The sequence below is a fragment of the Microbacterium sp. PI-1 genome, assembly GCF_004337555.1.
In the GTDB taxonomy this organism is placed as follows: domain Bacteria; phylum Actinomycetota; class Actinomycetes; order Actinomycetales; family Microbacteriaceae; genus Microbacterium; species Microbacterium aurugineum.
In genome coordinates this window covers 1-56,853 of sequence record NZ_SJYZ01000011.1, presented here as the reverse complement: position 1 = coordinate 56,853, position 56,853 = coordinate 1, and the positions used below count along the sequence as shown (strand labels likewise).

At 69.4% G+C, this 56,853-nt stretch carries 47 protein-coding genes and 1 riboswitch (1 of these 48 only partly in view); of the genes, 23 read left to right on the top strand and 24 right to left on the bottom strand.

Annotated features, from left to right (window positions below; translation table 11 throughout):
- A protein-coding gene (locus E0W80_RS10980) for an NAD(P)/FAD-dependent oxidoreductase (RefSeq protein WP_131492499.1) crosses the window boundary here: on the bottom strand, positions 1 to 1,438 show its 5' portion. The gene continues 14 nt to the left of window position 1, outside the view; only the first 1,438 of its 1,452 coding nucleotides appear in the window; the start codon lies at positions 1,436 to 1,438; its stop codon lies beyond the left edge, outside the window.
- Between the two features lie 72 nt (positions 1,439 to 1,510).
- On the opposite strand from E0W80_RS10980, the gene E0W80_RS10975 reads away from it, so the two are divergent.
- A complete protein-coding gene (locus E0W80_RS10975) occupies positions 1,511 to 1,999 on the top strand; it encodes a hypothetical protein (RefSeq protein WP_131492497.1) in 489 nt (162 codons plus the stop codon).
- 81 nt (positions 2,000 to 2,080) lie between these two features.
- Here the strand turns inward: E0W80_RS10975 and E0W80_RS10970 are convergent, their stop codons facing one another.
- On the bottom strand, positions 2,081 to 3,316 hold the full coding sequence (locus E0W80_RS10970) for an acyl-CoA dehydrogenase family protein (RefSeq protein ID WP_131492495.1): 1,236 nt from the start codon (positions 3,314 to 3,316) through the stop codon (positions 2,081 to 2,083).
- Positions 3,317 to 3,379: 63 nt separating this feature from the next.
- Positions 3,380 to 4,042, bottom strand: coding sequence for a TetR family transcriptional regulator (locus tag E0W80_RS10965; protein WP_131492493.1), 663 nt, complete (start codon positions 4,040 to 4,042; stop codon positions 3,380 to 3,382).
- A gap of 59 nt (positions 4,043 to 4,101) precedes the next feature.
- Between E0W80_RS10965 and E0W80_RS10960 the strand changes: the two genes are divergently transcribed.
- The 3 genes from E0W80_RS10960 to sucD all read left to right on the top strand — a co-directional run bounded on the left by E0W80_RS10960 (position 4,102) and on the right by sucD (position 6,658).
- A complete protein-coding gene (locus E0W80_RS10960; RefSeq protein ID WP_131492492.1) occupies positions 4,102 to 4,455 on the top strand; it encodes a DUF2510 domain-containing protein in 354 nt (117 codons plus the stop codon).
- Positions 4,456 to 4,570: 115 nt separating this feature from the next.
- The gene (gene sucC / locus E0W80_RS10955; RefSeq protein WP_047523104.1) at positions 4,571 to 5,737 is read left to right on the top strand and encodes an ADP-forming succinate--CoA ligase subunit beta; all 1,167 of its coding nucleotides are present in this window, start codon (positions 4,571 to 4,573) and stop codon (positions 5,735 to 5,737) included.
- An 18-nt stretch (positions 5,738 to 5,755) separates the two neighbouring features.
- Entirely contained in the window at positions 5,756 to 6,658 is a 903-nt protein-coding gene (gene sucD, locus E0W80_RS10950) for a succinate--CoA ligase subunit alpha (protein WP_047523105.1), read from the top strand.
- Positions 6,659 to 6,752: 94 nt separating this feature from the next.
- Here the strand turns inward: sucD and E0W80_RS10945 are convergent, their stop codons facing one another.
- Entirely contained in the window at positions 6,753 to 7,328 is a 576-nt protein-coding gene (locus tag E0W80_RS10945) for a TetR/AcrR family transcriptional regulator (protein WP_131492490.1), read from the bottom strand.
- Between the two features lie 74 nt (positions 7,329 to 7,402).
- Here E0W80_RS10945 and E0W80_RS10940 point away from each other — a divergent pair, with 74 nt between their 5' ends.
- Positions 7,403 to 7,804 carry a VOC family protein gene (locus E0W80_RS10940; protein ID WP_047523107.1) on the top strand — a complete coding sequence of 134 codons (402 nt, stop codon included), beginning with the start codon at positions 7,403 to 7,405 and terminating at the stop codon, positions 7,802 to 7,804.
- Positions 7,805 to 7,989: 185 nt separating this feature from the next.
- On the opposite strand, the gene E0W80_RS10935 is transcribed toward E0W80_RS10940, so the two are convergent.
- A complete protein-coding gene (locus tag E0W80_RS10935) occupies positions 7,990 to 9,465 on the bottom strand; it encodes an NCS2 family permease (protein ID WP_131492488.1) in 1,476 nt (491 codons plus the stop codon).
- A 90-nt stretch (positions 9,466 to 9,555) separates the two neighbouring features.
- On the opposite strand from E0W80_RS10935, the gene E0W80_RS10930 reads away from it, so the two are divergent.
- From E0W80_RS10930 to E0W80_RS10895, 8 genes are all read left to right on the top strand, one after another.
- Positions 9,556 to 10,956, top strand: a complete 1,401-nt coding sequence (locus tag E0W80_RS10930) for a DUF6350 family protein (protein ID WP_131492487.1) — start codon at positions 9,556 to 9,558, stop codon at positions 10,954 to 10,956.
- Between the two features lie 63 nt (positions 10,957 to 11,019).
- On the top strand, positions 11,020 to 11,607 hold the full coding sequence (gene purN / locus E0W80_RS10925) for a phosphoribosylglycinamide formyltransferase (protein WP_047523110.1): 588 nt from the start codon (positions 11,020 to 11,022) through the stop codon (positions 11,605 to 11,607).
- Between the two features lie 35 nt (positions 11,608 to 11,642).
- Entirely contained in the window at positions 11,643 to 13,250 is a 1,608-nt protein-coding gene (gene purH / locus E0W80_RS10920; protein WP_047523111.1) for a bifunctional phosphoribosylaminoimidazolecarboxamide formyltransferase/IMP cyclohydrolase, read from the top strand.
- Between the two features lie 164 nt (positions 13,251 to 13,414).
- Positions 13,415 to 14,935, top strand: coding sequence for an AlkA N-terminal domain-containing protein (locus E0W80_RS10915; protein ID WP_131492485.1), 1,521 nt, complete (start codon positions 13,415 to 13,417; stop codon positions 14,933 to 14,935).
- Complete coding sequence (locus E0W80_RS10910; protein ID WP_131492483.1) at positions 14,932 to 15,429, top strand: methylated-DNA--[protein]-cysteine S-methyltransferase; 498 nt, start codon at positions 14,932 to 14,934, stop codon at positions 15,427 to 15,429. Before E0W80_RS10915 ends, E0W80_RS10910 begins: the two co-directional genes overlap by 4 nt.
- A gap of 319 nt (positions 15,430 to 15,748) precedes the next feature.
- Complete coding sequence (locus tag E0W80_RS10905; protein ID WP_131492481.1) at positions 15,749 to 17,680, top strand: ABC transporter ATP-binding protein; 1,932 nt, start codon at positions 15,749 to 15,751, stop codon at positions 17,678 to 17,680.
- Entirely contained in the window at positions 17,677 to 19,491 is a 1,815-nt protein-coding gene (locus tag E0W80_RS10900; protein ID WP_047519850.1) for an ABC transporter ATP-binding protein, read from the top strand. Before E0W80_RS10905 ends, E0W80_RS10900 begins: the two co-directional genes overlap by 4 nt.
- Positions 19,492 to 19,612: 121 nt before the next feature.
- Complete coding sequence (locus E0W80_RS10895) at positions 19,613 to 20,428, top strand: hypothetical protein (RefSeq protein ID WP_131492480.1); 816 nt, start codon at positions 19,613 to 19,615, stop codon at positions 20,426 to 20,428.
- Between the two features lie 102 nt (positions 20,429 to 20,530).
- Here E0W80_RS10895 and E0W80_RS10890 read toward each other — a convergent pair whose 3' ends face one another.
- Complete coding sequence (locus E0W80_RS10890; protein WP_131492478.1) at positions 20,531 to 20,989, bottom strand: GNAT family N-acetyltransferase; 459 nt, start codon at positions 20,987 to 20,989, stop codon at positions 20,531 to 20,533.
- 177 nt (positions 20,990 to 21,166) lie between these two features.
- Here E0W80_RS10890 and E0W80_RS10885 point away from each other — a divergent pair, with 177 nt between their 5' ends.
- Positions 21,167 to 23,386: an NADP-dependent isocitrate dehydrogenase gene (locus tag E0W80_RS10885; protein WP_131492476.1), complete on the top strand. Its 2,220-nt coding sequence runs from the start codon at positions 21,167 to 21,169 to the stop codon at positions 23,384 to 23,386.
- Positions 23,387 to 23,573: 187 nt separating this feature from the next.
- Here the strand turns inward: E0W80_RS10885 and E0W80_RS10880 are convergent, their stop codons facing one another.
- A complete protein-coding gene (locus E0W80_RS10880) occupies positions 23,574 to 25,061 on the bottom strand; it encodes a L,D-transpeptidase family protein (protein ID WP_240740512.1) in 1,488 nt (495 codons plus the stop codon).
- Positions 25,062 to 25,170: 109 nt separating this feature from the next.
- Positions 25,171 to 25,575 (bottom strand): RidA family protein, encoded by a 405-nt coding sequence (locus E0W80_RS10875; protein ID WP_047519842.1) that lies wholly within the window; start codon positions 25,573 to 25,575, stop codon positions 25,171 to 25,173.
- Between the two features lie 25 nt (positions 25,576 to 25,600).
- Between E0W80_RS10875 and E0W80_RS10870 the strand changes: the two genes are divergently transcribed.
- The 5 genes from E0W80_RS10870 (at position 25,601) to nagB (ending at position 33,123) form a co-directional block, all read left to right on the top strand.
- Positions 25,601 to 26,818: an alanine racemase gene (locus E0W80_RS10870; RefSeq protein WP_240740511.1), complete on the top strand. Its 1,218-nt coding sequence runs from the start codon at positions 25,601 to 25,603 to the stop codon at positions 26,816 to 26,818.
- A complete protein-coding gene (locus E0W80_RS10865) occupies positions 26,809 to 30,075 on the top strand; it encodes a family 20 glycosylhydrolase (RefSeq protein WP_131492473.1) in 3,267 nt (1,088 codons plus the stop codon). The genes E0W80_RS10870 and E0W80_RS10865 overlap by 10 nt, the downstream gene beginning before the upstream one ends.
- Before the next feature lie 79 nt (positions 30,076 to 30,154).
- Positions 30,155 to 31,342, top strand: coding sequence for an ROK family transcriptional regulator (locus E0W80_RS10860; protein WP_131492472.1), 1,188 nt, complete (start codon positions 30,155 to 30,157; stop codon positions 31,340 to 31,342).
- A 43-nt stretch (positions 31,343 to 31,385) separates the two neighbouring features.
- The gene (locus E0W80_RS10855; RefSeq protein ID WP_205802334.1) at positions 31,386 to 32,351 is read left to right on the top strand and encodes an ROK family protein; all 966 of its coding nucleotides are present in this window, start codon (positions 31,386 to 31,388) and stop codon (positions 32,349 to 32,351) included.
- A complete protein-coding gene (gene nagB / locus E0W80_RS10850) occupies positions 32,344 to 33,123 on the top strand; it encodes a glucosamine-6-phosphate deaminase (RefSeq protein WP_047519835.1) in 780 nt (259 codons plus the stop codon). The genes E0W80_RS10855 and nagB overlap by 8 nt, the downstream gene beginning before the upstream one ends.
- A 15-nt stretch (positions 33,124 to 33,138) precedes the next feature.
- Here nagB and E0W80_RS10845 read toward each other — a convergent pair whose 3' ends face one another.
- From E0W80_RS10845 to E0W80_RS10820, 6 genes are all read right to left on the bottom strand, one after another.
- Positions 33,139 to 33,546 (bottom strand): NUDIX domain-containing protein, encoded by a 408-nt coding sequence (locus E0W80_RS10845; RefSeq protein WP_047519834.1) that lies wholly within the window; start codon positions 33,544 to 33,546, stop codon positions 33,139 to 33,141.
- Positions 33,539 to 34,903: an FAD-linked oxidase C-terminal domain-containing protein gene (locus E0W80_RS10840; RefSeq protein WP_131492470.1), complete on the bottom strand. Its 1,365-nt coding sequence runs from the start codon at positions 34,901 to 34,903 to the stop codon at positions 33,539 to 33,541. Before E0W80_RS10840 ends, E0W80_RS10845 begins: the two co-directional genes overlap by 8 nt.
- Positions 34,904 to 34,927: 24 nt before the next feature.
- Positions 34,928 to 35,299 carry a YrdB family protein gene (locus tag E0W80_RS10835; protein WP_131492468.1) on the bottom strand — a complete coding sequence of 124 codons (372 nt, stop codon included), beginning with the start codon at positions 35,297 to 35,299 and terminating at the stop codon, positions 34,928 to 34,930.
- 9 nt (positions 35,300 to 35,308) lie between these two features.
- The gene (locus tag E0W80_RS19500) at positions 35,309 to 37,303 is read right to left on the bottom strand and encodes a sigma-70 family RNA polymerase sigma factor (protein WP_205802333.1); all 1,995 of its coding nucleotides are present in this window, start codon (positions 37,301 to 37,303) and stop codon (positions 35,309 to 35,311) included.
- Between the two features lie 703 nt (positions 37,304 to 38,006).
- A complete protein-coding gene (locus E0W80_RS10825; RefSeq protein WP_131492465.1) occupies positions 38,007 to 39,176 on the bottom strand; it encodes an amidohydrolase family protein in 1,170 nt (389 codons plus the stop codon).
- On the bottom strand, positions 39,173 to 40,684 hold the full coding sequence (locus tag E0W80_RS10820) for a family 20 glycosylhydrolase (RefSeq protein WP_131492463.1): 1,512 nt from the start codon (positions 40,682 to 40,684) through the stop codon (positions 39,173 to 39,175). Before E0W80_RS10820 ends, E0W80_RS10825 begins: the two co-directional genes overlap by 4 nt.
- A 106-nt stretch (positions 40,685 to 40,790) precedes the next feature.
- A riboswitch (ZMP/ZTP riboswitch) is annotated at positions 40,791 to 40,875 on the top strand.
- A 40-nt stretch (positions 40,876 to 40,915) separates the two neighbouring features.
- Here E0W80_RS10820 and glyA point away from each other — a divergent pair.
- Both glyA and E0W80_RS10810 read left to right on the top strand, forming a co-directional pair.
- Positions 40,916 to 42,190, top strand: coding sequence for a serine hydroxymethyltransferase (glyA, locus tag E0W80_RS10815; protein WP_131492461.1), 1,275 nt, complete (start codon positions 40,916 to 40,918; stop codon positions 42,188 to 42,190).
- Positions 42,187 to 43,065 (top strand): bifunctional methylenetetrahydrofolate dehydrogenase/methenyltetrahydrofolate cyclohydrolase, encoded by an 879-nt coding sequence (locus tag E0W80_RS10810; RefSeq protein WP_131492459.1) that lies wholly within the window; start codon positions 42,187 to 42,189, stop codon positions 43,063 to 43,065. The genes glyA and E0W80_RS10810 overlap by 4 nt, the downstream gene beginning before the upstream one ends.
- A gap of 46 nt (positions 43,066 to 43,111) precedes the next feature.
- On the opposite strand, the gene E0W80_RS10805 is transcribed toward E0W80_RS10810, so the two are convergent.
- The 9 genes from E0W80_RS10805 to E0W80_RS10765 all read right to left on the bottom strand — a co-directional run bounded on the left by E0W80_RS10805 (position 43,112) and on the right by E0W80_RS10765 (position 52,354).
- Positions 43,112 to 43,675, bottom strand: a complete 564-nt coding sequence (locus E0W80_RS10805; protein ID WP_131492457.1) for a phage holin family protein — start codon at positions 43,673 to 43,675, stop codon at positions 43,112 to 43,114.
- 32 nt (positions 43,676 to 43,707) lie between these two features.
- Positions 43,708 to 44,430: a DUF6882 domain-containing protein gene (locus E0W80_RS10800; RefSeq protein WP_047522678.1), complete on the bottom strand. Its 723-nt coding sequence runs from the start codon at positions 44,428 to 44,430 to the stop codon at positions 43,708 to 43,710.
- A 22-nt stretch (positions 44,431 to 44,452) separates the two neighbouring features.
- Complete coding sequence (locus E0W80_RS10795) at positions 44,453 to 45,700, bottom strand: MFS transporter (RefSeq protein WP_131492455.1); 1,248 nt, start codon at positions 45,698 to 45,700, stop codon at positions 44,453 to 44,455.
- Between the two features lie 111 nt (positions 45,701 to 45,811).
- A complete protein-coding gene (locus E0W80_RS10790) occupies positions 45,812 to 46,612 on the bottom strand; it encodes an HpcH/HpaI aldolase/citrate lyase family protein (RefSeq protein ID WP_131492453.1) in 801 nt (266 codons plus the stop codon).
- Positions 46,597 to 47,382 carry a fumarylacetoacetate hydrolase family protein gene (locus tag E0W80_RS10785; RefSeq protein ID WP_047522684.1) on the bottom strand — a complete coding sequence of 262 codons (786 nt, stop codon included), beginning with the start codon at positions 47,380 to 47,382 and terminating at the stop codon, positions 46,597 to 46,599. The genes E0W80_RS10790 and E0W80_RS10785 overlap by 16 nt, the downstream gene beginning before the upstream one ends.
- Before the next feature lie 9 nt (positions 47,383 to 47,391).
- Positions 47,392 to 48,558: a 3,4-dihydroxyphenylacetate 2,3-dioxygenase gene (gene hpaD, locus E0W80_RS10780; protein WP_131492451.1), complete on the bottom strand. Its 1,167-nt coding sequence runs from the start codon at positions 48,556 to 48,558 to the stop codon at positions 47,392 to 47,394.
- 93 nt (positions 48,559 to 48,651) lie between these two features.
- Positions 48,652 to 50,151 carry a 5-carboxymethyl-2-hydroxymuconate semialdehyde dehydrogenase gene (gene hpaE, locus E0W80_RS10775; protein ID WP_131492449.1) on the bottom strand — a complete coding sequence of 500 codons (1,500 nt, stop codon included), beginning with the start codon at positions 50,149 to 50,151 and terminating at the stop codon, positions 48,652 to 48,654.
- Positions 50,148 to 50,834 (bottom strand): GntR family transcriptional regulator, encoded by a 687-nt coding sequence (locus E0W80_RS10770; RefSeq protein WP_131492447.1) that lies wholly within the window; start codon positions 50,832 to 50,834, stop codon positions 50,148 to 50,150. Before E0W80_RS10770 ends, hpaE begins: the two co-directional genes overlap by 4 nt.
- Positions 50,831 to 52,354: a fumarylacetoacetate hydrolase family protein gene (locus E0W80_RS10765; protein WP_131492445.1), complete on the bottom strand. Its 1,524-nt coding sequence runs from the start codon at positions 52,352 to 52,354 to the stop codon at positions 50,831 to 50,833. The genes E0W80_RS10770 and E0W80_RS10765 overlap by 4 nt, the downstream gene beginning before the upstream one ends.
- Positions 52,355 to 52,442: 88 nt before the next feature.
- Between E0W80_RS10765 and E0W80_RS10760 the strand changes: the two genes are divergently transcribed.
- Positions 52,443 to 53,822 (top strand): MFS transporter, encoded by a 1,380-nt coding sequence (locus tag E0W80_RS10760; protein WP_131492443.1) that lies wholly within the window; start codon positions 52,443 to 52,445, stop codon positions 53,820 to 53,822.
- Positions 53,823 to 53,924: 102 nt separating this feature from the next.
- Here the strand turns inward: E0W80_RS10760 and E0W80_RS10755 are convergent, their stop codons facing one another.
- Positions 53,925 to 54,635: a helix-turn-helix domain-containing protein gene (locus E0W80_RS10755; RefSeq protein ID WP_131492442.1), complete on the bottom strand. Its 711-nt coding sequence runs from the start codon at positions 54,633 to 54,635 to the stop codon at positions 53,925 to 53,927.
- A gap of 145 nt (positions 54,636 to 54,780) precedes the next feature.
- Between E0W80_RS10755 and E0W80_RS10750 the strand changes: the two genes are divergently transcribed.
- Positions 54,781 to 56,652 (top strand): FAD-dependent monooxygenase, encoded by a 1,872-nt coding sequence (locus E0W80_RS10750; protein ID WP_131492441.1) that lies wholly within the window; start codon positions 54,781 to 54,783, stop codon positions 56,650 to 56,652.
- The last annotated feature ends 201 nt before the right edge of the window (positions 56,653 to 56,853 follow it).

Sequence of the window (56,853 nt, the reverse complement as noted above, 5' to 3'; positions counted from 1 at the left end):
CGGACAGCGTCGCGGGCGAACCGGCGTCCTGCAGCGCCGTGCGGGCGGCATGCCACCCCGCCATGCCATTGACGGACGGACCGGGAGGGGTCGAGGCGGAGGCCAGGTAGACGCCCGGCATCGGCGTGCGCCACGGCGTCGGCGAGAGGATGGGGCGGCGGAGGGCCTGACGCATGTCGAAAACCCCGCCGGAGATGTCGCCGCCGATCTCCGCGGGATTGATCGCCTCGCGCGACGATGCCGGCACTGCGTGGTGGGCGAGGATGAGGTCGCGGAACCCCGGGGCGAACCGTTCGACCTGCGCGGTGATGAGCTCCGTGGGGTCGAGGTCGGAGCCCGGCGGCACGTGGATGTACGCCCAGAACACGGCTTTGCCCGCGGGAGCACGGGAGTCGTCGAGCACGGACGGTTGCACGGTGAGGACGTAGGGGCGCTCGCTCACTCGTCCGGCGGCGACGGCGTTCTCGCTGGCCCAGACCTCGGCTCTGGTCCCGCCGAGGTGCACGGTCGCCGCCTGCCCGACCTCGGGGTGCGTCCAGGGGACGGGGCCGTCGAGGGCGAAGTCGACCTTCGCCGCACCGGGCCCGTAGCGGTAGGCGCCGATGGCCCGGGCGTAGCGGGGCGGGACGTCGCGGTGCGTGAGGGCGAGCCGGGGAGACGTGTTCAGGATCAGCAGGTCTCCGCGGCGCGGGTCGCCCCAGTCCAGCGTCTCGAGGTCGGTGACCCGCACGCCGGTCTCGACGGACCCACCGTGCGCCGTGATGTCGGCGACCAGGGCATCGGCGATCCCTTGCGCACCACCGCGTGGATACGGCCAGCCTCCGGCGTGTCCCAGGGCGGCCAGCAACAGGCCCGCAGCGGCCCCCGCGAGGGAGGGGAGAGGCGCGTTGCCGTGAGCGACGGCTCCCGCCAGGAGCGCGGCCGCTTCCTCGGCGCGGAAAGCCGAGGCGGCCAGAGGAGTGCCCTGCTCCAGCATCCTGATCGAATAGCGCAGGGCGGTCAACGGATCCCGGGGGACTCGGAGCAGTTGATTGCCCGTGAAGTCCACCACACCGTCGATGTGCGCGGTCAACGGCCGGATACGGGTGCGCCAGGCGTCACCGTCTGCCCCGAGCGCGGTCGCCGTGCGGTCGAGGTCGCGCCAGGCGATCGCGGCCCTTCCGCCATCGAGCGGGTGTGCATAGGAGGCTTCGGGGCGGATCCAGTCCAGACGCCGTTCGAGGCCGAAAGCACGGAAGAAGGGTGAGGCCAGGGCGGTCGGATGCACGGTGGAGCAGACATCGTGCCGGAACCCCGGAAGCGTCGACTCGGCCGTGCGGAGACCGCCACCGACCGTGTCGGCCGCCTCGAGCACCCGCACGGCATAGCCGGCGCGCGCGAGCGTCACTCCGGCGGCGAGCCCGTTGGGGCCGGAACCGATGATCGTCGCCCGCGCCATTCCGTCAGTCTGGCATGCCGCCACCGGTGAAACGGTCGAGAGCGGCCCTCCGGGCGTGCGATCCTGGAAAGGATGAAAGAAGTTCAGGGGCCGACCCCCGCAGGCACCTCCCGTCCATACCGCTCCCTCGCCGAGGCGCTGCGCGCGCACCGGATCGATCCGTCGAACCATGCGTTCATCACGGCCATCGTCGAGGCGATCGGAATCAGCTCGTTCATCGACCGTGGGCGCTACATCGAGGCGATCCGTCGAGGCGAGGGCGCGTCCCTGCACATCGGGCGCACCTACACGAACGGCTTCACCGAAGACGAGCGGATCGTGGTGGGCGCAGCACCCCTGCGCCTGCAGCCGAGCGAGGGACGCGCGCCGTACTTCTACGTGAGCCACCCGAGCGAGTTCATCCCGCTCACGCCGGCCCGCGCCGCCAAGCGCACGACGACTCCACGCGTCGCCGCGCCCCGCGCCGAGAAGGCACCGAAGCCCGTCGAGGAACGCGACTACGGCGTGTGCGACGAGTGCTTCATGGTGAAGACCCCGTCCGGCGGCTGCGGCTGCGGCTGACGTGACGCCGCTTTCGAATCGCGCAAAAGGCTGAGGAATCGGCGTCGAACGCGCAATTTGCGCGAGTCGAAAGCCGGCGCCTCAGGCGAACGCGCTCATCCCGGTGATGTCGCGGCCGAGCAGCAGGGCCTGCACGCTCTCGGTGCCCTCGTAGGTGTGGATGGCCTCGATGTCGGCCATGTGCTGCATGACGCCGTTCTCGAGCAGGATGCCGTTGCCGCCGAGCAGGTCGCGGGCGGTCGAGGCGATGCGGCGCGCGGCACGCGTGTTGTGGAACTTCGCGAGCGAGGCCTGGGTCGGGCGCAGTTCGCCTGAGGTCTCGAGGTCGGCCATCCGTCGGCAGTACAGCTGCATGGCCGTGAGGTCTTCGAGCATGTGGGTGAGGCGCTCCTGGACCATCTGGAACTTCGCGAGCGGCTTTCCGAACTGCACCCGCTGCATCGCGTAGGCCAGTGCTGCCTCGTAACAGGCCGTCGCGTGTCCGAGCGCCGACCACGCGACGCCTGAGCGGGTCGCGTACAGCACGGTCGAGGCGTCCTTGAAGCTCATGGTGCCGGGCAGGACGGCGTCCAGCGGCACCCGCACGTCGTCGAGGACGATGCGCGCCTGATGAATCGCGCGCAGCGAGGCCTTGCCCCGGATCACACTGCCGGTGTATCCGGGCGTGTCCTGCTCGACGAGGAAGCAGCGCACAGCGCCGTGCTCGGCCGTGTCCGCGTCGTCGACGCGCGCCCACACGAAGGTGATCCCGCCGGATGCGCCGTTGCCGATCCACTTCTTCGTGCCTCGGATGACCCAGGCGTCCCCGTCGCGGCGGGCCACCGTCTCGAGCGAGACCGAGTCGGAGCCGTGGTCGGGTTCGGTCAGCGCGAACGAGCCGAGAACCGAGCCGTCGGCGAGTGCCGTGAGCCATCGGTCCTGCTGGGCGGGGGAGCCGAACAGGGCGAGGGTGCGCAGCGCGAGGCCGCCCTGCACCGCGAGGATGGTGCCCAGCGACCCGTCACCGCGCGAGATCTCCATGTTCACCAGGCCCGCGGCCAGCGGCGACAGATGCGTGAGGGCGGGATGCTGGATGCCGTCGACCACGAGGTCCATCTCGCCCATCCGACGGGCGGCGTCGAGCGGGTACTCCGCGCGGTCCCAGGCGTCCGCCATCTGCGGCGCGACCTCGTCGGTGTAGGACTTCGCCCGATCCCAGGCCGCGCGGTCGGCGGCGGGGATGTCGGCGAAGACGGCGTAGTAGTCGCTGTCCCGGCGCCCGGTGATGTCGTACGACGAGACGCGCTCGCCGGGGAAGGGGGAGGCTGCAGTGCTCATGATGCTCCTTCGTGGCACCAAGTATCGTACTCCTCGATACTCGGTTTCACGACCCTCGAGCGATCAGTCGAGCTCCGACTGCAGTCTGCGGGTCACCTCGGCGATCGGCATGGACCGCGGGAACACCGCGACGACCATGTCGTCCGGCGCATCGGGGGCCGCGTCTCCCGCGACGCCGTAGCGGCGGCGGACGTCGGCCAGCGCCGTCTGCAGCGTCGCGAGCGGCACCTTCTTGCGGCCCCGGAGCAACTGCCGCAGCACGTGATTGTGGACGGCCGTCACGAGGGCGGCGAAGCCGACGGCGTCGAGCGGGTCGACGCCGGGGAGGGCTCCGCGCAGGTACTCGTCGAACAGCCGCTCGTATCGGAAGACCGTGATGATCTCGCGCTCACGCAGCACCGGCACCTGGCGCACGATCTGGTAGCGGCGGCGTGCGAGCTCCGGGTCGTGCGCGAAATGCACGAAGACCGATTCGGAGGCCGCGCACACCGCAGCCCAGGGGTCGTCGTGCCCTTCGTCGAGGAACTCCCTGAGCTGTTCGAGCAGCACCTCGTGATCCGCGAAGACGACGTCCTCCTTGCCGCCGAACTGGCGGAAGAACGTCGATCTCGAGACGCCCGCGGCCTTGGCGATCTGTTCCACCGACGTCTGATCGAACCCCTGGGCGCGGAAGAGTTCGAGCGCCGCGGCGACGACGCCCGTGCGCAGTTCTGCGGATTCGTGCATGGCGAAAGCCTAGACCTCGGCGGCCATCGGTGTCGGTGGCCGGGCGTCATAATGAGGGCGTGAGCGAACGCGGGAGAGCGGCCGGATGGTTCGAGACGCGGCGGCGCGGCACCCGTCGCTGGTGGGACGGCACGCGCTGGACCGAGCACCTCTCGGTGCGGGGGAGGGAGACGACCCTGGCGGAGGACCGCAGGGCTGTGCGCCGACAGCTGATCCTGACCGAGCTCGTGCTCGGGACCCTCCTCGTCGGGTCGATCCTCATCGCGCTGTGGAGCGCGCTCCCGGTGGTCGTGGTGCGGCCGATGATCGTCGCCACCGGCACCGCGCTGCTGCTCGTTCCGCTCATGATCTCGCGGCAGCTCCGCCTGGTCGCGCTGCCGGCGCGGCGTCCGGGCGTGCCGACGCTCCGATGATCGACCGAGAGTCCGGGGCCGCGGGCGCGCCCAGGTCGAGGTAGTAGGCTGGGGGACTGGTCGATGTCTCGACATCGAGAGAATTACCAGACAGCAGCCCAGTGAAGGAACCACAGTGGATCTGTACGAGTACCAGGCACGAGACGTTTTCGAGAAGTACGGAGTGCCGGTCCTCGCCGGCATCGTCGCGGACACCCCGGAAGAGGTGAGGGCGGCGGCCGAGAAGATCGGTGGCGTCGTCGTCGTCAAGGCCCAGGTGAAGACCGGCGGCCGTGGCAAGGCGGGCGGCGTCAAGGTCGCCAAGACGCCCGACGAGGCGTACGAGGCAGCGAAGGCCATTCTCGGCCTCGACATCAAGGGCCACGTCGTCAAGCGCGTCATGGTCGCGCAGGGTGCGCGCATCGCCGAGGAGTACTACTTCTCCGTGCTGCTCGATCGTGCCAACCGCTCGTACCTGAGCCTCTGCTCGGTCGAGGGCGGCATGGAGATCGAAGAGCTCGCCGTCGAGCGTCCCGAGGCGCTCGCACGCGTCGAGGTCAACCCGCTCACGGGCATCGACAAGACGAAGGCCGTGGAGATCGCCCGCGCCGCGAACTTCCCGGAAGACCTGATCGAGAAGGTCTCCGACGTGTTCGTGAAGCTCTACGACGTGTACAAGGGTGAGGACGCGACCCTGGTCGAGGTCAACCCGCTGGTCCGCACCGAAGAGGGCGACATCATCGCGCTCGACGGCAAGGTCACGCTCGACGACAACGCCTCCGAGATCCGTCACCCCGAGCACGAGGCGCTCGAGGACAAGGACGCCGCTGACCCGCTCGAGGCCAAGGCCAAGGAGTCGGGCCTTAACTACGTGAAGCTCGACGGAGAGGTCGGCATCATCGGAAACGGCGCCGGACTCGTCATGTCGACCCTCGACGTGGTCGCCTACGCCGGGGAGAACCACAACGGCGTCAAGCCGGCCAACTTCCTCGACATCGGCGGCGGCGCATCGGCTGAGGTCATGGCTGCCGGCCTCGACGTCATCCTCGGCGACCCGCAGGTCAAGAGCGTGTTCGTCAACGTCTTCGGCGGCATCACGGCCTGCGACGCCGTCGCCAACGGCATCAAGGGCGCGCTCGAGACACTGGGCGCCACGGCCTCCAAGCCGCTCGTCGTGCGCCTGGACGGCAACCGCGTCGACGAGGGTCGTGCGATCCTCGCCGACTACGCGCACCCGCTTGTGACCCTGGCCGCCACCATGGACGAGGGCGCCGACAAGGCCGCCGAGCTCGCCAACGCCTGAGACTGAAGGACGAGAAGAATGTCGATCTACCTCAACAAGGACTCCAAGGTCATCGTCCAGGGCATCACCGGCGGTGAGGGCACCAAGCACACCGCGCTGATGCTCAAGGCCGGCACCCAGGTCGTCGGTGGCGTCAACGCCCGCAAGGCCGGCACCACGGTCTCGCACACCGACAAGGACGGCAACGCCGTCGAGCTCCCCGTCTTCGCCTCGGTCGCCGAGGCCATGAAGGAGACCGGCGCCGACGTGTCGATCGCCTTCGTCCCCGGCGCCTTCACGAAGGACGCGATGATCGAGGCCATCGACGCCGAGATCCCGCTGCTCGTGGTCATCACCGAGGGCGTCCCCGTCGGCGACTCCGCCGAGGCCTGGGCGTACGCGCAGAGCAAGGGCAACAAGACCCGCATCATCGGGCCGAACTGCCCCGGCATCATCACCCCGGGCGAGGCGCTCGTGGGCATCACGCCGGCGAACATCACGGGCAAGGGACCGATCGGCCTCGTGTCGAAGTCGGGCACCCTGACCTACCAGATGATGTTCGAGCTGCGCGACCTGGGCTTCTCGACCGCCATCGGCATCGGCGGCGACCCGGTCATCGGCACCACGCACATCGACGCGCTCGCCGCGTTCGAGGCCGACCCCGAGACCAAGGCCATCGTCATGATCGGTGAGATCGGTGGCGACGCCGAGGAGCGTGCGGCCGACTTCATCAAGGCGAACGTCACGAAGCCGGTCGTCGGGTACGTGGCGGGCTTCACGGCTCCCGAGGGCAAGACCATGGGTCACGCCGGCGCGATCGTCTCCGGCTCGGCCGGTACCGCGCAGGCGAAGAAGGAGGCCCTCGAGGCCGCCGGTGTCAAGGTCGGCAAGACGCCGTCCGAGACCGCTGACCTGATGCGCGCGATCATCGAGTCGCTCTGATCTGAGCTACGCTTGAGCTGAAGGCCCCGGACTCCACTCCGGGGCCTTCTTTCGTGCCCGGGACCGGAAGTCCGCCGCCACGGACCGCCACCGGTCAGGTCTGGGGAGCGACGGAGTCCAGCAGGGTGTCGAGCGCGCGGTGGGCCTGACGGCGCGCGGCGGCGTCAGGATGGGCGGCCAGCCAGAGGGCGAGTTCGTTCATCGCTCCGGAGAGCACCGCCGCAAGAGGGTCCAGGAGGGCCGGAGAGACACCGGCCTCGCGCAGTCCAGCACGCAGCTCCTGCTCGGGGCCCTCGGCATCGAGTCGGCGCCACTGCTCCCATCCGAGCACCGCGGGGCCGTCGACGAGCAGGACGCGCGAGGCGGCGCCCCGGGTGATGGCGTCGAGGAAGGCGTGGCTGCCGTCGCGGAGAGCGGCGTCGGGCGCGCTGCCCGCCGTGGCCTCGACGATCGCGTCGGCGACGATCTGCTGCTGCGCGGAGGCGACGGCGGCGAACAGCAGCGGCTTCGAGGTGTAGTGGTGGTAGACGGCGCCACGGGTCACGCTCGCGGCCCGGGCGAGTTCGTCGACCGACGCGGCCACATAGCCGTGCTCGGCGAAATGTGCGGTGGCGACATCGAGGATCCGCCGTGCGGTCTCGGCGGCGTCGGCTGCGGATGCTCGGGGCATGGGTTCCTTTACGTGCGGTGTGTATGTATTCTAGCCCCACCGATACAAACACACTGCATGTAAAAGAGGTCAGGATGGACATCACGAGTTTCTACCCGGTGCTGATGGTGGACGACGTCTCCGCCGCCGCACGGTTCTATCGAGAAGAGCTCGGCTTCGAGGTGACGTTCGAGGCCGACTGGTACGTCAGTCTGCGCTTCGACGGCGGCGAGCTCGCGATCCTCGACCGCGCGCACGAGACCATTCCCGAAGGGTTCCGAGAGCCCGTTCGGGGACTCCTGCTCAACGTGGAGGTCCCGGATGCGACCGCCGAGCACGTGCGGCTGGTGGGGGAGCGGAAGCTTCCCGAGCGCCTGACGCTGCGGGACGAGGACTTCGGGCAGCGGCACTTCATCGTCGAGGCACCCGGCGGTGTGCTGATCGACGTGATCGAGCCGATCGAGCCCGCGCCGGAGTTCGCGGCGGCCTACGCCTGACGTCCTTCCGCGATTCGTCCGCCGACACGCCAGATGTCGGACCGTTTCCCTCACGCCGTCCGACGTCTGGCGTGTCGCCCTGAGAGTGCGCGGAAAGCAGGAGGGGGCGGAGAGGCGGGGAAGGGGGAGACGCGAGAGGGGCGGATGCCGCAGCATCCGCCCCTCTTGTGATCTCTGCCCCGTCGTCAGATCCCGACGCCGAAGAGGGCCTCGATCGGACCGCGGGCGAAGAAGATCAGGAAGCCCGCTCCGACGACCCACAGCAGCGGGCTGATCGTCTTGGCCTTGCCGGAGAACGCGTGGATGAGCACCCAGCTCACGAAACCCGCACCGATGCCGTTGGCGATCGAGTAGGTCAGCGGCATGACGGACACGGTGAGGAACACCGGCAGCAGCACGCGGAAGTCGGAGAAGTCGATGTACCGGATCTGCGCCATCATCATGGCACCGACGATGATCAGCGCTGCTGCGGCGATCTCGGTCGGGACGATCGACGTCAACGGGGTGAGGAACATCGCGACCAGGAACACGAAGCCGGTGACGACGTTCGCGAGGCCCGTGCGTGCACCTTCGCCGATGCCGGCACCCGACTCGATGAAGACCGTGCTCGACGACGAGGAGGTCGCGCCACCTGCGATCGCGCCGACGCCCTCGACCACCAGCGCCGACTTGATGCGCGGGAAGTCACCGTTGTCGTCGGCGAGGTTCGCCTCCTTCGCGAGGCCCGTCATGGTGCCCATCGCGTCGAAGAAGTTCGTGAAGAGCAGTGTGAAGACGATCATCACGATCGCCACGAGGCTCACCTTGCTGAGGTCGAAGCTGAAGTCCACCGCACCGATCAGGCTCAGGTCGGGGACACCGATCGGCGAACCGTCGAGCGCGGGCACGGTGAGGCCCCAGCCGCCCGGGTTGACCACGTTGCCCTCATCGTCGAAACCACGGGGCCCGATGTGCCAGATCGCCTCGACGATCACGGCCAGCACGGTGCCGCCGATGAGGCCGATCAGCATGCCGCCCTTGATCTTGAGGGCGACGAGGATGCCGGTGAGCAGGAGCGTGATCACGAAGAGCAGGCTCGGCACGGTCGCGACCGAGCCGTTGACGCCGAGTCCGACCGGCGGCGACGATGCACCGGTGGCCGTCACGAAACCGGAGTTCACGAAGCCGATGAACGCGATGAACAGGCCGATGCCGACGGTGATCGCGATCTTCAGCTGGAAGGGCACGGCGTCGAAGATCGCCTTGCGCAGACCGGTCGCGGCCAGCAGCACGATCACGACACCGTTGATCATCACGAGCGCCATGGCTTCCGGCCAGGTCACCTGACCCACGACCGAGAACGCCACGAAAGCGTTGATGCCCAGTCCTGCGGCGAAGCCGAACGGCAGTCGTGTGACCAGCCCGAACAGGATCGTCATCACCCCGGCGGTCAGCGCGGTCGCTGCCCCGACGGCGTTGAACTCGAGCATGTCGCCGGCGACATCCGGCTTGCCGGACAGGATGATCGGGTTCAGGATCACGATGTAGGCCATCGTGACGAAGGTCACCAAGCCCCCTCGGATCTCGGTGCCGATCGTGGATCCGCGCTTGCTGATCTCGAAGAAGCGGTCGACGGCGTTCTTGGGCTCGGTGGATGCCGGGGCGGGCGGGGCAGTTGTCATCGGGAAACCTCCGGAGAAACGCTATCGTGTCGCCGACCTCACGCGCGCCCCAGGGGCTTCGTCGGGAACTCGTCGTAGTCTCGAATCGCTATGCAACGCCTCCTCGTCGCGCTCCTCGCCGCCTTCGATGCCGCCATCGCCGCGGCGGTCGGTCTCGTCGTGCTGCTCGCGCCGCTGACGCTGCTGTGGACGCTCGCCTTCGGTGTCAGCGCGGACTGGGGTGCGCTCTGGCCGCTCACCGGAACGCTCTGGCAGTTCGGCCACGGGGTGCCGCTCGAGGTCACGATCCCGGATGCGCTCCTGGTGGCTCTCGCCATCCCCGCGGAGGCCGCGAGCTTCGCGGTGTCGATCACTCCGCTGGCGTTCCTGTTCTTCACGCTGCTCTTCGCGGCGCGTTCGGGAGACAGGGCGGCGAAGGCGGGCGCATGGCTGCTGGGGCCCCTGACCGGCACCGTGGTGTTCGCCGCCATCTCGGCCGGCGTCGCACTGACGACCCGCTTGGAAGCCGCCGCGACCTCGTTGCCCCTCGCCATCATCCTTCCCACCGCGGTCTACCTCGTGGGCGCGCTCTGCGGAGCCGTGCGCATCGCGTGGGAGGACGGGGACGGCGGCATGCTCGACCGTCTGCACGATCGGATCGACGCCCGCGAGGACTGGGCGCCGGTCCCGGTCGCGATCGTGCGCGGCGCGGCCTTCGCGCTCGTCGCCGTGGTCGGCGCCTCCGCGTTGGCTCTCGCCGTCACGACCCTGTTCCGCGGGGGCGAGGTGGTGGCGCTGTTCCAGGCGGCCCGCGTCGACGCGCTCGGGGCGACCGTGGTGACGCTCGCCCAACTCGCCTACCTGCCGACCCTGATCGTCTGGGCGGCGTCCTGGCTCGCCGGTCCCGGCTTCGCGGTCGGGTTCGGGACGGCCGTGTCGCCCGCCGGCACCCAGCTCGGTGTGGTGCCCGGCATCCCGGTGTTCGGTCTGCTGCCCGAGAACAGTTCGATCTGGATGCTGATCGTCGTGCTCCTCCCCGTCGCCGCCGGAGCCTTCGCCGGATGGGCGGTGCGCTCTCGCCTCGTGTGGGAGGGCACTCCGCTGCGGATGCCGCAGCGCGCGGTGATCGCACTCGGCATCGCCGGTGTCACCGCGGGGATCGCCGGGCTCGCCGCTGCCCTGGCGAACGGGTCGATGGGGCCGGGCCGGATGGCGGTGGTCGGACCGGCCGTGGTCCCGTTCGTCCTCGCCCTCGGCGCGGAGGTCCTCGTCGGCGCCGCAATCCTGCTGCTCTCGCCGCGGCACCGCGATGAGCTCGCGGAAGAGCGGACCGACCGGTGGATCGCCGAGATGACGGCGTACGATCCGGGGTACGCGCCCGCCGGTGCGGAGGCAGGAGTCCCCGTGGCCGGAATGTCGGTCGACGCACCCGAGCCCGACGACACGGCACCGCTCGACGATCTCCGACGGTTCGAACGGCCGAAGGACGAACCGGCCGATTCGCGCGACTGACCGCTTTCGCGTGGCCGGGGAGGCCGGAAGAGAGCCGGTCGCGCACCCCGGTAGACTGGGCGCGTGCTCACGGTCGCCGTTCTCATCTCGGGCACCGGCTCGAACCTTCGCGCCCTCCTCGAGGCCGCTCGTCATCCCGATTTTCCCGCCAGAATCATCGTCGTGGGTGCCGACCGCGAAGCAGACGGGCTGGCCCACGCCGAGGAGTTCGGCATCCCCAGCTTCACGGTGCCCTGGCACGAGCACGAGAGTCGCGAGGCCTGGGGTGAGGAACTCGCCCGGCAGCTGGACGTCTGGAAGCCGGACCTCATCGTGCTCAGCGGACTCATGCGCCTCCTGCCGCCGACGCTCGTCGCCCGGTACTCGCCGCGCCTCATCAACACCCACCCCGCGTACCTGCCGGAGTTCCCCGGTGCACACGGTGTGCGGGACGCGCTCGCCGCAGGGGTCTCCGAGACCGGCGCCAGTGTGATCGTCGTCGACGACGGGGTCGACACGGGGCCGATCCTGGCCCAGGAGCGCGTGCCGGTTCTCGCCGACGACACCGAGCACAGCCTGCACGAGCGCATCAAACCCGTCGAACGTCGACTGCTCATCGACGTCGTCCGCGGGATCGCCACCGGTGATCTCGCCCTGACGCCTTCTTCCTGACCTCCACCCGACGCCCCCGCACGAAGGAGCCCATCATGGCCGGCCCCCGCCACGACCCCACGCTCTACCGCGACCGCGACACCGTGCCGATCCGGCGCGCGCTCGTCTCGGTGAGCGACAAGACCGACCTGCTCGTCCTCGCCGAGGCGCTCGCCGGAGCGGGGATCGAGATCGTGTCGACCGGATCGACCGCCGCGACGATCCGTGACGCGGGTTTCACCGTCACCGACGTGGCCGCCGTCACCGGCGTCGCCGAGATGCTCGACGGCCGCGTGAAGACGCTGCACCCGAAGGTCCATGGCGGCCTGCTCGCGGACCTCCGTCTCGAGGAGCACGAGCGTCAGCTCGAGGAGCTCGACATCGCGCCGTTCGAGCTCGTCGTGGTGAACCTGTATCCGTTCGTCGAGACCGTGGCCTCGGGCGCGATCGGCGATGACGTCGTCGAGCAGATCGACATCGGTGGACCCGCCATGGTGCGCGCCGCGGCGAAGAACCACGCCAACGTCGCGATCGTCGTCTCGCCGCAGTCCTATCCCGCCATCATCTCCGCGATCGAGGCCGGCGGGACGTCCGTGGGGCAGCGCCGGGAGCTCGCGGCCCGCGCGTTCGCTCACACCGCGGCGTACGACACGGCCGTCGCCCAGTGGTTCGCCGAGGGGACGCTCACCGAGCCGGGCGACCTCCCCGCGCACCTCACCATCCAGGCCGAGCGCCTCGCGACCCTCCGCTACGGCGAGAACTCCCATCAGCGCGGCGCGATCTACACCCGCGCCGGTGGCCACGGCATCGCGCAGGCCACACAGTTGCAGGGCAAGGAGATGTCGTACAACAACTACGTCGACGCGGATGCCGCACTGCGCGCCGCCTACGACATGATCAAGCCCGCCGTCGCGATCATCAAGCACGCCAACCCGTGCGGCATCGCGACCACCGCTCCCAACGCCCTCGACCCGATCGCCAGCGCCCACCTGCGGGCCCACGAGTGCGACCCGGTCTCGGCGTACGGCGGGGTGATCGCCGCGAACGGCACCGTGACCCTCAAGATGGCCGAGAACCTCAAGGACATCTTCACCGAGGTCATCGTCGCACCGGCGTTCGAGCCGGCCGCGCTCGAGGTGTTCAAGGCGAAGAAGAACCTGCGCCTGCTGCAGCTTCCGCAGGACTGGCGGCAGGAGCGGATGGACGTGCGTCTGGTCTCGGGCGGGCTCCTCCTCCAGGACGCCGACCGCTTCCCGGACGACATCGGTTCGGTCGCGAAGAACTGGGAGCTCGTGTCGGGTGAGCGCCCGAGCGAGGCGGAGATGGAGAACCTGATCTTCGCGTGGAAGGCCTGCCGCGCGGTGAAGTCGAACGCGATCGTGCTCGCGAAGGACAACGCCACGGTCGGTGTCGGCATGGGCCAGGTCAACCGTGTCGACTCGTGCCGCCTCGCGGTCGAGCGTGCGGGGGATCGGGCGGCCGGTTCTGTCGCCTCCTCCGACGCGTTCTTCCCGTTCGCGGATGGCGCTCAGGTGCTGATCGACGCCGGTGTCACGGCCATCGTGCAGCCGGGCGGATCGGTGCGCGACGAGGAGGTCGTGGATGCCGCGCGCAAGGCCGGCGTCACGATGTTCTTCACCGGGGAGCGTCACTTCTTCCACTGAGCGACTGTCTCCCGCCGAGACCCCCGTTCCTTGCCGAGACCCCCGCCTGCCGACGTGTGCAGGCGGGGGCCTCGGCGGTGCGCGGGGGTCTCGGCGCAAGAGTGTTCCACAGCCATGTCCGATTTCCGCCAGTCGAGGTCGGTGGGTCGTGACAGAGTGGAGGCATGAGCTTCCCCGTGACCGACTTCGACGAGCGCTATCGTGCGATCAGCGCCCGCGACACCCGCTTCGACGGGCAGTTCGTCACGGCCGTCCGCTCGACCGGGATCTACTGTCGTCCGAGCTGCCCCGCACGCACGCCCCGACCGCAGAACGTGACGTTCTATCCGACCAGTGCAGCTGCACACGAAGCGGGCTATCGCGCGTGCAAGAGGTGCCTGCCCGAAGCTGCTCCCGGATCACCGGACTGGAACCTGTGCGGCGACACCGCGGCACGGGCGATGCGGCTGATCTCCGACGGTGTCGTGGAACGGGAGGGCGTCCCCGGTTTGGCCGCGCGTCTCGGATACTCGAGCAGGCACCTCACCCGTCTGCTCAGCGCCGAACTGGGGGCCGGACCTCTGGCCCTCGCGAGGGCGCATCGCGCGCACACGGCGCGGATGCTGCTGGTCGGCACCGACATGCCGATCTCTGATGTGGCCTTCTCGGCAGGCTTCGCCAGCATCCGGCAGTGCAACGAGACGATCCGTGAGGTGTTCGACCTCACCCCCGGCGAGCTCCGCGCACGACGCCGGACGCCGGCCATGTCAGCCCCGGGGGCGATCGACCTCGTGCTGCCGTACCGTGGTCCGCTCGACGCGAGCGGCATCTTCGCGTGGATGGCGGCGCGCGCGGTGCCCGGCGTCGAAGCGGTCTCCGAGTCGTTCTTCTCCCGGCACCTGCGCATGGCCGGAGGCGCGGCCTGGTTCGAGGTGCGGCAGGATCAGCGATCAGGCTTGCGTCTGCGTGCTCGGGTGGCCCGGCTCGGGGACCTGGCACCGCTGGTCTCGACCGTGCGTCGCCTCTTCGACCTCGACGCCGATCCTCTGGCGATCGATCAGGCGCTGTCCGCACATCCCGAGCTCGCCCCGCTCGTGGCCCGCACACCGGGCATCCGGGTGCCTGGATCGGCCGACCCCCATGAGATGCTCATCCGCGCCATGATCGGACAGCAGATCACCGTGGTCGCCGCCCGCACAGCGCTGACGGCGCTGACCGAAGCCCTGGGGGAGCGGACCGACGACGGGCTGCTGTTCCCGACCATGGCGGCCATCGCGGAGCACGGCGCCGAGGTGCTCCGTGGCCCGGCCGCGCGCATCCGGGCGATCACGGGTGCTGCCGCCGCCCTCGCCGACGGCTCGCTCACCCTCACGGTCGGTGACGACGGTCCGATGCAGCGTGAGCGGCTCCTGGCGCTGCCCGGCATCGGACCCTGGACGGCTGACTACGTGCGCATGCGGGTTCTCGGTGACCCCGACATCCTTCTTCCCGGCGATGTCGCGTTGCGGGCGGGCGCGGCGGCCTCCGGCATCCCCGGAGAGGCGCGGGCGCTCACCGCCTGGGCGGAGCGCGCGGCTCCCTGGCGCAGCTACCTCAGCGCACACCTCTGGCGCGCCGCGCCGGTGCGCCCGGCGAGGACCCGGCGTGCGGCACCCCCGACGCGTCCCCCTCGCATCGATCACACGACCTCGAAGGAGACCTCATGACCGCTCTCATCCAGACCATCGACACCCCGGACGGGGCCTTCACGATCCTCACCGACGACCGGCAGCGCGTGCTCGCCTCCGGGTGGACCTCCGATGTCGAGGCGATCCTCGGGCGGCTCTCGGCGGCGAACCGTCCCGTGCACGTGCGCGAGGGTGAGACCGACGCGGCAGCCGCGGCGCGGGCCTACTACGGCGGCGATCTGTCGGCGATCGACACGGTCGCGGTCGCGCAGACCGGCACCGCGCTCCAACTCGCGGGATGGTCGGCTCTGCGTGCGATCGAACCCGGCGCTCCGCTCACCTACACCGGCTTCGCTGCACGGCTCGGCAACCCGAACGCCGTCCGGGCGGCAGCGTCGATCTGCGCACGCAACGCCCCGGCGCTCTTCGTGCCGTGCCACCGGGTGCTGCGGGCGGACGGCAGTCTCGGCGGATTCGCCTGGGGACTGAGCGTGAAGGAGAGCCTGCTGGGGCGGGAGTCGATCGGGGTCTGAATCGACCGCGGTCCCGGGATCGTCCCGATTCGTCGAACCTCCCTCGACGAATCGGGAATGACTCTTGCGTTCAGCTGGTTCACAGCAATAGGCTGGTGGGCTGTCGCGCCGACCGGACGACACCGCCGAGCCCTGAGGAGGACACCATGACATCGATCGCCACCGCGCAGATCGCAGCTCTCGGCTCGAACCCGGCACGGCCGCTCCTCTAGCGCCGTCCCGCTCCCTTTCTTCCGCACCGGATGCCGGACTCCAGGAGTCCGCTCTCGCATCCGACCCCATTCGCACTCGCTTTCCATACGAAACTCATCTGAGAGACATGTCCTCCTCGCCTTCCGCGCAGAACTCCTCGCCTTCCTCCACTCTTTCCACCCCGGCTGCACTGTGGCGCCTGAAGCCCTTCGTGAAGCCCGTCATCTGGCGGCTCGCCGGCGGTGCCGCCAGTGCGCTCATCGCCGCGCTCATCGCCCTGATGATCCCGATCGTCCTCGAACAGATCATCTCCGGCCCGGTCCGGTCGGGAGAGATCAGCGCGATCGTCTGGGGCGCCGCGGCCGTCTTCGCGCTCGCCCTCGGCGAAGCGCTGATGGTCTGGCTGCGTCGTCAGTTCGTGCTCAATCCCTCGACCGAGGTCGAGTACAAGATGCGCACCGAGCTCTACTCGCGCCTGCAGACCCTTCCGGTGTCGTTCCACGACCGCTGGGGCTCCGGCCAGCTGCTCAGCCGCATGATGCAGGACATCGGTCTCATCCGCCGTTGGCTCGCCTTCGGGCTGGTCCTGCTCGTCGTCAACGTGCTCACGATCATCATCGGTTCGATCCTGCTGTTCCGGTGGCACTGGCTGCTCGGTGCGATCTTCCTGGTGACCGCGATCCCGCTGTGGATCCGCGGCTACCTGTTCGAGAAGCGCTACGGCGCCCTGACCCGTCGCAGCCAGGATCAGGCCGGCGATCTCGCGACCAGCGTCGAGGAGAGCGTGCACGGCATCCGAGTGCTGAAGGCGTTCGGGCGCGGAAAGCATGCGCTCAGCCGTTTCAGCCGCCAGGCCGAGACGCTCCGCGAGACCGAGATGAGCAAGGCCGGCGCGATCGCGTCGATCTGGTTCTGGCTCGACCTCATGCCGCAGATCGCGTTCGGTCTCAGCCTGATGTCCGGGATCTGGCTGATCTCGCAGGGGCAGATCGATGAGGCTCAGCTGTTCGCCTTCTTCGCGATGGCCGTCGTGCTGCGCTGGCCCATCGAGTCGATCGGCTTCCTGTTCTCGTTCATGCTCGACGCCCGCACGGCCACCGATCGCGTGTTCGACATCTTCTCCGAGACCAACACCATCACCGACCCGGAGAACCCGGTGCACATCGCGCATCCGCGCGGAGAGCTCGCGTTCGAGAACGCGCACTTCCGCTACCAGGACGCCGGTTCGCACGAGCGGGATCTGCTCGACGGCATCGACCTGGTGCTGCGTCCCGGGGAGACCATGGCGCTGGTCGGGCTCACCGGCAGCGGGAAGACCACGCTCACCACGCTCCCGACGCGTCTGTACGACGTGACCGGGGGGAGGGTCACGCTCGACGGCGTCGATGTGCGGGACCTCCCGCTCGCCGAGCTCCGCCAGCACATCGCCATGGCGTTCGAGGACGCGACGCTGTTCTCGGCGACCGTCCGCGAGAACGTGCTGCTCGGCCGCGCCGAACTCGACGTGCACAGCGAAGAGGGGGAGCGGGTGCTCCGCGAAGCCCTCGAGGTCGCTCAAGCGTCGTTCGTCGATGCGCTCCCCGAGGGCGTCGAGACCGTGATCGGTGAGGAGGGGCTCAGCCTCTCCGGTGGTCAGCGTCAGCGGCTCGCCCTCGCCCGCGCGGTGGCGGCGAAGCCGAAGGTGCTGGTGCTGGACGACCCGCTGTCGGCGCTCGACGTCGACACCGAGGCGCTCGTGGAGGAGGCGCTCCGGCACGTCCTCGCCGACACCACGGCCCTGATCGTCGCGCACCGCCCGTCGACGGTGGCACTCGCGGACCGGGTCGCCCTGCTCGAGGGTGGGCGCGTGACCGCGGTCGGCACCCACTCCGAGCTTCTGAAGACGAGCCGGCACTATCGGCATGTCATCTCCAGCCTGGAAGCGGAGGAGGCGGCGCGGACCGGAGCGATCCCGATCATCCGTGACGAGCAGCTCGCGGTCGCCGAAGAGGTCCGTGAGGGACTCGCGAAGCAGGCCGCGGACGAAGACCCGATCATCGAGAAGGAGGTGCAGCGATGAGCTCCGCCATCACCGGAACCCAGAACGAGGACCGTTCCGAGTACACCCGCGAGGAGAGCAAGGAGATCCGTCGTCGGTCCCTCCGACTGCTCGGTTCCCTGGTCCGCCCGCTGAAGCTGCAGATCGTGCTGGCCGCTGCGGTGCTGATCGTCTCGACCGCGCTGCAGGTCGCCGGACCGATCCTGATCAGCATCGGGCTCGACCGTGCGCTGCCGGCCGCGGTGAAGCAGGCCGACTGGATGCCGACCTTCATGATCGGCGGCATCTACCTGCTCGCCGGAGCGCTGGCCGCGGTGCTGATCGCCTGGTACGTGATCATCGCCGCCAAGCTCACCCAGGCGGTGCTGCTCGATCTGCGCAAGCGCATCTTCCTGCACACTCAGCGCCTGAGCCTGGAGTTCCACGAGTCCTACACGTCCGGCCGCATCATCTCGCGCCAGACCAGTGACCTGGACTCGATCAAGGAACTCCTCGACGGCGGACTGAACGAGCTCGTCTCCGGCGTGCTGTTCGGTGTGTTCACCTTCATCGCCCTCTGCATCTGGGACTGGCAGTCAGGATTGATCCTCGCGATCGGTGGCGTGCCGCTGTTCTATCTGATGCGCTGGTTCTACTCGCGCTCGCAGCTCGTCTACCGCGAGTCGCGCGTGATCAGCGCGAAGGTCATCGTGCAGTTCGTCGAGACCATGACCGGTATCCGCGCCGTGAAGGCCTTCCGCAAGGAGCCGCGCAACGATAAGGCGTTCCAGGAGATCGCAGGCGACTACCGCGATGTGAACCGTCGATCGATGCTGCTGTTCGGGACGTTCGAGCCCGGGCTGATGGGCGTCGCCGCGCTGGTCCTCGGCATCGTGGTGCTCTGGGGTGGGATCCGTGTCTCCGAAGGCGCACTCACGGTGGGCGTGCTGCTGTCGGCGGTGCTCTACGTGCGCAACTTCTTCGCGCCGATGCAGGAGATCGCGATGTTCCTGAACTCCTACCAGTCGGCGACGGCTGCGCTGGAGAAGGTGTCGGGTGTGCTCGAAGAGGTGCCGACGGTGCCGGACCCCGAGAAGCCGGTCGACCTCTGGGAGTCCCGCGGCCACATCCGGTTCGACGAGGTGACCTTCGGCTACAACGGCGAGAAGACGATCCTCCCGAACTTCTCGCTCGACATCCCCGCCGGCGAGACGATCGCTCTGGTGGGCACGACGGGCGCGGGCAAGTCGACGCTCGCGAAACTGATCTCGCGGTTCTACGACCCCTCGGAAGGACGCGTCACACTCGACGGAGTGGACCTGCGCTCGCTGCACCCGAAGGACCTCCGCCGCGCGATCGTGATGGTCACGCAGGAGGCCTACCTGTTCAGCGGCACGGTCGCCGACAACATCGCCCTCGGCAAGCCGGATGCCTCGCTCGAGGAGATCCGTGCGGCGGCGAAGGCCGTCGGGGCGGACGAGTTCATCTCGTCGCTTCCGGACGGGTACGGCACCGATGTGAACAAGCGCGGTGGACGGGTCTCTGCGGGACAGCGTCAGCTCATCTCGTTCGCGAGGGCGTTCCTGGCCGACCCTGCGGTGCTGATCCTCGATGAGGCGACGGCATCGCTGGACATCCCGTCGGAGCGTCTCATCCAGGACGCGCTGCAGACGCTGCTCAAGGACCGCACGGCGATCATCATCGCGCACCGACTCTCGACCGTCGCGATCGCCGATCGGGTGCTGGTGATGGAGCACGGGAAGATCATCGAGGACGACAGTCCCGAGGCGCTGATCGGAGGCACGGGCAAGTTCGCCCAGCTGCATGCAGCGTGGCAGGGCACACTGGTCTGATGATGTCGTCGCTTCCTCCGCTGCGGACCCGGGCACGCCCCGGGCCCGCAGCGGAGGAGGTCCGTCTCGGAGCCTCCGCGCAAGGGGTTCGGCGGACGCGCAGGCTCGGTAGCATCGAATCATGGACCCGTTGCTGCTCGCCGCCGAGTGGTGGTGGCTCGCGCCGACCGCGGCCGCGGCAGGAACGGTCGGCTGGATCGGCCTGCGCAGGCGGAGCACCATGAGCGGGCGGCGCCTCGAGGTCGATGCGGCGCGGCACGACCTCCGGATGGCCCAGGCTGCACTCGTCGAGAGGCGCGCGGCGCTCAAGGTCGCCCGCGCCGATCATGCCAGGGTCGTGGCGGAGCGCGCGGCGCGGCGGGCGTCCCCCGATCAGGTCGCGAGCTCCCGGCGCATGCTGCGTGACGTCGAGCGCGACGCCAAAGCGTGCGCGGCCGACGTCAAGGCCAAGCAGGCGAGGCTCCACGCCGCAAGAGCCGCTGTTCCCGCGGCTTCCGCTCCCCGTCCCCTCGACCGGTTGCGCTCCACGCATGATGCGGTGGTCGCCCGGTGGATGGTCTATGAGACCGACCCCGCGCGCCAGATCGCCTATCCCGAGATGACCGACGTCAAGCAGCCGGCGACGGTCGCGTATCTGCGTGCGTCGGAGCGGGCGAGCGAGCTCCGACGCGGGCTCGGGGATCGGCCGACACCCGCCGAGTTCGCCGCGTACCGGGATGCGGTGGCGGCGCTCGCGAGTGCCTTCGAGGTCGCCGAGCACGCGGCCCGGGTCAAGGCGGGAGAGGTGCCGGCGGCGCCCGCGTGGCAGGACGCGGCTCAGGATGCCATCGCTCGTTCGACCGAGGCGATCGAACGAGCGGCGGCCTCTGCGGCTTCGGCGCTGACCAACTGGGCCTCGCGAGGGCGCCGAGGAGACCCGCCCCGCAGCGATCGCTGACCACGCGAGGCGCACGCGGCCCCGAAGGTGCGTGGGAGCGGTCCCGCAGCCGAGGGCGACGAGGTCTCGATGGGGGAGGGGATTCGAGACCCCGCCGCCGGTCTAGGGTGTGACTCGGATCTCGGCGATGACCTCGCCGTAGGCGGTCTCGCCGACGGGCGTGAACCCGACGCGGTGGAAGAACGTCTCCGGACCGCCCTCTCCGGCCTCGTAGATCACGTTGACGTGGTCGACACCACGTGCGCGGGCTTCGTCGATGAGGGACTCGACCGCATACCGGCCGACGCCGCGTCCCTGATCGTCGGCGTCCACGTTGATGCGCCACAGCACGGAGCGGAAGTGCTCCTCCGGCGCTTCGTCGTCGAAGTTCGCGCTGACGAAGCCGACGACCTCGTTGCGGTCGAGGATCACCCGCTGCCAGGACGTCTTCGGATTGATGACCGTGGCCGCGATCCCGTACGAGACGGGAGCGAGGAACTGCTCCTGTCCGGGCTTGAGCGACAGGTTGTTCACGGCGACGATCGTCGCAGCGGAGAGTTCGACCATGCGCAGTTCGGACATGCACCCAGGCTAACCCCTCCGGCGCGGAGGCACACGTCCCCGCGGAACATTTCACTTCGGCGTGCTCGCGCGTCGTGCCCAGGGAGGCGTCGCGGGGACCGGTCCGGCCACGCGGTCAGAGCCACTCAGGTATCTTGGTGTCGAGACAAATTGACTATCAGAGCGGAGAACCACCTGGTGACCGACGACGCCATCATCTACACGCACACGGACGAAGCGCCGGCGCTCGCCACCGCCTCGTTCCTGCCGATCATCCAGGCCTACACCGGCCAGGCAGGCATCGAGGTCGAGACTCGCGACATCTCGCTGGCAGGACGCATCCTCGCTGCCTTCCCCCAGAAGCTCTCGCCGGAGCAGCAGGTCGGCGATGCGCTCGCGGAACTGGGCGGACTCGCCACGCTCCCCGAGGCGAACATCATCAAGCTGCCGAACATCTCGGCGTCCATTCCCCAGCTCAAGGGCGCGATCGCCGAGCTGCAGGCGCAGGGCTACGACATCCCGGACTTCCCGGACGAGCCGTCGTCGCTCGAGGAGAAGGACGTCCGGGCCCGCTACGACCGCATCAAGGGCTCCGCCGTGAACCCGGTGCTGCGTGAGGGCAACAGTGACCGCCGCGCTCCTCTCGCGGTGAAGAACTACGCGAAGAAGCACCCGCACCGCAACAAGCCGTTCGCTGCGGGATCGAAGACCCGTGTCGCGACCCTCGGCCACGACGACTTCAAGCACAACGAGCGTTCCTGGGTCGCGGCCCACGACGACGTGCTCAGCTTCCGTCACACCGCGGAGGACGGCACGGTCACGGTGCTCAAGGAAGGACTCAAGGTCCTGCCGCGCGAGATCATCGACGCGACTTTCCTCTCAGCCACGGAGCTCGACGCGTTCCTCGCCGACACTCTGGCGGCCGCGAAGGCCGACGACGTGCTCTACTCGGTGCACCTCAAGGCCACCATGATGAAGGTCAGCGACCCGATCATCTTCGGTCACGTGGTGCGGGCCTTCTTCGCCGACGTGTTCGCGCAGTACGGCGATCAGCTCGCCGCTGCCGGGCTCAGCGCGAACGACGGCCTCGGATCGATCCTCAGCGGACTCGCGAACGTCGCGGGGGGCGAAGAGATCGCCGCGGCCTTCGACCAGGCCATCGCCGAGGGGCCCCGCCTCTCGTACGTGAACTCCGACAAGGGCATCACGAACCTGCACGTGCCGAGCGATGTGATCGTCGACGCGTCGATGCCCGCGCTCGTCCGCAACGGCGGCAAGCTCTGGGGCAAGGACGGGGAAGAGGCGGACACTCTCGCCGTCATCCCCGACTCCTCCTACGCGAGCGTCTACCAGGCCGTGATCGACGACGTGATCGCCAACGGTCCGCTCGACCCCGCCACGATCGGCACCGTTCCCAACGTGGGGCTGATGGCGCAGGCGGCCGAGGAGTACGGCAGCCACGACAAGACCTTCGAGATCGCGGCGGACGGCATCGTCCAGGTGCTCGACAGCGAGGGCACCGTCGTCATCGAGCACACGGTCGGCAAGGGTGACATCTGGCGCGCGACGCAGACCAAGCACATCCCGGTGATGGACTGGGTCCGACTCGCGGTCTCGCGTGCCCGTGCCACCGGCGACCCCGCGGTGTTCTGGCTCGACGCCAACCGCTCGCACGACGCGCAGATCATCGCCAAGGTGCACCAGGGGCTCGCGACGCTCGACACCAAGGGGCTGACGATCACGATCCTCGCGCCCGAGGAAGCCACGCGCTACACGCTCGCGCGCATGCGCCACGGCCTGGACACCATCTCGGTGACGGGCAACGTGCTGCGCGACTACCTGACCGACCTGTTCCCGATCCTCGAGGTCGGCACGAGCGCCAAGATGCTTTCGATCGTGCCGCTCCTCGCCGGCGGTGGACTGTTCGAGACGGGGGCAGGAGGCTCCGCACCCAAGCACGTGCAGCAGCTGGTGGAGGAGAACTACCTGCGCTGGGACTCGCTGGGCGAGTTCTTCGCGTTGGCCGCCTCGCTCGAGCACTTCGCCGACCGTACGGGCAACGAGAAGGCGCGGGTGCTGGCCGAGACCCTCGACGCCGCGACCGGAACCTTCCTCGAAGAGGACCGTTCGCCGGGACGCGCGCTCGGAACGATCGACAATCGCGGGAGCCACTTCTACCTGGGCCTGTACTGGGCGCAGGAGCTCGCGAAGCAGACGAAGGACCCCGAACTCGCTGCGGCCTTCGCCCCGATCGCCGCGACGCTCACCGAGAACGAGGAGAAGATCGTCTCCGAGCTCAACGCGGTGCAGGGTGCGCGGGTGGAGATCGGCGGCTACTACCGTCCCGATGACGCCCTCGTCTCCGCTGTCATGCGCCCGTCCGTGACGCTGAACGGCATCGTCGACGCCCTGCGTTGATCCACGGGAAAGGGGGCGGATGCGTCGGCATCCGCCCCCTTTCCTGTCCCAGCTCCCTTCCGGATGCATGATCCCCGAGCACGTGCATGACCCGGTCCGGGGGCGGGGTCATGCACGTGTGGTTCGGTCATGCATCTGCGCGGCCGGCGCGGATCAGCGGTGCGTGCGGATCAGGGGTGCGTGCGGATCAGTAGTAGACGGAGATCTCGAGGCCCTCGGGGGACCAGTCGTAGACGTACTTGGCCAGATCGATCGGCAGGTTGACGCAGCCGTGGCTCATCCGCTGACCGAAGTTGTTGTGCCAGTAGGTGCCGTGGAAGCCGATGTTCGGGGCGAACCAGGTGATCCACGGGACGTCTTCCGTGCAGTAGGGCGCGCCCTCGAAGCAACCCATGTCCTGCATCGCCGTGTGCGCGAACACTCGGAAGTTGCCCGCCGGGGTCAGGGTGCCCGGAAGACCGGTGGAGACGGCCCAGGACTTGACGACCTCGTCGTTCTCGAAGAGGTACGTGCGCTGTTGGCTCAGGTTGATCTCGATACGACGGAAGAGGTTGACCGTCTCGAATGCGGTCTCGGTGACCGTGAGCTTGTAGACGCCGTCGCCCGCGGCGAGCTGCTGAGCGAACTCCGCCGCGACGTCTGAGGTGTCACCGAGCGCGCGGCCTGCGACGCCCTCCCGCTCGGCGCGGAGCACGGTGCCGCCGGAGTCGACGATGTTCGTGGCGTTGACCGGAGCGCGGTCGACGAGTCCGGGAAGCGTGTCGACGGTCGCCTGGATGGTCGCGGGGTCGGCCTCGATGCGCAGCTGGCCGTCTTCATCGATCACGGTGAGCCAGCTGGCGGCGACTGCCGGCGCGACGGGGACGGTGCGTTCATCGCCCACGTAGAAGCCGACGGTCGAGAGCATGGTGTTGAGGGAGGCGGCCGTGGCCGTGGCGTCGTCGTCGGAGACGGCGGGCAGGGCTTCGGCAGGACCACCCGGGTAGTCGAACGTCATGCTCCCGCCGGCGACCGCGTCGGCGAAGGCGGCGTTGAGATCGTCGACATCGATTCCGGTGCCGGCCTCCGACGGGGTGATGACGTAGGTGCCGGCGGCCGCGTCGAACGCGACACCGGCGTCCACCGGGTCGTCGAAGCTCGTCGGGACGGCGCTGCGCAGCGCCGCGGACGCGGTGTCGGCATCGAGGGTGATCTCGCCCGGGACGGGATCGCCCATCCACATGCCGAGATTCCAGAGCGGACGCTCTGCGAAAGCGGTATCGGCGAGCGCGGTGGCGTCGACCGTGGCGCCGAGGTCTGCGCCGGTGAGCACGGTGTCTTCTCCCGCACCCGTCAGGGTGACCTCGGTCTGAGCGATCTGCGTGCTGACGGCCTCGGCGGCAGCGCCCGGCGTCATCCAGCCGACCGGCACTCCGGCGACGGTGGTGCCCGGTGCGATGAGGACCAGGGATGCGGCACCTGCGCCCAGAGCGACGGCGCCGAGACCGATCCCGATCCAGAGGCCGAGGTGCCGCTTCTTGGGGGCCGGTTCGATCGGAGCCCAGGCCAGCGGCTGCTCGCCGGTGGTGGGCGGCGCGGCGTCGGTCGGCGCGTCTGCCGGCGTGAGCACGGCCGTCGGGGCGGAGTCGTCTCCGTGCGCCTCGGCTGCGCCCGGCGCAGAAATCAGATCGGTCACGAACTTCACCCCCCGGTTCTCAAACGTGTCCTGGGGATCAATGGTACGGGATGGGAGGTAACGGGGAGGCAACGGTCCGTGGTATCGTCACCCCCCCGCGCTCCGGGGGTCAGTCGATGATGGCGATGCCGTCGATCTCGACGAGCATCTCCTCCCGCGGCAGGCCGGTGAAGACGGTGGTGCGCGAGGGGAGCACGCCGCTCGTGGTGTGTGCCGTGACGAACGCACCGTAGGCGTCGTTCATGATCGGGAAGTCCTCGCGCTTGGTGAGGTAGACGCGCAGCATCACGACGTCATCGAAGGTCGCGCCCGATGCCTCCACGATCGCCTTGACGTTCTCGAGGGTGCGAGTGGTCTGCGCGGCGACGTCCCCCGGGTGGAGGTATTCGTTCGTCTGCGGGTCGACGGGGCCCTGCCCGGAGACCTGCACGAACGGACCCTTGCGGATCCCCTGGGAGAAGGTGTGGGCGGGGGCGGGGGCGGCGTCGGTGGAAACTCGGATCTTCGCGGTCATGCCGCCAGCCTAGTAGCCTTGTTAGATGCCTCTACAAATTCCGGATCCCGTTCTCGGCGCCTGGACGAAGGGCTTCCCGGCACGCGCCGCGGGACTCCGTCTCTCGGAGGTGCCCGATGCCGGACTGCGCCTCTCCGATCTGGTCACCCCGGTGCTCACGGTGCACGAGGAGGCGCTGGGCCACAACGAGGAGACCGTGTTCGCCTGGGCGAAGGAGCAGGGGGTGCTGCTCGCCCCGCACGGCAAGACCACGATGGCGCCGGCGCTCTGGCAGCGGCTCCTCGACGCGGGTGCGTGGGGCATCTCGGTCGCCACACCGTGGCAGGCCGAGGTGGCGATCGACGCGGGCGTCCCGACCGTCCTGATCGCCAACGCCGTCACCGACCGCGCCGCCGTGCGTCGACTCGGTGAGCTGCTCGCCGCCGACGAGGATCTGCGCGTCCTGTGCGGGGCGGACTCGATCGCCGGGGTCGAGATCCTGGCGGCGGGGATGGGTGATGCGGCACGACCGCTCGATGTCCTCGTCGAGCTGGGCGGCGCCCACGGCCGTACGGGCGCGCGGACCGTGGCGGAGGGGGAGCGGATCGCTCAGGCGATCTCGGACGCCCCCGGTCTCCGGCTCGCCGGTGTCACGGGTTACGAGGGACCGTTCGGACCGGACCGCAGTGACGCGTCCATCGAGGCTGTCGACGCCTACCTCCGGACCATGGTCGCACTGCACACGAGGGTGGAGTACCCCGAAGGTGTCCGGCCCGTGCTCAGTGCCGGCGGTAGCGCGTTTCCCGACCGCGCGGCGGCTGTGCTTTCCTCCGCGGGGACCGGGGCGGATGTCGTCCTCCGCTCGGGCGCGTTCCAGATCCACGACGACGGCTTCTATTCACGGATGTCCCCGTTCGGCCCCGTGACCGGCACCGCGCCGCTTCGCTCCGCGATGCACGCCTGGTCCCGCGTCGTGTCGCAGCCGGAGGACGGACTCGCCCTGCTCGATGCGGGTCGGCGGGATGTGCCGTTCGATCTCGACCTGCCCGTGCCGCAATCCGTCGAAGGGGAGATCACCGCCCTGAACGACCAGCACGCCTTCCTCCACCTCACGGACGGCGCGGCGGTGGCCGTCGGCGACGTCGTGCGTCTCGGTCTCTCACACCCGTGCACGGCGTTCGACAAGTGGCGGGTGGTCGCGGTCATCGACGATCCCGACGCCGCTGATCCTCGCGTGATCGGAGCGGTCGCGACATGCTTCTGAGCGCGGAGAAGGCTGCGGTCGGGCTGGTGCGGGTGTATCGCTCAGCGACGGTCGTCGATGGGACGGGTGCCGCCCGCTTCATTGCCGACGTGGCGGTCGAAGGGGCCCGGGTCGTCGCGGTCCTGCCGGTCGCCGAGCCGGACGATGTCCTCGACCTTCCGGACGGGGCGATCGAGATCGACGCGCGCGGTCTCGTGCTCGCCCCCGGATTCATCGACATGCACGCCCACAGCGAGCTCGCGGTGCTGAGCGGCACCGCCCACGACGCGAAGATCCGGCAGGGCGTGACGACCGAGGTCCTCGGCCAGGACGGTCTCGGCTATGCGCCGCTCGACGACGCCACCGCCGCGGTCATCCCGGGCCAGATCGCCGGATGGAACGGGATGCCCGCCGACACGCCCTGGCGCACCATGGACGACCTCCTCTCCGCGATCGACGCGGCGACGGTCGCGAACGCCGCTGTCCTCGTGCCCCAGGGGAACCTCCGGATGATGGTGGTCGGTCACGAGAACCGTCCGGCGACCGCCGAGGAGATCACCGCGATGGCGGAGCTGCTGGGCGCGGCTCTCGACGCCGGCGCCTTCGGGATGTCGAGCGGCCTCACCTACACGCCCGGGATGTATGCCGACGTGGCCGAACTCGAGGCGCTGTGCCGGGTGGTCGCCGAGCGCGGCGGATACTGGGCCCCGCACACCCGCAGCTACGGCGGGGGAGCGCTCGATGCCTACCGGGAGGCGCTCGACATCGGTCGCCGCACCGGCTGCCCCGTGCATCTCACGCACGCCACCATGAACTTCGCTCCGAACAGGGGACGCGCCGGGGAACTGCTGGCAGTGATCGATGGGGCCATCGCCGACGGTGTCGACGTGACCCTGGACACCTACCCCTACCTGCCTGGTGCGACGACGCTCGCGGCTCTGCTGCCGAGCAGGCTGGCAGCGACGGGTGACCTGCTGCGTGTCATCTCGGACCTCGACGCCGCCGGCCGCGAAGCCGTGCGCGTAGAGCTCGAGGACATCGGCTGCGACGGGTTCCACGGCGAGACGGCGGACTGGACGCAGATCCAGATCTCCGGCACCGCCAACCCCGCACTCGCCGATCTCGTCGGTCGCACGGTGGCGGAGATCGCCGAGACGACCGGACGACGGGCCGTCGACGTCGTGCTCGACACGGTGCTCGCCGATGCCGGTGCGACCGGGATCCTGATGCACATCGGTGATGAGGAGAACGTGCGCGCGATCATGCGCCATCCGCAGCACTCGGGAGGAAGCGACGGGATCCTGATCGGTGCCCGACCGCACCCGCGGGGCCGTGGCACCTTCCCCCGGTACCTCGGACACTACGTGCGCGAGCTCGGAGTCCTCACGCTGGAGGAAGCTGTCCAGCACCTTTCCGCGACGCCGGCGCGTCGCTTGGGCCTCGACCGCGGAGACGCCCCGCGCGGCGTCATCCGGCAGGGAGCGATCGCCGACCTGGTGCTGTTCGATCCGGAGACGATCGCCGCGGGCGCCACCTTCGACAGCCCCTTCACCGCTCCGCAGGGCATCGTCGAGGTGCTGGTCGACGGCGTGGCCGTGGTCTCCGACGGCGAACCCACGGGGGCCGCGCCGGGACGGGCGCTGAGGATGCCACCGGCGGCACATCGGTCGACGGTACCCCGCGTCCGGGCGCACATCGATGCTGCGGAGCCCGGCTTCGTCTGGACGAGCGGGACACCGATCGCCGGGTCACCGGAGGTCGCCGCCGCGATTGCGCGGCTGGGCGGTGGAGGGCACGATGCCGCCGCCGCACCCATCCGGCTGCTCATCGACGGTGACCTCGGCGCCGCGGCGGCGTCGAACGGCCGCATCGCCGACGAGGCCTTCCGCGTGCGCGTGGACGCCGACGGCATCGAGGTCCGGGGCGCGAGTGCGGCCGGGGTGTTCCGGGGCGCCACGGTGCTGAGACAGCTGCGCGATCCGGATGCGGAGTCGGCGCTGGTCCCGGCCGGTGCGTGGGAGGGGGCGCCCGCATACGGCTGGCGCGGGGTCATGCTCGATGTGGCGCGGCACTTCCGGCCGGTCGACGAGGTGCGTCGGGTGATCGACCTCCTCGCCGAGCACCACCTCAACGTCCTGCATCTGCACCTCACCGATGACCAGGGGTGGCGCTTCGAGGTTCCCGGCTACCCGCTGCTCACCGAGGTCGGCTCGCGCCGAGAAGCGACGCAGCGCGGTCATGGTCCGCTCGCCACCGTCGAGCCGGGCGTGCATGAGGGGTATTACACCACCGCGGAGCTGCGCGAGCTCGTCGCCTACGCGGCCGATCGCTTCGTGACGCTCGTGCCGGAGGTCGAGCTGCCCGGCCATGTCCAGGCCGCGCTCGCCGCCTACCCGCAGCTCGGCAACGTCGATGTCGCCGACCCGGCTGTCTCCGCGTGGGAGCGCTTCGGGGTCAATCCCCGCACCCTCGCGCCGACCGAGGCCGCGCTGGCGTTCGGGCGCGCGGCGATCGATGCCCTGTGCGAGGTGTTCTCCTCGGAGTGGATCGGGATCGGCGGCGATGAGGTCCCCGTGACCGAGTGGGCGGAGAGCCCGGCGGCCGCCGCGCGGATGACGGAACTCGGACTCGCCACCCCGTACGACGTGCAGCCGTGGTTCACGGCGCACTTCGTCGCGCACGTCCGGGCCAGAGGGCGCACGGCGCTCGCGTGGGACGAGGTGCTCGAGGGCGAGGTGCCGGAAGGAGTGCGGATCCTCGCCTGGCGGGGGCCGGTGGCGATGCGGGCCGCCCTGTCGCGCGGGATCCCCGTCGTGGCCTGTCCCGACCTCGAGGCCTATCTCGACTACCCGCAATCGGAGTCGGCGGAGGAGCCGATCAGGGTGGGGCCGCCGTTGACGATCGAGCGCGCGTACTCGCTTCGCGTCGAGGAGGGCGCGGTGGGCGGTCAGGCCAACGTCTGGAGCGAGCATCTGCCCACCCGTGACCGTGTCGACTTCGCGATGTTCCCGCGGCTCGCGGCGATCGCCGAACGGCTCTGGGAGGGCGGCGAGCCGGCACCGTACGCCGACTTCGCTCGGCGCCTTCCGACCCATCTGCGCCGTCTGCGCGCCGCGGGTGTGCGGTATCGTCCCTTGGATGGGCCCACGCCCGATCAGCGTCGTCCGGGAGTGCCCGGCAAGCCCCTCACGATCGAGGCCAGGGAGGGGATCGTCGCCGGCCTGGTCGCCCGTCTCAGGGAGCGCTCGGAGAGCACTCCCGTCGAGCATCGAAAGTAATGTAACGTTTCGGTAACCCTCCTCGCGGGTCTGCGGGGAGAGGTTGCACAAATTTTGTTCGTAAGGTCTACTAACAAACATGTCCGTTTCGGATGAACAGCGTCCCGCCTCGCCGGTGGAGTACCTCGGCGTGAACACGCATGCCTTCGGCCCGGGGCGCCACCTGCGGTCCCGCTCGAAAGTGCTTCCGGAGCACGCGCGCGGACACAATCGCGCCCTGGTCCTGCAGACGCTGTACCACGCGGGAGCCATGAGCCGCGCTGACCTGTCCCGCGAGACGGGGCTGACCCGGGTGACCATCTCCGACCTGGTCGCCGAGTTCATCGCAGACGGCATCGTCATCGAGATGGGCGTCCGCGAGGCCGTCGGTCCCGGCAAGCCGCCGATCCTCATCGACATCGACCGCGTCGGTCACCAGATCCTCGGTCTCGATCTCTCCGGCCCCAGCGCCTTCACCGGTGCCGTCCTGAGCCTCGACGGCGACGTGCTCGAACGTCGTGAGGTGCCGCGCCCGGAGTCGCCCGACGGCGAAGCCGCCTATGCCGCGCTGCGCGAGCTCGCGCAGACGCTCATCGCCGCCTCCACCCAGCCGTTGCTGGGCGTCGGGATCGGCACGCCCGGTGTGGTGCGGCCGGACGGGGTCGTGCTGAGCTCACCGAACCTCGGATGGACGAACTTCCCGCTCGAAGCCAAGCTCGGGGTCGATCTCGACCTTCCCGTGCTCGCCAGGAACGACGCCAACGCCGCCGTGTTGGCCGAGTACACCTTCGGCGAAGCCAAAGCCGACTTCATGCTCATCAAGATCGGACGCGGCGTCGGTGCCGGTCTCATCACCGGAAGCCAGCCGCTGCTCGGGAGCCGCTTCGCCGCGGGGGAGATCGGACACGTCGTCGTCGGCACCGACGGCGGACCGCGATGCGCCTGCGGCAAGGACGGCTGCCTCGAGGCCTGGCTGAGCGTCAGCCGCCTGGGTGCCGCGATCGCTGCCGACCCCGACTCCCGCGACGACATCCTCCGTGATGCCGGAACCCGCATGGCGATCGCCATCGCCCCCATCGTCGCCGCGCTGGACCTCTCCGAGGTCGTCCTGTCCGGACCGGCCGACCTGCTCGACGGCATCCTGATCGACGCCGCCATCGAGACGCTCCACGCACGGACCCTCGAGGGCGTGTTCGAAGACGTCATCGTGCGCCTGACGCACCAGGACGACATCGTCCTGCGCGGTGCTGCGGTGATGGTGCTCTCCGGACAGCTGGGAGTGTCGTGACGTCCGCCTGCACCGACGCCGACACCACGGGGAGCCGCATCCGATGAAGGGTGCAGGAGCCGCCGACCGAGCCGGTCGGCAGATTCGAGTGGGCCTGGACGTCGGCGGCACCAAGATCGACGCGGTCGCCGTCGACGCCACCGGCGAGATCATCGGTCGCCACCGCCGACCGACCGGATGGGGCGAGGAGGCGGTCGTCGAGAGCATCGTGGCGTCGGTCGCCGCGCTCGCCGACGAGGCCGGCCTTCCGATCTCGCGCATCGGCTCCGTCGGCATCGGCATCCCGGGGCTGGTCGACGCCGAAGCGGGGCGCGTCGTCCACGCGGTCAATCTCGGCGTGGAGTCACTCGATCTCGCGGATCGGGCCGAGCGCGCCCTCGGAGTACCCTTCCGCGTCGAGAACGACGTGAAGGCGGCTGCCCTCGGGGCGGCCGTGCTCAGCGGGGTCACCGGGTCGATGGCATATCTGAATCTCGGTACCGGCGTCGCGGCCGGGATCGTGCTCGACGGACGCATCTGGCGCGGCGCCCGCGGGACGGCCGGTGAGGTCGGGCACATCTCGGTCGATCCGCACGGACGGCTCTGCGGCTGCGGGCAGCGCGGCTGTGTCGAGACCTTCTGCGGTGGGGGAGCACTCGCCAAGGCCTGGGGGCGGCCGGGGGCGCTGCCGATCAGGGACATCTTCGATGCCGCCGACGCCGGCGATCCCCTGGCGTCCGCCCTTCGCGATGATCTCTATCACGGCGCTGCGGCCGCGGTGCGTGTGCTCGTGCTCTCGGCGGATGTCGAGACCGTCATCATCGGGGGCGGGCTCACCGCGCTCGGTGACCGTCTCGAGAACGGTGTCCGCGCGGCGCTGCATGCGGGGGCGGAGGCGTCACCGTTCATGCGGTCGCTCCGCTTGGATGAGAGAATCGAACTGCTCCCCGCGGGATCTCCCGCTGCCGCTTTCGGCGCCGCACTCGTCGGCGCATCCATCACCGAGAAGGAGATCGTCCCGCATGGCTGAGGTCGTCATCGTCGAGAATGCCGAGGCCGCCGGCGCATTGGTCGCCACCGAGATCGTGGAGCTGATCGAGCGTCGTGCCGACGCCGTCCTCGGCCTCGCAACGGGATCGACTCCGCTGCCCGTCTATCAGGCTCTGCGCGCCCAGCTGGCCGGTCGTGATCTCTCGCAGCTGCGAGGCTTCGCCCTGGACGAGTACGTCGGCATCGATCCCGCGCACCCGGAGAGCTACCGGTCGGTCATCTCGCGCGAGGTCGTGGAGCCGCTCGGCCTCGATCCGGAGCGGATCCATGTGCCCAACGGTGCGCTCGCGACGATCCAGCACGCGGGTGACGACTACGAGGCCGCGATCGACGCCGCCGGCGGTGTCGACCTGCAGATCCTCGGGATCGGCACCGACGGGCACATCGGCTTCAACGAGCCGGGTTCCTCGTTCGCCTCGCGCACCCGTGTGAAGACCCTCACCGAGCAGACCCGCGAAGACAACGCCCGTTTCTTCGACTCGATCGACGACGTGCCGATGCACTGCATCACGCAGGGGCTCGGCACCATCCTGAAGGCGCGCCACCTCGTGCTGCTCGCGTTCGGCGAGGGGAAGGCCGACGCCGTCGCCCGCGCGGTCGAAGGGCCGCTCACCGCGCTCCTCCCGGGTTCTGCGATCCAGCTGCACCCGCACGCCACGGTCGTCGTCGACGAGGCCGCGGCGTCTCGCCTCGCCCTGGCCGACTACTACCGCTACACCTTCGCGAACAAGCCGGCCTGGCAGGGCATCTGACGCTGGAGGAGGCGGTCAGTCCGCGAGCGGGGGCCAGGCGATCGGCAGCAGGTGCTCGATGCTCAGGGGCGCCAGCGGAAGTGTCGCGACATCGCTCGGGGTGATCCACCGCAGCTCGGCCAGCTCCGCCTGGACCGTCACGGATCCGGGATCGAGGGAGGCGGCGAAAGCCTCGGCCACGACACGGTGACCCGGCTCGTTCGCGGCCGCGGAGATGAAGGTGCCGAGGGGGCGGAGGTCGGACTCGTCGAGCAGCACCCCCAGTTCCTCGTGCAGCTCGCGGATCAGGGTCTGCGCCGCGGTCTCACCCTGCTCGGGTTTGCCGCCGGGCTGCATGAATCGGGTCGTCCCCTGTTTGCGCACGACCAGGACCCGGCCCTCGTCATCCGCGATCACGGCCGCGCTCACGTGGATGTCAGGCATCGGGGCTGAAGACCTTCCCGGGGTTGAGGATGCCGAGCGGGTCGAACACCGCGGCGATCTGACGCTGCAGCTGCCACTGGTCCTCGCCCAGCTCGTCGGCGAGCCAGCGGCGCTTGAGGACCCCGATGCCGTGCTCACCGGTCAGGGTCCCGCCCAGCCGGATCGCTGCGCGGAACAACTCGTCGGCCGCGGCCCAGACCTCCGGCGGTGCCTCAGGACCGTCGAAGAGGAAGTTCGGGTGCAGGTTTCCGTCGCCGGCGTGCGCCACGGTCGGGATCGTCAGCGCGTACTCCTGCTCGATGCGCGCGATCTCGTCGAACATCGCGGGCATCGCACTGCGCGGCACCGAGACGTCCTCGATGAGTGTGGTGCCGAGCGACGCCATCGCGGCGTGCATGGACCGGCGGATCGCGAGCAGCCGTTCCCCTTCGGCGCGGTCGCGCGAGACGACCGTGACCCCCTCGTGGGCGCGGAGGATCTCGGCGATCGTGGCGGCCTCGGCGACGGCCGCGGGGCCATCGGTCTGGATGGTCAGCTGGGCCGCCCCTGACGTGGGGGCGGCGAGCGAGAGCAACGCGTGCACGGCCGCGAGGCTGGCCGCGTCCATCAGCTCCATGATCGCCGGTTGCACGCCTGCGGCGGTCACCGCGGCGGAGGCCGCCGCAGCGGCGCGGACGCCGGGGAAGGTGGCGGTGATCGTGCAGGTCTCGCCCGGGACGAGCCTGCGCAGTTTCAGCGTCGCTCCGACCACCACGCCCAGAGTGCCCTCGGAGCCCACGACCAGCGCGGTGAGGTCGAGGCCCGTCACGCCCTTGACGCTGCGATGCCCGAGATGCAGCAGCCTGCCGTCGGCGAGGACGAGGTCGACGCCGAGCACGGCATCGCGCACGACACCGTACTTAGCGCACAGCAGTCCGCCCGCGCCGGTGGCGATGTTGCCGCCGACCGTGGAGATGTCGCGGCTCGCGGGGTCGGGCGCCCACCAGAGCCCGTGCCGTGCGAGTTCGGTGTTGAGGTCGGCGTTGAGGATGCCCGGCTCGACGACGGCGAGCAGATCGTCGGGACGCACCTCGTGGATCTTGGTCATGCGCCGCAGGGACAGCACGATCTCGCCGCTGCCGGCGTTCGCCGCGCCGGCGAGGCCGGTCCCGGCACCGCGGACGACGACCGGCGTACGGGTCTCGGTGGCGATGCGCATCGTCTTCTGGACGTCTTCGACGCATTCCGCATGCACGACGGCGAGAGGGCGTCCGGGTGCCGCGTGACCCGATCGATCGGCTCTGGCCTCCTCGAGCGAGGCCTCGTCGGTGTCGATGAGCGCGCCGAGCGACTCGCGCAGAAGCGTCAGAACAGTCACGACAGGGCACTCACGACAGGGCACTCACGACAGCGCGCGCCGACCGCTGAGCACCCCGGACACCACGGCCACGAGCGCGAAAGCCGTGCCGATCAGGGCCTGTCCCATCGACCACCACGCGATGGTCACACCGACGTAGATGAGCAGCTCGACCGCGGCGCGAAGGAACGGGTGCACGCGGAGCACCGCCCGGGGCGAGAGGAACAGCGCCCAGATCACGACCACGATGACGGGTGCCCCGATGCCGACGATGATGTTCCACGGGAGGTCCCAGCTGGCGAAGCCCCACAGCGCGAGCGAGGCCACGGCGACGACCAGGACGACGGCGCGGACGATGTCGAGGACGGAGAAGGCCGGGCGGTCGACACCGGGGACGGGGGCGGAATCCGAGGGCATGGATCCAGTCTATTCGTCGGCGGGAGCGTCCTCGGTCGGGGCCGTGGAGTCATCCGCTGCTCCGGTGCCGGGCGCAGCGGATTCGGGAGCCGTGGACGCGGCAGGCTCGACCGCGGCGGGGTCCGTCTCCTGCGGGGTAGCCTCCGTGGGCTCCTCGTCTGCAGGTGCGTGGTCCACGGGGGTCTCGTCGGCAGGTGTCGTGTCGTCCGTCGGCGTCGTGTCGTTCGTGGACTCGTCGACCGGCGTCTCTTCTGCCGGGGGCTCCTCTGCCGGGGGGTCCTCGGGGTTCGGTTCCTCGGTCGCGGGGTCCTCGGTGTCCGGCTCCTCCGTCGGCGGAATCTCCCAGTCGCCCAGGAACCGGATCCCGATGACGCCGCCCTCAGGAGTGAAGTCCCGCAGCGGCAGGTGGATCAACGCCTGTTGTCCCACGGGGGGCGTGTGGGTGACGGTGACCTTCGTCGCCTCGGGCGCGGCGTTCTGAGCGACGCTCGGCGAGAAGACGAGCGTCCCCTGGCCGAACTCATCGAGGACGATGGTGTCGCCGCCGTCCGGGCTGTCGTCGAGCAGTCCCTCGACGGTCGCGCCCGGCGCACCGAAGATGATCACGGGATACTCCGCGACCTCGGGGTCCGGGGGATCGACGGGAGGCACGGGGTCGACCGGCTCGGGAGGCGCGACCGGAGCCACAGGGGCCACCGGGGTCACCGGGGCGACCGGAGGGGTCTCGACCGGTGGGGCCGCGTCCGCGGCGGGCGTCCTGGTCTCCTCCACAGGAGGGACCGGCGCAGGCGGAGGGGTGACCGGCTCGTCGATCACGACAGGTTCGTCGAGCGTCATCGACTCATCGGGTCCGACGTCCGAGGTGATCGACGACGGGTCGGTGTCGCCGGCACTGGGCAGCGACGTCTCCGGGTTCGCTCCGGCGAGTCCGGGGAGGATCGTCGCCGCAGCGACGACGCCGGCCACGACCAGAGCCGCGGATCCCGCTCCCACGAGTGCGCCGATCCCGGTGAAGACTCCGCCGGAGGCACCCGCGCCACCGGCACCGCCACCTGCGGCGCCGCCCGAACCTGCGCCGCCGCCGGAACCCGCGCCCGCGCCGGACGCGGCCGTGCCTGCGGCGACGGCCCCGGCTCCTCCGTCGCCGCCGAAGACGGCACCGGGAATGCTGGACGGCATGGCCGCGAGAGCGACGATCGGGGCGCCTGCGCCTTGCAGGGTCGCGAGGTAGCCCGAGGCGCCGGCGACACCCAGCACGAGAGGAAGCAGAACGAGGGCGAGACGCTGCGAGACATCCTTGGCCTCGGCAGCGACGATCATGCAGCGCGCGCAGTCGTCGAGATGCAGTTCGAGTCGCTTGTGGTCGCGCGTGCTGAGGTTGCCCCGCGAGTAGGCGCCCAGATGCTCGATGGTCCACTGGCATTCGGAGCCGTCTTCGGCGCTGCGCAGATGCGCCTGGATCCACGCTTCGCGGAGACCCTCACGTGCACGGAATGCCAGTTGCGACACGGCACCGGACTTCATCCCGAGGAGGTGACCGACCTCCTGCGGCTTCATCTGCTCGATCTCGGTGTACCACAGCACTTCCTGCCAGCGGGTGGGAAGACTGCGGAACGCCTGCGCGGTGAGGCTCCGGTCGAGCGCCTCGTTCGCCGCCTGGTCGGTGGTCTCGGGGTCGGCGACGGTGTCGAGTTCGTCGATCGCGGTCTCGCGACGGGCGCGTCCCCAGCCTGCCGCGGTGTTGCGGATGCTCGTGAACAGGTAGGCGCGGAACGACCCGTTCGGTCCGCCGCCCTTGATGATCGCCTGGTAGATGCGTGTGTACGCCTCCTGCACCAGGTCATCCGGGTCGATCGATGACGTGATGGATCGGGCGACCGTGATTCCCGAGGGGTAGTGGCGTCGCCAGAGTTCGCCGAAGGCCCCCGTGTCGCCCGAACGGGCGCGGAGGATCAGGTCGGCATCACCGATCAGTTCGTCGTGACTCGAGTTCTCTTCGTGCACAATCATCCATCTGTCGCTGGGCGCGGTTGCGCCTCTACAGGGTGAGACGCGTGGAGGCGCCGCTCATCACGCGACTTTTCCAGTCTCTCGCGAATCTCCCAGGGAAGCCACTCTTTCCCACGAAGTACGCAGACTTCCGGGGGCGCGCGTCGGCGGATCCGGTCCGCGTCCGAGCAGGGAAACGCTGTTTCTCGAAGAATTTCGCGAAGTCGCGTAATGAATCCGTGGTGCGACCGTCTCATCGTTAGGACAGCCGAATCGGACTCCGGGGGCGGAGTCCAGGCGCCGGTGCGAGCGGTATTCGCTTCGGTAGGGCGGTCGGGGCCTCGGGGGAGGTACCCCGCCCGTCCGTCTCAGGAGGGGGAGCGAGGCCGCCGTTCGGGGGAACGGCGGCCTCCCGCCCGCACCGGGTGAGCGACGGAAGGAACTTCTCGAAGATTTTTCACGAAGTCGCGTAATGAATCGATGAGACCGTCGTCTCATCACAGAGAGACAGCCACGAAGAACTCCTCCGGGGGGCGGGGTTCAGGCACTGGTGCGAGGGGTGAATGCGCCGGTGGGCCGGTCGGGAGCCTCGGGGGAGGAGTTCCCGGCCGCCCGTCTCTGCAGGGGACGGGGCCGCCGATCTGGGGAACGGCGGCCCCCCGCCCTGTGCACGTACGACCGGAGAGCGCAGAGCTGTGCGTCGCGCGCGACGCAGGACCTAGGCGAGTCGGGGTCCTGACCAGACGCGTGCGACGCGCAGTTCCGCATCGAGCAGCACGACATCGCCGAGCATGCCGGGGCGCAGGCCACCGAGCACAGCGCCGCGTCCGATCGCCCGGGCCGGGGTCTCGGTGAGCGCCCGCACGGCCTCTTCGAGGGTCACGCCGGCAGCGACCGCGCGCTGCAGTGCGACGTCCTGGGTGAGCGTCGAGCCGGCGATCGAGCCGGTGTCATCCGCCCTGGCCACGCCGTTCTTCACCGTGACGCTGACCGCGCCGAGGTCGTAGTGGCCGTCGGCGCTTCCCGCCGCGGCCATCGCATCGGTGACGAGCGCGACCCGACCGGGTGCCGCGTCGAACACGAGCTTGACGACGTGCGGATCGAGGTGCACGTCGTCGGCGATCGCCTCGAGCACGACCCGGTGATCCGCCGCAGCGGCCAGCACCGGGCCCGGCGCACGATGGTGGATGCCCGGCATCGCGTTGAAGGCGTGGGTGAGGATCGAAGCACCGGCCTCGAAAGCGGCGACAGCCGTCGCGGCATCCGCGTCGGTGTGACCCACTGCGGCCGCCGAGCCTGCGGCCACGATCTGCCTGATCGCGTCGAGCGCGCCGGGGAGCTCCGGTGCGATCGTCACCTGGCGGACCGTGCCTCGCCCGGCATCCAGCAGTCGTGCGACGTCCGCGGCGACCGGATGGCGCAGCAGCGACGGCTCATGAGCGCCGTGATGGCCGGGGTCGAGGAACGGGCCCTCGAGGTGGGAGCCGAGGATGTCGGCGTCCGTCTCGGTCAGGTCGGCGATCAGGGCGACGTTCCGTGCGAGCGAATCCACCGATGCGGTCACCAGGGAAACGACGGCGCGCGTGGTGCCGTGGGCGCGATGCAGGTCGCGACCGATGCGGATGGCGTCGACGCCGTCGTCGAACGACGCTCCGGCTCCGCCGTGCCCGTGGATGTCCACGAAGCCGGGGGTGAGCAGGGCGCCCGCTCCGGCGACGGACGTGGCATCGACGACTGCATCCGCCGATGTCCAGTCCGAACCGGTGCCGCGGGCTGCGACGGTGCCCTCCTCGATCCGGACCCAGGCGTCTTCGGTGATCGCGCCGCCGTCGACGATGCGTGCCGAATGGATGACCAGCGAGCCGGTCGCGGAGGAGTGGGTGCTCAACGTTCGCTCCAGGGGATTTCTTCTGCGGGGTGGAAGTCGACCCCCTCAGCTTTCCACAGCGGCGCGAGCGCCCCGACCCGGACGCGGAAGGACTCCCAGGTGCGTTCCGGGCCTCCCTGCGGCGACCAGGCCACTTCGGCCTGCGCTGCCGCCCGGGGGAAGACCAGCTGTTCGACCTCGGCGAGGGTCCGGGTGGTCTCGGACCAGAGCGGAGCCTCCACGCCGAGGATCGCGGCGTCCGGCACGTCGAGGACGGAGGTCGGTTCCCACTCATACGCGGAGCGGACGTCGATGATGGCCGCCCAGGTGAGGCCGAGGGGGAAGTCCTCGGAGTACTTCATGTCGAGGTAGGTGACGTTCGCCGCCGACATGATCAGCGTGCCGCCGCGCTCGACGAAGTGGGCGGCCTCCTCGGCGTGCGTGCCCTCGGGGGTGGTCTTGCCCCAGTACTGGCCGACGGTGCCCTCGGCGATGTCTGCGGCCGAGCCCATCTCGTGCCAGGCGACCGGCGTCTTGCCGGCCTCGACGACGATCGCGGTGGCGCGCTCGGCGAACAGGTCGAAGTCGGCCTGCGGGGTGCCGAGCGATTCGTCGCCTCCCACGTGGATGTACGGTCCCGGGGTCATCTCGGCGAGCTCGCGGACGACGTCGCGCACGAACGCGTAGGTGCGCTCGTCGTGGATGCGGACGCTCGAGTGACCGACGCCCCAGCCGAGGTACGTCTCGCCGGCGACGGGCAGCGGCTGGCCGAGGCGAGCGGAGTCCGCGATCAGGTTGTCGTTCAGCACGGGTGCCTCGACGAGCTCGGGGTAGGCGACGCCGATCGCGTGGGTGTGGCCGGGCAGATCGATCTCGGGGATCACGATCATGTGACGCGAGGCGGCGTAGGCCACGATCTCGCGGTAGTCGTCCTTCGTGTAGAAGCCACCCGGGTCTCCGTTCGCGGAGGTGCCGGCCGCCCGCTCGGTGAGCAACGGCCAGGAGTCGATGTGCACGCGCCATCCCTGGTCGTCGGTCAGGTGCAGGTGCAGGTGGTTGAACTTCAGGGCGCTGGTGCTGTCGATGAACTTCTTCACGTCGTCGACGCCGAAGAAGTGCCGAGCCACATCGAGCATGACACCTCGTCGGGCGAAGCGAGGGGAGTCGGCGACGTCGGCACCGAGCAGCGCCCAGCCGGAGTCCTCCTGGCGCAGCAGCTGCAGCAGCGTCTGGACGCCGTAGAAGAGCCCGGCCTCGTCGGCACCGACGAGGATCGCCCGCTCTCCGATCTCGAGCGTGTAGCCCTCGGGTGCGGAGGAGGCGGGGTCGACGAGGAGCTCGATCTCGGCGTCGGCCTCATCGACGAGGGCGAGGCGGATTCCGGTGCGGCGTTCGATCGCGTCGACCAGCTGTGCGGCGGCCGCGGAGGAGCCGAGCACGCGCGTCGTCGCGGTGAGCGGCATCCGTTCCTCCCGCGCGACGGCGGACACGGGCGCAGGGACGAGCGGAAGAGGATGAGGAAGGACCATGAACAAAACCTACCGGTCGTCGTGGCAGGAGGGAATGGGGGAATCGAAACGATTCTGCGCCGTCGTCGTCGCGACCGCGTGCGACGGCTCCGGCATCGGCTATGCTCGTAACCGTCGCGACTGGCGTCTGGGTGGACTACCACCGGGGAGCGACTGACCACGGAATTCGACCGCGCGCCTGGGCCGATAGGAACACCCCTTTCGAATCCGTTGTCAAAGGAGCACGTCATCATGACCGACCGTTACTTCAACGCCCCGCTCGCCGAAGTCGATCCGGAGATCGCTCAGGTCCTCGACCGTGAGCTGAAGCGTCAGCAGACCTTCCTCGAGATGATCGCCTCCGAGAACTTCGTTCCCGTCTCGGTGCTGCAGTCGCAGGGCTCGGTGCTCACGAACAAGTACGCCGAGGGCTACCCCGGGCGTCGGTACTACGGCGGCTGTGAAGAGGTCGACGTCGCTGAGTCCCTCGCGATCGAGCGGGCGAAGAGCCTGTTCGGTGCCGAGTTCGCGAACGTGCAGCCGCACTCCGGCGCCTCCGCCAACGCCGCGGTCCTCCATGCCATCGCCCGCCCCGGCGACACCCTGCTCGGCCTCTCCCTCGACCAGGGTGGTCACCTGACGCACGGCATGAAGATCAACTTCTCGGGTCGTCTGTACGACATCGTCGCCTACGGTGTCGACCCCGAGACCTCGACGATCGACATGGCGGAGGTGCGCCGTCTCGCGATCGAGCACCGACCCAAGGTCATCATCGCCGGCTGGTCGGCCTACCCGCGCACGATGGACTTCGCGGCGTTCCGCGAGATCGCCGACGAGGTCGGGGCTCTGCTCTGGGTCGACATGGCGCACTTCGCGGGTCTGGTGGCCGCGGGCCTGCACCCGAACCCGGTGCCCCACGCCCACGTCGTCTCGTCGACCGTGCACAAGACGATCGGCGGGCCGCGCTCGGGCTTCATCCTCACCAACGACGCCGACATCGCCAAGAAGATCAACTCCGCCGTGTTCCCGGGCCAGCAGGGCGGGCCGCTCATGCACGTGATCGCCGCCAAGGCGACCGCGTTCAAGCTCGCAGGCACGCCCGAGTTCAAGGAGCGCCAGGAGCGCGTGCTGCGCGGTGCCGCGCTCATCGCCGAGCGTCTGTCGAAGCAGGACCTGAAGGATGCCGGCATCGCCGTGCGCTCGGGCGGCACCGATGTGCACCTGGTGCTGGTCGACCTGCGTGATGCCGAGATCGACGGCAAGCAGGCAGAAGACCTCCTGCACGAGATCCACATCACCGTGAACCGCAACGCGGTCCCGAACGACCCGCGCCCGCCGATGGTCACCTCGGGTCTGCGCATCGGCACGCCCGCACTCGCGACCCGCGGTTTCGGGGACGCCGAGTTCACCGAGGTCGCCGACATCATCGCGCTCGCACTGCTCCCCGGTGCGGACGTGGAGTCGCTGCGTGCTCGCGTCGACGCCCTGGCCGCCGCGTTCCCGCTCTACCCGGACCTGCAGCAGTGACCGCGAAGATCCTGGACGGGAAGGCCGCATCGGCCGCGATCCGTGCGGAGCTCACCGAGCGGGTAGCCGCGCTGAAGGCGAAGGGGATCACCCCGGGCATCGCGACGGTGCTCGTCGGCGCCGACCCCGCCTCGCAGCTCTACGTGGGCATGAAGCACCGGCAGTCCGAGAGCATCGGGATGAACTCGATCCAGCGCGAGCTCCCGGCGGACGCCACGCAGGCCGAGGTCGAGGCGCTGATCGACGAGCTCAACGCCGATCCCGCGTGCCACGGGTACATCGTGCAGCTGCCTCTTCCGAAGCACCTCGACACGGACGCCATCCTCGAGCGGATCGACCCGGCGAAGGACGCCGACGGCCTGCACCCGACCAACCTCGGCCGCCTGGTGCTCAACGTCAACGGTCCGATCCACACGCCGTTGCCCTGCACACCGCGCGGCGTGATCGAGCTGCTGCTGCGCAACGACTACGACCTCAGGGGCAAGCACGTGGTCGTGGTCGGCCGCGGTGTCACGATCGGCCGTTCGATCGGGCTCCTGCTCACCCGTCGCGACCTGAACGCCACGGTCACGCTGACCCACACGGGCACGGTCGACATGCCTCGCTACCTGCGGGAGGCCGACGTCATCGTCGCGGCCGCGGGCGTCAAGCACCTCATCCGTCCCGAAGACGTCAAGCCGGGGGCAGCAGTGCTCGACGTCGGTGTGACCCGGGAGACCGACCCGGAGACCGGCAAGAACCTGGTGTTCGGCGATGTGGCGCCCGGCGTCGCGGACGTCGCCGGGTACCTTTCCCCGAACCCGGGTGGCGTCGGCCCGATGACCGTCGCCCTGCTCATGACGAACGTCGTGGAGGCCGCAGAGCGGCTCGCCTGATCGCTTCCGGAGGGGTGCCCGCGTGGCGCATCCCTCCGGACGACGGTCAGCCGAGTTCGTCGAGCATCCGACGCTGTTCGGGGGTCAGGCCGTCGCGGAGCTCTTCGCGTGCAGCCGCCGTCTCCGGCGACTCCGACGCCGCGGTGTTCGTGGCGGGGGCGGGCTTCGACCGGCTGCCGCCCCTCACCTTCGCCTGCACGGAGTCATAGATCTCTGCGGTCTTGGCCCGCATCCTGTCATCGATCCGGTCGTAGATCACCCAGCCGAGGAGCAGAGCGACCGGCGGGAGCACGAAGCCCCAGAACCCCGAGGCGCGGACGCCGCTCAGCCACACCGTGAGCACCCAGATGATGAGCTCGACGACGTACACGAGCACGTACTGCACGACCTTCTCGCCGGCCTTCGTGCGCTCGGAGGCGGACTTCGCCGCCGACTTGCGGAACGCACCTGCCAGCAGGGGTTTCACGAAGAGAGCGGCGAGGGTCAGGACGACCGAAGCCCACAGGGCGTTCAGGCCCACCGAGACACCGGGCAGCAGCACGCCGATCAGCAGCAGCACGGCGACGTTGAACACCGCGAGCGCGACGAATCGCACGATTCCGTTCTTCATGCGACCAGAATCCCACATCCGCCTTCGCGGACTCACCCCTGTGCGGTGAGCGTGCTCTCGATGCCGCTGATGCGGGCCTGCTCGTCGAAGCGGAACGTCGCCGTCCCCGAGGCATCCGTGACGATCGCGCCCGAGAAGGACTCGTCGGTCCAGGTGAGGGTCCAGCCTGCGAGCCGCGCGAGGTCCCACACCGCCGTGCGGGCGTCGGAGAGATCCATTCCCGAGAGCACGCGGGGCAGCGCGACGACGGCCACCGCGACGGTGAGCGGCGCGAGCGGAGCGTCGAGCAGGAACACCGCCCGGGTGCCGTTGCCGACGGGGGCCGAGTAGTACGGCGAGCGTCCGGTGAGCTCGACCGCGGCGCCGCCGACCGTGTGCGCGGCCTGCGCGATCCACTCGTCGTCGCCCGAGGCTTCGGCGGGGAACGGCACCTCCGGCGTGGTCAGTTCGGTGATGCCGTGCGCGGTGCCGTAGGTGTGCAGCTGCGTCGCGATGCCCTGCGGGTCTCCACTGGGATGAGCCCAGGCCCAGAGCAGCGAGCGCGGCCCCGGTGCGATCGTGGCGATCAGGTGCGCGCGTGTGACGAGCTGGCGCGACGGGTCGTCGTTCGCGGTGAAGGTGAGCGTTCCCTGCGCCATGTCCGCGTCCCAGCGGTGCTCGCCGAGGGCATCGGCGGCGGCGGAGAGGGCGTCCTGGCGGAGCGCGACGAACAGAGCGGCACGGTCGGCGAGGGGCTGGAGCGCGGCGTAGGTCATGCCGACAGTCTCCCCGGAGATGCTATGAATCCGCTAGTTCGGCCGGGGTCTTCGTGACCGCTTCCGGTCGACCCATCCGCCAGACACTCGGCACCATCAGGGTGACCAGTGCGATCGACGCGTAGACGACGCCCGAGGTCACGAGCACGGTCGCAGGATCCGCATGCGTGATCAGCCAGCCGTAGATCAGCGTGCCGATCGGCATCACGACGAAGCTGCCGAGCATGTCGTAGCTCGCGACCCGGGAGAGTTTCTCGCCGGGGATGTTCTCCATCATCGCGAGGTTCCATCCGGTGCTGAAGACCTCGGCGCCGGCACCCGCGATGAAGGCGGCCATCGCGAGGAGGACCACGGCGGGATGGACGCCCAGTATCGTCACCGGGATCGCGAACGCGGCGATGCCGATCATGCCGTAGCGCAGCGGTCTCCGCAGCGGGAACCACATCAGCAGCAGTGTCATCAGCAGCACGCCGGTACCCTCGGCGCTGAGCACCCATCCCCACCCCGTGATCCCGAGGAGGTCGTTGTTCTTCGCGATGTAGGGGCCGACCACGCCCCAGGCGCCGATGTGGATCGCGTTCATGACCATGAAGGCCAGCACGACCGTCCACAACCAGGAGCGGCTCCAGAACTCCCGCCACCCGATCCGCAGGTCATGGAACATCGTGGTGCCGCCGGCGTGCGAGGGCGGCGGCAGCTTCACGAGTGCGAGCACCGGGATCGCGACGGCCCAGCCCGCGGCCTGGACCACCATCGCCCAGGCGGGGCCGGCCATGGCCACGAGGATCCCGGCCAGGACCGGACCGCCGATCGTGACGGCGGAACGGACGAACGACAGCATCGCGTTGGCCTGTTGCAGATGCTCGGGGGTCGTGAGCTGCGGGATGATGCCCTGCATCGCGGGGAGCACGAAGGCGGTCGAAGCACCGTTGACGATCGAGAGCAGCACGAGCAGCGGAATCGTCGCATTGCCGGTGAACAGGAGGGCCGCGATCGCGCCGATGGACAGGATGTCCACCACGTAGCAGGCCTGGATGATCAGAGCGCGCGGCAGACGGTCGGCGATGACGCCGCCGAACAGCACGAACACGATGTTGCTGACGGTGAACGCGGTGAGGACGAAGGACAGCGAACGCGCGTCGTTGTCGATCTCCAGCACGGCGAACGCGAGTGCGATCGACGACATCGAGCCGGTGATCATGGTGATCGCGCGTGCCAGGAAGAACCAGCGGAAGTTCCGGTCCTGCATCGCGGCGAGGCCGCGGATCATCTCCTGGACTCGCTCGTGCGCATCCGATCATCTTGCCACGGCGGGCACCTTCGAATCGCGCACATGCTCCCCTCCAGGCCACCGAGGCAGCCGGTTGCGCGATTCGAGGGGTCAGTAGCTGGCGCGTGCGCTCCCGTCCGCGCGGATGAAGCGTGCGGCGAGGGCCTCGGAGGCACGGGCGAGCAGTGCGACGTCCGCGCCGACCGCCACGAAGTCGGCACCGGCGGCGAGGTAGGCGTCTGCCGTGGCGGGGTCGAAGGCGTTGACACCCACCGGTTTCCCGGCGGCCGTGACGGCATCGAACACGGTCTTGACCGCGGCCGTGACGTCGGGATGGGTCTGCTGGCCGAGCAGGCCCATCGAGGCCGAGAGATCGGACGGACCGACGAACACCGCATCGACACCGTCGACCGCGGCGATCTCGGCAGCGGCTTCGACCCCGGCGGTCGTCTCGATCTGGACCGTGAGGGAAGTGTGCTGCGCGGACTCCTGAAGGTAGTCGTCGACGCGGTTCCACCGGGCACTGCGTGCGAGCGCACTGCCCACCCCGCGGACGCCGGCCGGGGGATAGCGGGTGGCGGCGACCGCGGCGCGTGCCTCCGGGGCGGATGACACCATCGGGACGATCAGGTTCTGCGCCCCGAGATCGAGGACCTGTTTGATCGCGACGGTGTCGTTGGAGGGGACGCGCACGACCGGGGTGATCGGGTACGCGGCGACCGCCTGGAGCTGCAGGAGCACCGTGTCGAGGGTGTTCGCCGAGTGCTCCATGTCAATCAGCAGCCAGTCGAGTCCTGAGCCTGCGGCGACCTCGGCGAGGAGCGGGCTGCCCGAGCAGACCCACATCCCCACGGACGGACGATCGGTGGCGGCGAGCTGCTCTCGGAACGACGGATCTAGACGAAGCGACATGCGACAGTTCCCATCGGTCCGTAGTCGCACAGCACGTCATCGCCGCGCGACACCCACATCGGGCGCGTGAACGATCCTGCCAGGATGATCTCGCCCGCCTCGAGACGCGCGCCGTGCTGATGGAACTTGTTGGCGAGCCACGCCACTCCGGTGGCCGGGTGGCCGAGCACTCCGGCGGCGACCCCCGTCTCCTCGATCTCGCCGTTGCGGGAGAGGACCCCCGGCACCCATCGCAGATCGATCTCGTCCGGACGACGGTGGACCGTTCCGAGAACCATCGCGCCGTAGGCGGCGTTGTCGCTGATCGTGTCGACGATCGTGCGCCCCTCGAGCTCGATGTGGGAGTTCAGCACCTCGAGTGCCGGGACGGCGTAGTCGATCGCCTCCAGGGCATCCTCGAGGGTGCAGTCCGGCCCCTCGAGCGGCTTCTTCAGCACGAACGCCAGCTCGACCTCGATGCGCACGTTCGAGAAATGGTCGACCGGGATCTCTGCGCCCGACTCGTGGACGGTGTCGTCGAACATCACCCCGTAGTCCGGCTCGGTGATACCCGTCGCCTGCTGCATCGCCTTCGACGTCAGACCGATCTTGCGCCCGACGAGGCGGCGCCCCGCGGCGATCTGGGTGTCGCGCCAGACGCCCTGGATCGCGTACGAATCCTCGACCGTGGCCTCCGGGTATCGCGCCGTGATCCGCGGGATCACCGCGTGCGTGCGATCGGCTTCCGCGAGTTCTGCGGCGATCTGCGCGATCGTCTCCTCTGACAGCATCCGTGCCTCCTAGAGCTGGTGGCCCAGCTTGTACTCGCCCTGCTTGTACTCGGGCATCGACTTCTCGCCTTCGTCGGCACGCGTGTACGAGAAGCCGTCGGCGCCGATGGTCACCGCCATCTCGCTGGAGTCGGTTCGCGCGGTCACAGGCTGCGGGTTGCCGTCGAGGTCGAGCACGAGGGAGGCGTCGGTGTACCAGGAGGGCACGACCGGGGTGCCCCACCAGTCGCGGCGCTGGTTGTCGTGCACATCCCACGTCACGACCGGGTTGTCGGGGTCGCCCGTGTAGTAGTCCTGCGTGTAGATCTCGACGCGGTGGCCGTCGGGGTCGCGCAGGTACAGGTAGAACGCGTTCGAGACGCCGTGACGACCCGGGCCTCGCTCGATCGCGTCCGACCGGCGCAGAGCACCGAGCTTGTCGCAGATCGCGAGGATGTTGTGCTTCTCGTGCGTGGCGAAGGCCACATGGTGCATGCGCGGACCGTCGCCTCCGGTGGTCGCGGTGTCGTGGACGGTCGGCTTGCGGCGCAGCCAGGCGGCGTAGACGGTGCCTTCGTCGTCCTGGATGTCCTCGGTGACCCGGAAGCCCAGGTCCTGGTAGTGCCGCACCGCGCGCGGCACATCAGGGGTGACCTGGTTGAAGTGATCCAGACGCACGAGCTCACCGGGGGTGTGCAGGTCGTAGCGCCACGACAGACGCTCGACGTGGTCCGTCGCGTAGAAGAACTCGTAGGGGAAGCCGAGCGGGTCGACGACACGCACGGAGTCGCCGATGCCCTTGACGAAGCCGTTCTCGTCGCGGCGGACGTCGCAGCCCAGTTCGGTGTAGAACTCGACGGCGCGGTCGAGGTCTTCGGGCGTGCGCACCCGGTAGGAGAACGCGGCCACGGCGGCGATCGGCCCCTGACGCAGGATCAGGTTGTGGTGGATGAACTCCTCGGTCGAGCGCAGGTAGATCGCCTGCTCGTCCTCCTCGGTCACGTACAGGCCGAGGATGTCGACGTAGAACTGTCGCGAGGCGGCCAGGTCGGTGACCACGATCTCCATGTACGCGCACCGCAGGATGTCCGGTGGCGTGCTCTTCGGGGTCGTGACAGGGTTGTCCGATTGGATCGGTGCCTCCTGGCTCACGTAGTAGCCCGAGGAGGTCAGGGTCTTTGCGGTCTTGTCGGTCATGTCAGCGTCCTTGCTTTGGGGGTTCCGGTCGCGATATGTCAGCGTTCTGAGCCGAATAGGGTGACATATCGCGACCGGAGCGTGGGGAGAGGGTCAGTTCTTGCCGAAGGTCGGGTTGTGCGAGTGGGCCGCGAGCGTGATGTGCACGCTCTGCTGGTCGGTGTAGAAGTCGATCGAGCGGTAGCCGCCCTCATGGCCGAGACCCGAGGCCTTCACACCGCCGAACGGGGTGCGGAGGTCGCGCACGTTGTTGCTGTTCAGCCAGACCATGCCGGCCTCGACGGACTGCGCGAAGTTGTGTGCGCGCTTGAGGTCGTTGGTCCAGATGTAGGCGGCGAGCCCGTACTTCGTGTTGTTCGCGAGCGACAGCGCCTCCTCGTCGGAGTCGAACGGCGTGATCGCGACGACCGGCCCGAAGATCTCCTCCTGGAAGATGCGGGCGTCGGGGGACACGTCGGCGAACACGGTGGGGGCGACGAAGTTGCCCTCCTCGAAGCCTTCCGGACGACCGCCACCGGCGACCAGGCGCCCCTCCGTCTTGCCGATCTCGACGTAGCTCATCACCTTGTCGTAGTGCTCGGGGTGGACGAGCGCGCCGACCTCGGTGGCCGGATCGTGGGGGTAGCCGACCTTCACGCGCTTCGCCTGCGCCGCGTAGCGCTCCACGAACTCCTCGTAGATCGAGCGCTCGACGAGGATGCGGGATCCTGCCGTGCAGCGCTCGCCGTTGAGGGAGAACACGCCGAAGATCGTGGCGTCGACGGCGGCTTCCAGGTCGGCGTCGGCGAAGACCACAGCCGGCGACTTTCCACCGAGCTCCATCGACAGGCCCTTGAGGAACGGGGCCGCGTTGCCGAAGATGATCTGTCCGGTGCGGCTCTCGCCCGTGAAGGAGATGAGAGGCACGTCGGGGTGCTTGACCAGCGCGTCGCCCGCGTCTTCGCCCAGGCCGTTCACGAGGTTGAAGACGCCCTGCGGAAGACCGGCCTCCTCGAAGATGCCCGCCCACAGCGAGGCGGACAGCGGGGTGAACTCGGCGGGCTTGAGCACGACCGTGTTGCCGGTCGCGAGCGCGGGGCCGAGCTTCCACGACTCGAGCATGAAGGGCGTGTTCCAGGGTGTGATGAGGCCCGCGACGCCGATCGGCTTGCGGTTGACGTAGTTCATCTGGCGGCCGGGAACCTTGAACGCATCGTCCGACTGCGCCACGATGAGGTCTGCGAAGAAGCGGAAGTTCTCGGCGGCGCGACGGGCCTGACCCAGAGCCTGAGTGATCGGGAGGCCGGAGTCGTAGGACTCGAGCTCGGCCAGGCGGGCGTCGCGCGACTCGACGATGTCCGCGATCCGGTGCAGCACGCGCGACCGCTCGCGGGGGAGCATCCGCGGCCAGGGGCCCTCGTCGAATGCACGCCTCGCGGCGGCGACCGCGAGGTCGATGTCGGCCTTCTTCCCGGCGGCGGCGGTCGTGTAGGCCTGGTTGGTGACCGGGTCGAGGACATCGAACGTGTCGCCGTCGACGGAGTCGACGAACGCGCCGTCGATGTAGTGCTGGATGTGGTCGGGAAGGTCGGCGGGGATGCGCGAATCAGTCATGACGGTTCTCCTGTGGCGTGAGCGGTACGGGTGTGCAGCGCATCGAGGAACGCGTCCCTCGTGCGCCAACGGTGGTTGCGGGCGGCGAGCTCGATCTCGAGCGGGTCGGCCCCTTCGCGGATGAGTTCGAGGATCTGCGTGTGCTCGTCGACCGAGTGGTGGGCGCGCCCCGGGACGTACGCGAACGTGGTGTCGCGGATGCCGGAGAGCCGGGCCCAGCCGCGATGGACGAGGTCGAGCAGATGCGGGTTCGGGCACGGGGCGAACAGCACGGAGTGGAACTGACGGTTCAACTCCGTGAAGCTGTGTGCGTCGAAGTGGTCGAGCAGTCGCGTCATGCGCTCGTTCACCTCCGCGGCCTCGGCGAGGGCGTCGGCGTCGAGCAGCGGAGCGGAGAGCGCGGTGGCGGCGCCTTCGACGAGCCCCAGGGTCTGCATGGTGTGCGCGTACTCGCTCTCGTCCACGAGCGTCACCCGCGCGCCGACGTTGCGTTCGAACGTGACGAGACCTTCGGCTTCGAGACGGCGGATCGCTTCCCGGACCGGGACCACGCTCATGTCGAGCTCCTCGGCGATCGCGCCGAGCACCAGGCGGTATCCCGGGCCGAAGACGTGTGCAGCGATGCGGGAGCGGATCCAGGTGTACGCCTGCTCCGACTTGCTGGTGCTGGCGACCGTGGTCATCGCTGACCCCGGTCGGACGTGGCGGCCTCGTAGCGGGCGCGCCACTCCGCGTTGAGGGGGAACAGTCCGTCGACCGGATGCCCGGCGGCGACCTGCTCGGCGATCCAGGCGTCCTCGATCTCCTGGGCGACCGCATCGGCGGCCACCTCTTCCGCCAGTCCGGGAGGGATGACGATCACGCCGTCGCTGTCGCCGACGATGATGTCGCCGGGCTGCACGGTCGCCCCGCCGCAGGAGATCGTGACATCCACGTCCCACGGCACGTGTTTGCGTCCGAGGACCGACGGGTGCGCGCCCTGGGAGAACACCGGCAGACCGATCTCGGCCACGGCATCGAAGTCGCGGACCCCGCCATCGGTGACCACACCGGCCGCCCCGCGGGTCTTCGCCCGGAGCGCGAGGATGTCGCCGAGGGTGCCCGTGGTGGCGTCGCCCCGTGCCTCGATGACGATGACCTCATCTTCGTCGACCGCGTCGAAGGCGCGCTTCTGGGCGTTGTACCCGCCGCCGTGGGCCGTGAAGAGATCTTCGCGGAACGGCACGAACCGCAGCGTCTTCGCGGTGCCGACGATCTTGCGACCCGGGATGTTGACCGACACCCCGTCGATGAAGCAGGAGTGGTGGCCACGCTTGCGGAGCTGCGCCGAGAGCCCGGCGGTCGGGGCTTCGAGGAGCAGCGTCCGCAGCTCGGGCGAGAGCGTGGGAGCCTTCTCGACAGGGGGGAGGCCGGCTTCCTCGCGTGACCCCCAGGCCTCGGTGCGCTGCAGATCGTCCACGGCGGGGAGTGAACCGAGGTCGCCGTCGAACGGGACATCGCCCTGCGTCACGGTGGTGATGAGTCGGCCCGAGGTCGGGGCGCCGGAAGCGGTCGGGGCGTCCACCTCGACCTCGACGACGTCGCCGGGGACGATGACGGAGGAGCCGGCGGGGGTGCCGGTGAGGATCACGTCGCCGGGTTCGAGCGTGAAGTGCTGGGAGAGGTCGGCCACGAGCTGCGCGAGGGGGAAGATGAGGCCCGCCGTGGTGTCGTCCTGGCGGAGTTCGCCGTTGACCCAGGTGCGCACGCGGAGGGCTTCGGGGTCGACCGAGCGGGCGTCGATGACGTCCGGGCCGAGCGGTGTGTAGCCGTCGCCGCCCTTGGAGCGGACGTTCGAGCCCTTGTCGTTCGCGCGGAGGTCGTACAGGCCGAGGTCGTTCGATGCGGTGACCCCGCTGACGTGCGACCAGGCCTCGGCGAGCGGGACCCGACGCGCCGCCGTGCCGATCACGAGGGCGATCTCCCCTTCGAAGGCGAGCAGCTCGGTGCCGGCAGGGCGTTCGACCGTGCCTCCCGAGGCGGCGACGGAACTCGCCGGCTTGAAGAAGTAGGAGGGGGAGGCGGGGCGCCTGCCGCGCTGATCAGCACGGGACGCGTAGCTCAGATGGATCGCGATGATCTTGCCGGGGCGGCTGATGGTCTCCGTCACGGGGCGCCTCCTCGCGCTCGTCTGCGACGCCTTGTGCGTCGTATTCGAAATCATATATCATCGGTTCACCCCTCGGCAAGCATTTGGATCCGTTCCGCTGCGCGCCGTGACAATGCGGTCACAAACCAGAAGGAGACACCCCATGAGCGGGCAGTCACAGGATGGGTTCACGCCCACCGGAACCATCGCGACATCGGCCGATCGGCGCCGCGTCGTCTTCGCAACCGTCGTCGGAACCACCGTCGAGTGGTACGACTTCTTCATCTACGCCACAGCGGTCGGACTCGTGTTCGGGCAGCTGTTCTTCGAGCCCTTGGGTGCGAACAGTGCGCTGGTCGCCTTCGCGACGGTCGGCGTCAGCTTCCTCTTCCGCCCGCTCGGCGCCTTCCTCGCGGGGCACTACGGCGACAAGCTCGGGCGCAAGGCCGTGCTCATGTGGACGCTCATCCTGATGGGCGCCGCGACCGCGCTCATCGGAATCCTGCCCACGTACGAGACGATCGGGATCACGGCGCCGATCCTGCTGGTGCTGCTCCGCATTATCCAGGGCATCTCCGCCGGTGGTGAGTGGGGCGGCGCGGTGCTGATGGCCGTCGAGCACGCTCCGCGCAAGAAGCGCGGCATCTTCGGCGCGTCGCCGCAGATCGGTGTTCCCCTCGGCCTGCTCCTCGCCTCGGGCGTGATGGCGCTGATGACCGTGATCGCTCCGGGCGAGCAGTTCATGGCCTGGGGCTGGCGGGTGCCGTTCCTGCTCAGCGTGGTGCTGATCCTCGTCGGCTACTACGTGCGTCGCAAGGTCGAGGAGAGCCCGGTCTTCACCGAACTCGCCGCGCGCAAGGAGAAGGCGCAGATGCCGATCGCGCAGCTGTTCCGCAAGCACCTGCTGCTCGTCATCATCGCGGCGCTGGTGTTCGCCGGCAACAACGCCGTCGGCTACATGACCACCGGCGGATACATCCAGGGCTACGCGACCAACCCCGAGGGGTCGATCGGCCTCGAGCGTGGACCGGTCCTCTGGGCTGTCGCGGGTTCTGCCGTCACCTGGCTGCTCACGACCCTTCTCGCCGGATGGCTGTCCGACCGCATCGGCCGTCGTACGACGTACGTCATCGGATGGGTGTTGCAGCTGATCGGTGTGTTCACCCTGTTCCCGCTCGTGAACACCGGCGAGATCGGTCTGCTGTTCGCCGGTCTCGCGATCCTGACCATCGGTCTCGGCTTCACCTACGGCCCGCAGGCGGCGCTGTACGCCGAACTGTTCCCTGCGAGCATCCGCTTCTCGGGGGTGTCGATCTCCTACGCGATCGGCGCGATCGCCGGAGGGGCGTTCGCACCGACGATCGCCACGGCCATTGTGAGCGCGACGGGCTCGACGGACGCCGTCACGTGGTACCTCGCCGGGATGACGGTTCTCGGACTGATCGCCACGCTGCTGCTGCGCGATCGCTCCGGCATTCCGCTCGGACCGGACCACGAGGCGGAGCAGTCCGTCAGCCCGATCCACGGACTCGCGAAGGCCTGACCCGCTCCGGTCTCGCTCTTCGCCCCGTTGCGGGATCGAAAACGCGCGTCTACTCACCCGTAGGCGCGCGTTTTTGATCCCGCACGCGCTGTTGTGGCCGGGTCAGCCGGCGAGGGAGTCGCGGATGGCCTCGGCCGAACGCTGGAGGCGCGCGGCGATCGCGGCATCATCGAGCGCGGTCGCCACGTGCACGACGGCGATCGCGGCCGGGCGCTGACCCCGGAGCGCGAGCGGTACCGCCACCGACTGCACGGTGGGGATGACCTCGTCGTGGCTGGTCGCGAAGCCGCGGTCCTTCGTCGTCTCGACGTCTGCGGGGAGGGAGGAGGGGGCGCCCGCCGGCCACTCGGCAGGCGGGAGCTGCGCCAGGATGGCCTTGCCCGGTGCGCCGACGGTGACGGGATGCCGGGCGCCGGGGCGCTGCGCGACACTGGCGACCGCATGGCGGGGCTCGACACTCGCCAGCGTGATGCACTCCCCGCCGTCGAGCACGGCGAGGAAGCAGGTCATGCCCAGCTCGTTGGCGATCGCGGTGAGCTCGGGGAGTGCTTCGGCCTGGAGGTCATGGGCGACACCGGCCGCGAGCGCCGCCATCCGGGCGCCGAGACCCACGGCCCCCGCGGCATCGCGCGTCACCAGGCGGTGGTCTTCGAGTGTGCGCACCAGGCGGTAGGCGATCGAGCGGTGCACCCCGAGGCAGGCGGAGATCTCGTCGATCGTGAGCGCCCCGCGCGCGTCGGCCAGGACTTCGAGGATGCGGATGCCGCGGCTCAGGGTCTGCGAGGCGGGGGAGGTCTTCGTGTTCTCGGGCATGCGGGTGCTCCCTTGCGATGTGCGGCGCCGCGGACTACGCTGTGTTCAATAGTAGAACAGCATGTTCGAATATAGAACACAGCGTTCGACGAAAGCAAGACCCGCAGGCAAGACCGACGAAGAAGTCCGGAAGGAATCGACGACGATGCAGTTCCACCACCACGGCTATGTCTCCGCTGACCCGCGCGTGCAGGATGCCGCCGGAATCGGTGCAGACCGGCCCGCCGACATCCCGGACGAGATCGACGTGCTCATCGTCGGCTCCGGACCCGCAGGCATGCTGCTCGCCGCTCAGATGTCGCAGTACCCCGGCATCTCCACCCGGATCATCGAGAAGCGCGGCGGACGTCTCCCGCTCGGTCAGGCGGACGGCATCCAGCCACGCAGCGTCGAGACGTTCCAGGCGTTCGGATTTGCCGAGCGGATCATCGCCGAGGCGTACAACATCGGCTGGATGAACTTCTGGGGCCCGAATCCTGACAAGCGCGACGAGATCGTCCGCACCTCCCGCACGTCCGACTACGCCTACGACATCTGCGAGTTCCCGCACCTGATCGTCAACCAGGCGCGCGTCCTCGACTACTTCGCCGAGTCCGCTGCGCACGGCCCCGGCAGGATCGTCCCCGACTACGGCGTGGAGTTCACGGGCCTCACCGTCCACGACGACGGCGCGTACCCGGTCGAGGTGGGGATCCGCTACGTCGCGGGGGAGCGCGTCGGCGAGGAGCGGACCATCCGTGCCCGGTTCGTCGTCGGCTGCGACGGCGCGCGCAGCGGTGTGCGACAGGCGATCGGGCGGACGCACGTGGGAGCGTCCTCGGCGCACGCATGGGGCGTGATGGACGTCCTCGTCAACACCGACTTCCCGGACTGGCGCACCAAGTGCGCGATCAACTCCGAAGCGGGCAACATCCTCCACATCCCGCGTGAGGGCGGGTACCTCTCGCGCATGTACATCGATCTGGGTGAAGTCGCCGACGACGATGACCACCGGGTGCGGCAGACGCCCATCGAGGAGATCATCCGCCGGGCCAACGAGATCCTGCACCCGTACACGCTCGACGTACGCGAGGTCGCCTGGCACAGCGTGTACGAGGTCGGTCACCGGGTCACCGACGGCTTCGACGACGTGATCGACGAATCGGGACGCACCCCGCGGGTGTTCCTGACCGGCGACGCCTGCCACACCCACAGCGCCAAGGCCGGCCAGGGAATGAACGTCTCGATGCAGGACGGCTTCAACCTCGGCTGGAAGCTCGGCTCGGTACTCACGGGGCGCGCCCCCGAGACGCTGCTGGCGACGTACGGTGCGGAACGGCGACCGGTGGCACAGCAGCTCATCGACTTCGATCGGGAGTGGTCGACGCTGATGGCGCGCAAGCCGGAGGAGATCTCCGACCCCAACGAGCTGGCGACCTACTACCTCGCCACCGCCGAGTTCCCCTCCGGGTTCATGACGCAGTACACCTCGTCCATGATCACCGGAACAGACGCCCATCAGGCGCTCGCGACCGGCTATCCGCTCGGCAAGCGCTTCAAGTCGGCCGAGGTCGTGCGGGTCGGCGACGGCAACGTCATCCACCTGGGGCATCACGCGAAGGCCGACGGACGCTGGCGTGTCTATGCGTTCGGCGACCGGACCGGTGACGCGCTCGCCGCCTGGGCGGAGAAGGCCGAGCCGCTGTTCGCCCGCTTCACCCCGGCCGATGCCGACGTGGATGCACTCTTCGACGTCAAGGCGGTCTACCAGCAGCCGTTCGAAGAGGTGGAAGTGACTTCGGCTCCCGCGCTGTTCCAGCCGAAGACCGGCCCCCTCGGGCTCACCGACTGGGAGAAGGTCTACGCGGCGGGCCCCAGCAAGTGGTGCGAGACCGACATCTTCGCGGCGCGTGAACTGTCGCGCGACGGAGTGGTGGTCGTCGTACGACCCGACCAGTACGTCGCGGCGATCTTCCCGCTCGATGACACGGCTGCGTTGGCGGGCTTCCTCGACGGCGCGTTCCTTCCCGCGGAGTGAGGCACCGAGCCCTGCGCTCCGTTTCCCTCTCTGCCTCCCTCTCCGCCTCCCTCTCTGCCTCCAGCGGCAGGCTCCAGCGGCAGGGCGGGCCGGTCCTCCTGAAGGAGAACACACGAAAAGAAGGAGCGTTCAGGCCATCTGCTCCTTCATGCCGTGAGTTCTCCTTCATGTCGTGAGTTCTCTTTCATGCCGGGGGAGCGC

What these genes read in the sequence shown, in the direction of transcription:
- E0W80_RS10975 (WP_131492497.1), top strand. Translation starts at nt 1,511, where the DNA reads ATGAAAGAAGTTCAGGGGCCGACCCCCGCAGGCACCTCCCGTCCATAC.
- E0W80_RS10970 (WP_131492495.1), bottom strand. Translation starts at nt 3,316, where the DNA reads ATGAGCACTGCAGCCTCCCCCTTCCCCGGCGAGCGCGTCTCGTCGTAC.
- E0W80_RS10965 (WP_131492493.1), bottom strand. Translation starts at nt 4,042, where the DNA reads ATGCACGAATCCGCAGAACTGCGCACGGGCGTCGTCGCCGCGGCGCTC.
- sucD (WP_047523105.1), top strand. Translation starts at nt 5,756, where the DNA reads ATGTCGATCTACCTCAACAAGGACTCCAAGGTCATCGTCCAGGGCATC.
- E0W80_RS10945 (WP_131492490.1), bottom strand. Translation starts at nt 7,328, where the DNA reads ATGCCCCGAGCATCCGCAGCCGACGCCGCCGAGACCGCACGGCGGATC.
- E0W80_RS10940 (WP_047523107.1), top strand. Translation starts at nt 7,403, where the DNA reads ATGGACATCACGAGTTTCTACCCGGTGCTGATGGTGGACGACGTCTCC.
- E0W80_RS10935 (WP_131492488.1), bottom strand. Translation starts at nt 9,465, where the DNA reads ATGACAACTGCCCCGCCCGCCCCGGCATCCACCGAGCCCAAGAACGCC.
- E0W80_RS10930 (WP_131492487.1), top strand. Translation starts at nt 9,556, where the DNA reads ATGCAACGCCTCCTCGTCGCGCTCCTCGCCGCCTTCGATGCCGCCATC.
- purH (WP_047523111.1), top strand. Translation starts at nt 11,643, where the DNA reads ATGGCCGGCCCCCGCCACGACCCCACGCTCTACCGCGACCGCGACACC.
- E0W80_RS10915 (WP_131492485.1), top strand. Translation starts at nt 13,415, where the DNA reads ATGAGCTTCCCCGTGACCGACTTCGACGAGCGCTATCGTGCGATCAGC.
- E0W80_RS10910 (WP_131492483.1), top strand. Translation starts at nt 14,932, where the DNA reads ATGACCGCTCTCATCCAGACCATCGACACCCCGGACGGGGCCTTCACG.
- E0W80_RS10905 (WP_131492481.1), top strand. Translation starts at nt 15,749, where the DNA reads ATGTCCTCCTCGCCTTCCGCGCAGAACTCCTCGCCTTCCTCCACTCTT.
- E0W80_RS10900 (WP_047519850.1), top strand. Translation starts at nt 17,677, where the DNA reads ATGAGCTCCGCCATCACCGGAACCCAGAACGAGGACCGTTCCGAGTAC.
- E0W80_RS10895 (WP_131492480.1), top strand. Translation starts at nt 19,613, where the DNA reads ATGGACCCGTTGCTGCTCGCCGCCGAGTGGTGGTGGCTCGCGCCGACC.
- E0W80_RS10890 (WP_131492478.1), bottom strand. Translation starts at nt 20,989, where the DNA reads ATGTCCGAACTGCGCATGGTCGAACTCTCCGCTGCGACGATCGTCGCC.
- E0W80_RS10875 (WP_047519842.1), bottom strand. Translation starts at nt 25,575, where the DNA reads ATGACCGCGAAGATCCGAGTTTCCACCGACGCCGCCCCCGCCCCCGCC.
- E0W80_RS10870 (WP_240740511.1), top strand. Translation starts at nt 25,601, where the DNA reads ATGCCTCTACAAATTCCGGATCCCGTTCTCGGCGCCTGGACGAAGGGC.
- E0W80_RS10865 (WP_131492473.1), top strand. Translation starts at nt 26,809, where the DNA reads ATGCTTCTGAGCGCGGAGAAGGCTGCGGTCGGGCTGGTGCGGGTGTAT.
- E0W80_RS10860 (WP_131492472.1), top strand. Translation starts at nt 30,155, where the DNA reads ATGTCCGTTTCGGATGAACAGCGTCCCGCCTCGCCGGTGGAGTACCTC.
- E0W80_RS10855 (WP_205802334.1), top strand. Translation starts at nt 31,386, where the DNA reads ATGAAGGGTGCAGGAGCCGCCGACCGAGCCGGTCGGCAGATTCGAGTG.
- nagB (WP_047519835.1), top strand. Translation starts at nt 32,344, where the DNA reads ATGGCTGAGGTCGTCATCGTCGAGAATGCCGAGGCCGCCGGCGCATTG.
- E0W80_RS10845 (WP_047519834.1), bottom strand. Translation starts at nt 33,546, where the DNA reads ATGCCTGACATCCACGTGAGCGCGGCCGTGATCGCGGATGACGAGGGC.
- E0W80_RS10835 (WP_131492468.1), bottom strand. Translation starts at nt 35,299, where the DNA reads ATGCCCTCGGATTCCGCCCCCGTCCCCGGTGTCGACCGCCCGGCCTTC.
- E0W80_RS10820 (WP_131492463.1), bottom strand. Translation starts at nt 40,684, where the DNA reads ATGGTCCTTCCTCATCCTCTTCCGCTCGTCCCTGCGCCCGTGTCCGCC.
- glyA (WP_131492461.1), top strand. Translation starts at nt 40,916, where the DNA reads ATGACCGACCGTTACTTCAACGCCCCGCTCGCCGAAGTCGATCCGGAG.
- E0W80_RS10805 (WP_131492457.1), bottom strand. Translation starts at nt 43,675, where the DNA reads ATGAAGAACGGAATCGTGCGATTCGTCGCGCTCGCGGTGTTCAACGTC.
- E0W80_RS10800 (WP_047522678.1), bottom strand. Translation starts at nt 44,430, where the DNA reads ATGACCTACGCCGCGCTCCAGCCCCTCGCCGACCGTGCCGCTCTGTTC.
- E0W80_RS10795 (WP_131492455.1), bottom strand. Translation starts at nt 45,700, where the DNA reads ATGATCCGCGGCCTCGCCGCGATGCAGGACCGGAACTTCCGCTGGTTC.
- E0W80_RS10790 (WP_131492453.1), bottom strand. Translation starts at nt 46,612, where the DNA reads ATGTCGCTTCGTCTAGATCCGTCGTTCCGAGAGCAGCTCGCCGCCACC.
- E0W80_RS10785 (WP_047522684.1), bottom strand. Translation starts at nt 47,382, where the DNA reads ATGCTGTCAGAGGAGACGATCGCGCAGATCGCCGCAGAACTCGCGGAA.
- hpaD (WP_131492451.1), bottom strand. Translation starts at nt 48,558, where the DNA reads ATGACCGACAAGACCGCAAAGACCCTGACCTCCTCGGGCTACTACGTG.
- hpaE (WP_131492449.1), bottom strand. Translation starts at nt 50,151, where the DNA reads ATGACTGATTCGCGCATCCCCGCCGACCTTCCCGACCACATCCAGCAC.
- E0W80_RS10770 (WP_131492447.1), bottom strand. Translation starts at nt 50,834, where the DNA reads ATGACCACGGTCGCCAGCACCAGCAAGTCGGAGCAGGCGTACACCTGG.
- E0W80_RS10765 (WP_131492445.1), bottom strand. Translation starts at nt 52,354, where the DNA reads ATGATTTCGAATACGACGCACAAGGCGTCGCAGACGAGCGCGAGGAGG.
- E0W80_RS10760 (WP_131492443.1), top strand. Translation starts at nt 52,443, where the DNA reads ATGAGCGGGCAGTCACAGGATGGGTTCACGCCCACCGGAACCATCGCG.
- E0W80_RS10755 (WP_131492442.1), bottom strand. Translation starts at nt 54,635, where the DNA reads ATGCCCGAGAACACGAAGACCTCCCCCGCCTCGCAGACCCTGAGCCGC.
- E0W80_RS10750 (WP_131492441.1), top strand. Translation starts at nt 54,781, where the DNA reads ATGCAGTTCCACCACCACGGCTATGTCTCCGCTGACCCGCGCGTGCAG.